Source organism: Pseudohongiella nitratireducens, from assembly GCF_001642735.1.
In the GTDB taxonomy this organism is placed as follows: Bacteria; Pseudomonadota; Gammaproteobacteria; order Pseudomonadales; family Pseudohongiellaceae; genus Pseudohongiella; species Pseudohongiella nitratireducens.
On record NZ_LWHM01000026.1, the window covers coordinates 57672 to 115342 of the forward strand.

The following is a 57671-nucleotide window of genomic DNA, read 5'->3' on the forward strand; positions in this document are numbered from 1 at the left end:
GCGCTGGATAGAAGACAGTAGCAACCAGGATATCGCTTTCAGTCGTAATTATTTGCGGCATCGGGTGATTCCTGACATTGCCAGGCGTTGGCCAGGCTGGCTGTCTTCAGTAGAGCGTAGCGCCGACATCTGTCGCGACACTGAGCAACTGCTGCAGTCGCTGGCCAATCAGTGGCTTGCCGATTGTCAGGGGAAGCAGCCCGGCCATCTTAGCGTTCAGGGATTGCTGCAACACAGTCAGGCCGAACGTGATGTCATGCTGCGGCAGTGGCTATGGTTACATTGTGATCAGTGGGCAGGCCAGACCGTGCTGGAGCAGTTGACATCATTGCTGGTTGCGGCTGAAGACCGCCAGCCACAGCTTAACTGGCAGAACAGAGTCATCAGGCGTTACCGCGATGAATTATTGGTCACTTATAAGCTGCCTGCATTATCCGCTTTGCCAGAAGGAGGGTATGAGTGGGCACTTGCGCCCGCTTCTGAGCCTTCACGGTCTTCCCAGCCACCTCAGCCACAGCCACCCCAGCCTCTGGTGCTGCCTGGCAATGGCCGTTTGCTGCTTGAGCCTGTCGCCCAGAGCGGTATGCGCTGGCCCGTTGCAGGGGGTGTGGTTCAGGTAAGCTATCGCCAGGATGGCATCAAAGCACGTTTGCCTGGACGACCCGGCAAATCCCTGAAACAGCTCTGGCAGGAAGCTGGTGTGCCGCCGTGGTTGCGTGAGCGCTCGCCCTTGCTATATATCGGCGGTGAGCTGGCATGGATAGCGGGAATCGGTGTTTGTGACGGGTTCCAGGCTCCGGCTTTCGAGCCAGGCTGGCTGCCACGCTGGGAGATGCCGGAAGAGTGAGCCAGCGGGCCATTCAAAATTGTCTGGCTGTTTAAAATTGTCTATCGGGAGCAGTCTGAACTTCCGTCGTTACATATTAAATGCTAAGATATTCTCCCATCTGAACGAAGCCGATTTTCCTTGTTAACCGTACATTTTGTCCGCACTGATTTGTGTTTTACGCGAGTTATTGTGCGCTGTATGTCTTGACAGGGTGATTATCGTGGTTTTACTGCGTAGCCGGGGCTTCCCGTACAATCATTAAGGATGGGGCGTTAATGACGCGATATATTTTCATTACCGGCGGAGTGGTTTCTTCACTCGGCAAAGGCATCACTTCAGCATCTCTTGGCGCTATTCTTGAAGCGCGCGGACTCAACGTCACTCTGCTAAAACTGGACCCCTACATCAATGTGGATCCGGGTACCATGAGTCCGTTCCAGCACGGTGAAGTATTTGTCACGGAAGATGGTGCGGAAACTGACCTCGACCTGGGGCACTACGAACGCTTTGTGCGTACCACCATGTCTACGCGCAACAACTTCACCACCGGTCGTGTCTACGAAGAAGTGATTCGTCGCGAACGTCGTGGTGACTATCTTGGCGCCACCATACAGGTGATTCCGCATGTAACCGATGAAATCAAACGTCGCGTCATCGATGGTGCCAGTGGTGCTGACGTGGCACTGGTCGAGATCGGCGGCACCGTTGGTGATATCGAATCCCAGCCTTTCCTGGAAGCGGTACGTCAAATGCGGGTGGAGATGGGGTCTTCCCAGGCGCTGTTTATGCACCTGACCCTGGTGCCTTATATTGCGACAGCCGGTGAGACTAAAACCAAGCCGACGCAGCACTCTGTTAAAGAACTGCGTTCCATCGGTATTCAACCGGACATTCTGATTTGCCGTTCTGAACAGGAAATTGCGGAATCAGCCCGTCGCAAGATTGCATTGTTTACCAACGTTGACCTGCCTGCGGTTGTATCCCTTGCGGACACCAATACCATTTACCGCGTACCTTCATTGCTGCGTACTGCTGGCCTGGATGAGATTGTCGTCAATAAATTTGGTCTGGATTGCCCGGCAGCTGACCTGCATGAGTGGGATCGGGTGGTTGATGCCAAACTGAACCCGGAAGAAGAAGTGACTATTGCCATTGTTGGCAAGTACATGGAATTGCTGGATGCCTACAAGTCACTGATCGAAGCGGTCAGTCATGCCGGTGTTCAGACGCGTACCAAGGTCAATATCAAATACATCGATTCCAGTGACGTGAAAATTCATGGTACGGAGATACTTGAAGGCGTGCATGCCATTCTGGTGCCAGGTGGCTTTGGCCAACGTGGTGTCGAAGGGAAAATCCTGACAGTTCAATATGCGCGTGAAAACAAGATTCCTTATCTGGGGATTTGTCTGGGTATGCAGGTTGCTGTTATTGAGTATGCCCGCAACATGGCGAATCTGCCTGATGCGCACAGCACTGAGTTCAAGCCTGACTGCAGTGATCCGGTTGTGGCCCTGATCAGCGAGTGGACAACGGCAGAGGGAGCTGTTGAAACCCGTGACGAAAACTCGGATCTGGGTGGCACCATGCGCCTGGGCGGCCAGGAGTGCCGACTGGCAGAAGGTTCCGTGGCCCGTGCTTGTTATGGCAAGGATGTGATTGTGGAAAGACACCGTCACCGTTATGAGGTGAATAACAATTACCTGCCAGCCCTGGAAGCCGCCGGTTTGCGTATTACCGGCCGGTCGATGGATGGCGAACTGGTCGAGATGGTAGAGGCGCCAGATCACCCATGGTTTGTAGCCTGCCAGTTCCACCCGGAATTTACCTCAACGCCGCGTGACGGTCATCCGCTGTTTACCGGTTTTGTCCAGGCAGCGAAATCACATCAGGCTGCACAGTAACGCTTAAAGGAGACGCTGGATTTTGATTGATCCAATACACCTACAGCTCAGACCGGACATCACCTTTGGCAATGACCTGCCATTTGTATTGATTGGTGGTATGAACGTGCTTGAGTCGCATGCGCTTGCCCTGGAAGTTGCTGAGGCTTATGTCAAGGTGTGTGCCGAACTGAATATTCCTTATGTGTTCAAGGCTTCCTTTGATAAAGCCAATCGTTCATCGATTAATTCTTATCGGGGACCCGGCCTGGAGAATGGTCTGAAAATTCTGCAGGACATCAAAAGCCGTTTTGATGTGCCGGTACTGACTGATGTGCATGAGCCGTTTCAGTGTGCACCGGTGGCGGAAGTGGCAGATATTATCCAGTTGCCCGCATTTTTGTCGCGACAGACAGACCTGGTTATGGCCATGGCACGCACCGATGCCTATATTAATATCAAGAAAGCCCAGTTTCTGGCACCGCATGAAATGCAGCATATTTTGCGCAAGTTCGAAGAGGCTGGTAATAACAAACTGATGTTGTGTGAGCGCGGCAGCAGCTTTGGTTACAACAATCTGGTGGTCGATATGCTGGGCTTCTCGGTAATGAAAAAGTTTCGCTATCCGGTGATGTTTGATGTCACGCATGCACTGCAACAGCCGGGTGGACTGGCAGAAAGTGCCGGTGGTCGTCGCGCCGATGTTGCCCAACTGGCCATGGCCGGCATGAGCCAGGGTTTGTCGGCCTTGTTTCTGGAAGCACACCCGGATCCGGATCAGGCGCGTTGCGACGGTCCCTGTGCCTTGCGACTGGATCGGCTGAAGCCGTTTTTGCAACAGGTAAAAGCAGTCGACGACCTGTGCAAAAGTTTTGCTCCGCTGGATACCCAGTAACATCCATTAATCTATTACATTCTTAGCCAATTACATTTACAGACAGGAAACTCAATATGGCAGCAATCAAGGATATCCGGGCACGCGAAGTGCTTGATTCACGTGGTAACCCGACGGTCGAAGCCGATGTCATTCTGGAGAATGGCATTGTCGGATCGGCTTGCGCTCCTTCGGGCGCATCCACCGGTTCGCGCGAAGCGCTGGAACTGCGTGACAAGGACCCCAAGCGTTATCTGGGCAAAGGTGTACTGAAAGCCGTTGCCAATGTGAATGGCCCGATCCGTGATGCCTTGCTGGGCGAGTCAGCCGAAGACCAGAAAGCACTGGATCAGCGTATGCTGGATCTGGATGGCACAGACAACAAATCCAAGCTGGGTGCCAATGCCATTTTGGCCGTGTCCCTGGCAGCTGCTAAAGCCGCAGCCAAGGCCAATGACATGCCTTTGTATGCCTGGATTGCCAGGTTGAATAATTCCGAGTCTGCCATGTCACTGCCGGTCCCGATGATGAATATCATCAACGGTGGTGAGCACGCTGACAACAACGTTGATATCCAGGAATTCATGGTTCAGCCAGTCGGCGCGCCAACGTTTGCCGAAGCACTGCGTTATGGCGCGGAAATTTTCCACAGCCTGAAGTCAGTATTGAAAGCCCAGGGCCTGAACACGGCTGTCGGTGATGAAGGTGGTTTTGCGCCTAACCTGCCGTCCAATGCGGCTGCACTTGATGCCATCCTTAAAGCAGTGGATGGTGCAGGCCTGAAAATGGGCAGTGACGTGCGTCTGGCGCTGGACTGTGCATCTTCTGAGTTCTACCAGGATGGCAAGTACAACCTGAAAGGCGAGAACGCGGTTTATGATGCGGCTGGCTTTACTGACTACCTGGCGAAACTGGCCGATGATTACAAGATCCTGTCCATTGAAGATGGCATGGATGAAAGCGACTGGGACGGCTGGGCGTTGCTGACCCGCAAAATCGGTGACCGCGTGCAACTGGTCGGTGATGATTTGTTTGTCACCAATACTGCCATTTTGTCGCGTGGTATTAAGCAGGGCATCGGTAACTCGATTCTGATCAAATTCAACCAGATTGGCAGCCTGACTGAGACGTTGGCAGCGATTCGTATGGCGCGTGAAGCTGGCTTTACTGCCGTCATCTCACACCGTTCCGGTGAAACAGAAGACACCACAATCGCTGACCTGGCCGTGGCGACTGGCGCGGGTCAGATTAAAACCGGTTCACTGTGCCGTTCGGACCGCGTAGCCAAGTACAACCGGTTGCTGCGTATTGAAGAAGAACTGGGCAGCAAAGCGGTTTATCGTGGCATTGCGGAGTTCAGTCACGTAAGGTGATACTGAACATGCAGGGCAGTGACGTTCCTGTCATTGCCCTGTTTGCTTAAGGATCATTTTGATTCAGACACGATCACTTTCCGCATCAGGAGATCGGCAATGAAAGCAATGATGGGCATCTTGGTATTGATGTTGATTTTGCTGCAATGGCGGCTTTGGGTAGGTGATGGTGGCGTTCAGGAACTGACTCAACTGGAGCAGGAACTGGCGGCTCAGAAAGCCGAGAACGAATCCTTGCAACAGCGTAACCAGATGCTGGAAAGTGAGATTCTGGATTTGAAAAATGGCCTGGAAGCAGTAGAAGAGCGAGCCCGGTCCGATCTGGGCATGATTCGTGACGGTGAAACTTTCTATATGGTCATCGAATAATAGATGATGACGAAGATTCATGTTGTGGTACCGGCAGCTGGTTCTGGCCGTCGCATGCAAAGTGCGGTGCCCAAGCAGTATCTGACATTATCAGGTGAGTCGGTACTGTCGCATACCCTGAAGCGATTGCTCGCGGCCTTACCTGCGTTATCCACCCTGACTGTTGCGCTTTCCCCGGGTGATGAACAAGGCAGGGCACTGCTTAGACAATTGGCATCAGATTATCCTGGCAAAGCCATTACGACCGCTCCGGGTGGCGCAGAAAGAAGCGATTCGGTTCTTAACGCCCTTGATGCCTTGCGGGATGTGGCCGGTGATCAGGACTGGGTGCTGGTTCATGATGCTGCTCGTCCCTGTGTACGGGGTGACGACATAGCCCGGATGATGGCGGTACTGTCAGAGACGCCTGATGTGGATGGCGGCTTGCTCGCTGCTCCGGTGGCTGCGACATTAAAGCGCAGCGATTCCGAAGACTGTATTATGGAAACAGTTGATCGCCAACAGGTGTGGGCCGCAGCTACGCCGCAGACGTTCCGTTATCATGCGCTTCGGCAGGCGCTGCTTAAGGCTAATGAGCATGAAATCTCGGTAACTGATGAAGCCAGCGCCATGGAAGCTGTGGGAGCAAAAATAAAGTTGATTCCCTGTCAGCCGGACAATATTAAAATTACCTGGCAAGGTGATATCGCCATGGCTGAAGCCATATTAAAGAGCCAGTAGCCATGAGCAAAAAACAGCCATGAGCAGAGAAACAGCCATGAGCAAAAAACAGCCATGAGCAAGTGGATACTATGACCAAACAATCGACCACAGCCATACCCGATATCCGCATTGGACATGGCTATGATGCGCACCGTTTTGCAGCGCCAGAAGACCAGCGGGCATTAATACTGGGTGGTGTCACAATACCGCATGATCGCGGACTGTTGGCGCATTCTGATGGTGATGCACTGATTCATGCTCTCTGTGATGCTATTCTGGGTGCCCTGGCGCTGGGTGATATAGGTCGTCATTTTCCGGATACCGCGGCCGAGTTTAAAAATGCCGATAGTGCGGCATTATTGAATACGGTGATGGCACTGGCGGAAGAGGGCGACTGGCAAGTGGTAAATGCCGATATGACCATTTTGGCCCAGGCACCGAAAATGGCACCCCATATCGCGGCGATGCAGACACGCCTGGCGTCATTGCTCAAGATTGATAGTTCCAGGGTCAACGTCAAGGCGTCTACCACTGAGAAAATGGGTTTCGTTGGTCGCCAGGAAGGCATTGAAACATACGCGGTGGTGCTGCTTGCCCGAGCTGACTGATCAACTGGACGCTCTGCAGTCTGCCCTGGATACGCTGCCTTTTGCGCTGGGTGAGCCAGCCCTCAAAGCCGAAATGCGTCATTGCCCCGAAGATTTCCGTGTTGATGAGAACCTGGGGTTTTTGCCATCAGGGCAGGGCGAACATATTTTTCTGCACGTTCAGAAGCGCGGGCTGACCACACCGGCACTGGTGCAACATATTTCAGAAGTGACTGGTATTCCGGTTCGCCAGATCAGCTTCGCCGGATTAAAAGATAAGTATGCAGTGACGACCCAGTGGTTGAGTCTGCATAGTCCTGGCAATGATCCACAAGGATTGGCGCGTATCGGCAATGATGCGATCAAGGTCCTGGAGTGCACGCGTAATCACCGCAAGCTCCGGCGCGGGGCGCACGCAGGCAATCGTTTCTCGTTGACCCTGCGTTCGCTACAGTTGCGAGACCCAGCCAGTGATTTGTCAACTGCATTGACTGACCTGGAGTCACGGCTGGCAACGATTGCGGCCAGTGGCGTCCCCAATTATTTTGGTGAGCAGCGCTTTGGCCATGACAATTTACGCCGTGCCTTGTTACCAACAGATGGCAATGCCCAGCGTCGAATGAAACGCCAGCAGCGCAGCATGCAGATGTCTGCCATTCGCTCTGCCTTGTTTAACCTTGTCCTGGCCGAACGCGTTCGTAATAACACCTGGAATCACTGGTTGCCAGGAGATGTCATGAACCTTGACGGAACCGGCAGTGTTTTTGCTGATGAGCAGGAAACAGATAAGGCATTGTTACAGGACAGGGTCGCAATGATGGATATTCACCCTACGGGACCTTTATGGGGGCAGGGCATACCGGCAACCACGGCTGATGCCGCGGTACTGGAGCAGCACATTGCCCGGCGCTGGTCTTTGCTCAGTGATTACCTGGAAAATGCCCGGCAGGGTCTGGGACAGCAAAGACGCAGTTTGCGTTTACCTGTGCAGGCATTACACTATCGCCTGCAAGAGGATTTGTCCTTGAGTTTTGAACTGCCGGTCGGTGCTTTCGCCACAGTCGTCGTCAGGGAATTGCTGCAAGCCATATCACAAACAGACTGATCCATTTCGGGTCAGACACACAAGTAGAATTGATAAGAATCAGAACGACGTGAATATTCCAAACCTGGCCGGTATCGGCATGACGTCTCAGCGAACACGCGAGCGTATGATTACATCGCTAATGGAGAAAGGCATCAGCAACTGGGCGGTGCTGGATGTCATGCGTACCACACCCCGTCATATCTTCCTGGATGAGGCGCTGGCCCATCGTGCCTATGAAGATACTGCCTTGCCGATCGGCTATGGTCAGACCATCTCGCAGCCTTATGTGGTAGCTCGCATGACGGAAGCGGCGCTGGGACGCAGGCGCCCTGAAGACGGTCCACTGGCGCGTGTACTGGAAGTCGGTACCGGCTGTGGCTATCAGACAGCCGTGATCGCCCAGTTGGCTGAGCGAGTCTGTACCGTGGAACGTATCCAGCCATTGCTGGCCAAAGCGAGAAAAAATCTGTCTCTGTTGAATTTTCGTAACATCCGCAGCAAGCATGACGATGGCAGTCTGGGCTGGCCCGAGCAGGGACCGTTTGATGCGATTATTGCGGCAGCGGCCCCTCAGCATGTGCCCGCTGAGTTACTTCAGCAACTGGCAGATGGTGGCCGGCTGGTCATACCGGTTGGCGGTGAGCGTGGCACCCAACAGTTACAGCTGATTGAGCGTCAGGGCGATCATTTCAACACCCAGACCCTGGAGACCGTGCACTTTGTGCCTCTGTATATCGGCCAGGTGCAACACACGTGACATTCTTGAGCAAAGCACGCATTACCGTATTTCTGAAAGGCATGGCGATGGGTATTGCCGATTCCGTTCCCGGAGTCTCGGGCGGGACGATTGCCGCGATCAGCGGTATTTATGAAACCCTGATCAACTCTCTGAAACGCTGTAACCCCATGGCTTTGCGGGTCTGGCAGCAATCCGGGTTTCAGGCCTTTTGGCAGCATATCAATGGCGCTTTTCTATTGACCCTGTTGTTTGGCATTGCCACCAGCCTGGCCGTCATGGCCAATGCCGTGCTTTATCTGCTGGATCATTACCCGATACCGTTAATGACGTTCTTTATGGGGCTGGTGCTGGCTTCCTGTTTCATGTTGTTGCCCGAAGTCGGGCGGCTTACCGGCTCGCGTATCGCATTGCTGATACTGGGGTTTGCGTTAACAGCCAGTACTGCCGTCCTGAATCCGGCAGCAGGCAGTACATCATTGGTCTACGTGTTCTTCAGTGCCATGCTGGCAATCTGTGCCATGATCTTGCCGGGTATCTCGGGAGCCTTTATTCTGTTGATGCTGGGTATGTACGAATACGTGCTGTCGTCGTTACGTAACCTGGATATGCTGGTAATTGTGGTCTTTATCGCGGGTTGCGCCACTGGACTGCTGTCGTTTGCCCACCTGCTGTCGTGGACATTTCGGCATTATCGTGAGCAGAGTTACGCTGTTCTGACTGGCATGCTGGCAGCGTCGCTGATCGTTCTCTGGCCCTGGCGGGGAATGAGTGCGACCGCCCATTCGTCAGTGCAGGGACAGTGGCTGCTGCCCTGGCAATATGAAGCAGCGACCGGTATGGCTTCGCAATGGCTGCCGGCGCTCATAACGGCAGCGCTCGGTGCATTGGTGATAGTGGCTTTTGCCCGTCTCAGTGATCGTGTGCCGGCAAAACCCGTTTAGACACGCTCTCTGGGAGTCGCCAGTGACAGTAACAGTTGAGCAACGAAGGCATTCAATGAAACAGGTAATCAACGATGTATAAATTAATGAGCACAGCGTCGCGCGCCATTGGTTTTGTTATGGCTGTATTGTTGTCTGCCTGTGCCAGCCAATATGAAGCCCCTATTGATGACCGAAGCGATACCTTGCAGCGGCAAGCCCCGGTTATCGTTAATAACGGGGAGTCTGTGGATGCAACATTGCGACGTCAGCGTGCTGCCATTGAAAGCTCTCAATCCGGTTCTCGTTCCGGCTCTCAGTCTGCTTCAAATACGTCATCGGCAACTGCGGTGGCGGTCGCTAGTGCTGACGGCAGCAATCAGGTCAACAGCCCGGTAGGGGCCAGCTCCACCGTTGTCAGGGCGGTAAACCTGGGAGGCGGTATTTCCAGAAATACCACGCGCAATGCTCCATCGCCGGCGAGTCTGGAGGATGACAGTGCTGATGCTCAGGCACCGGTGCAGCAGGCCGCAGTTCAGCCAAGCAGTGCTGCCACCACCGCAGCTCCATCCACAACCGCAGCTCCATCCACGGCAAGTACCCAGCACCGTGTTGCACGGGGCGATACGCTGTACTCCATTGCCTGGCGGCACAACATGGATGTCCGTAGCCTGGCCCTGGTCAATGGCCTTGCAGAGCCCTATACCATTTATCCGGGACAGGTGCTGCAAATTGAAAATGCTACGTTGTCCAATGAGAGTCTTGAATCTGTTGCGGACATCCCGGTCTCTCCGGCTGGTGAAGAAATTTCAGCAGGACAGCGACCCCAGGCAGCCATTGACGGACGTCGTATAGGCAGTGTTAATGAACGTGACGTTGAAGGTGTCACCTGGCAATGGCCCTCCGACGGACGCCTGCTGAGTATGTTCAATACCAGCGGTACTGCACGCGGTATTGATATAGCGGGTACGCAAGGCGACTCTGTTTATGCCTCTGCCGAAGGTGATGTGGTTTATGCGGGTACGGGTATACAGGGTGCCGGGAATCTGGTGATTCTGCGCCACAGTGACAGACATCTCAGTGCCTACATGCATAACAGCCGTTTGCTGGTGTCAGAAGGTGATTTTGTTCGCGGTGGCGATAAAATTGCTGAAGTGGGGAATGGCCCGGACGGGCGAGACCTTTTGCATTTCGAAGTCCGGCTGGATGGCAAGCCTGTCAATCCTGTGCGGTATTTGCCCAACCGTTAGTAATATACCTGCCTGTATCGGTAGGCGCCGCGTGATGCTTGCAGTTTTGGGTGGCACCTGACTATATTTTCTTTGTTATTTTCCTGGTTATCCGCTTTTCCTGGACCGAGATATTGTGAACTGGAGCACAGTTCGCAATATGTCAGTCTTACCTTACCCATTCAGGTGATAGAGCGATCGTTCGTTTATGTTAAGTTTCTGTCACAAACAATAAAAAACCTGGGAAGCAATCCGGACTTTACTCATTTTGGGTAAAGCAAAAATGAGGACAATAAATAAAAGATCAGGAGACCAGGATGTCATTGAGCACCAATTCTTCAACAACGGATGTTGAGTCGCATTATATTCGTGAACTTTCAACGATAACGATTTTATCGGCTGAACAGGAGTTCACTCTGGCGAACAAGGTGATGCATGGGGATGAGCAAAGCCGTAAACGCATGATCAATCACAACTTACGACTGGTAGTTGGCGTTGCCAGGCGTTATCGGGGACGTGGTGTCTGCTTCCTTGATTTGGTGGAAGAGGGCAACATCGGTTTGATTCGGGCAGTGGATAAATTTGATCCAACCCGCGGGTATCGTTTCTCGACGTATGCAACCTGGTGGATTCGTCAGTCGGTGGAGCGATGTATTATGAACCATGCCCGCGATGTCCGCCTTCCGATTCATATCATCAAGGAAGTCAGCCAGTGTCTGCGGGCAGAAAGAAGCCTGGCATCAAAATTGGGGAGGCCGCCCAGACGAAGCGAATTAGCGGAAGCAATGTCGATATCATTGCCGGAACTGACGGCTTTGCTGGATTGTCATGAAGCCAGCTCTGATCCGGTGGAAACGGTGCCAGAGCCTGATGCAGTGGTATTCCCGGAGGGTGCAGTTGATGGCAGCGGACAGGATCCCATGCTGAACTGTCATACCGAGCATTGTGAAGTTGTGTTGGAGCGATGGCTGGGAGAGCTGAGTGATGTTCAACAAAGAGTACTATCCCAGCGTTTCGGCCTTGATGGCACGGAAGGTGACACGCTGGAAAATATTGGCGCCAAAGTGGGTATGACACGCGAACGGGTACGGCAACTGCAAATTACAGCCGTGAAACGACTGGAGGCGCGAGCCAGCGCTGATGGCTGTGATGCCTCAGTGTGTCTTTAGGCTATCTGTAGCCTCGTTTTAGTCTCTTGGGAGAGTAAGGATTGCGCTAACTGAGAGGGAGAACAGAGTCCCGGTTATACTGGGACTCTGTCAATTCAGCCAATCTGTTCGATCAGCTTTCTTTTACCAGGTGCTCAATCTTGTTAGGCACGCCATTCCACTTTTCAGCGTCTTCCAGGGGCGATTTCATTTGCGTGATATTGGGCCAGGATTCTGCCAGTTCCGCATTTAACTCCAGGAACTGCTTCTGATCATCAGGCAGCTCGTCCTCGGCAAAAATGGCGTCAACCGGACATTCTGGCTCGCACAGCGCGCAATCGATACATTCATCAGGATGAATGACCAGGAAATTCGGGCCTTCGTAAAAACAATCTACCGGACAGACTTCAACACAGTCTGTGTGTTTACAGTTAATGCAGTTATCACCGACTACAAATGTCATGTTGCTATTCCAATCTCGTGCAAATGATGCGGCATTATAATTGACCTTGGGCTGTCAGGCCAACTCCAGGGGCCGTTTAGCCATGAATCAGAGCAGTTTTTTCCACTGATAGAGCAGTTCATGTGCCTGTCTGGGGGTCAACTCGTCTGGATCCGTTTCCTGCAGTGCCGATAACAAGGGATGTGTGCTCGCAGCAAAGAGGTCGTTCTGACTGGGGACTGGCGATTGACCAGCACCACTCATGTTCTTTTTACTGCCTGCTCGCGTTTCTGTCACGTGTGTTTCTGTCGATCCTGTCAGAGCAGGCTGTAATGGCGATGCCTCGTTGACAGTAGATACCGCGACCTGTTCGAGTTCCGCCAGTTTGTGTCTGGCCTGTTCGATAACCTGCTGCGGAATACCGGCCAGTTGCGCAACCTGAAGGCCGTAGCTCTGGTTGGCCGGGCCTGATTTGACCGAGTGTAGAAACACGATGCCTTGCTGATGCTCGGTGGCATCCAGGTGGACATTGGCAATGTTGTCAAACTGCTCCGGCAGCACCGTCAGTTCAAAGTAGTGAGTGGCAAACAGGGTCAGTGAACTCAGCTGGCTGGCAATATATTGGGCACTGGCCCAGGCTAATGACAGGCCGTCAAAGGTGCTGGTGCCGCGGCCGATTTCGTCCATCAGCACCAGGCTGTTAGCCGTGGCGTTATGTAGGATGTTGGCGGTTTCGGTCATTTCCACCATAAAGGTGGAGCGGCCACCGGCCAGATCATCTGAAGATCCGATGCGGGTAAAAATTCGATCAACCGGACCAATGCTGGCTGCACTGGCTGGCACATAGCTGCCACAGAATGCCAGCAGCGTGATCAGGGCGGTCTGGCGCATATAGGTGGATTTACCACCCATGTTCGGGCCGGTGATAATGAGCATGGATTTATCACGGCTCAGGACGGTGTCATTAGCCACAAACTGCTGTTCCAGCACCTGCTCAACCACCGGGTGTCGCCCCTGGGTGATGCTGATGCCGGTTTCGTCCGTCAGAGTCGGACGTGCCCAGTCCAGGTTCAGAGCGCGATCGGCAAAGCAGGTCAGCACGTCAAGCTCTGACAGGCCTGCCGAGCTTTTCTGCAGGGCGATCAAGTCTTCGGCAATGGTGTCCAGTAAGGCTTCGTACAGGGCCTTTTCCCGGGCCAGCGCCTTGGCATTGGCACTGAGTACCTTGTCCTCAAAGGTTTTCAGCTCCGGGGTGATGAACCGCTCGGCATTTTTGAGGGTCTGACGGCGCTGATAGTCGGCCGGCATATCACCGGACTGCGCCTTACTGACTTCAATGTAGTAGCCGTGAACCCGGTTATAGCCCAGTTTCAGGGTACTTAAGCCGGTGCGCTCACGTTCGCGCATCTCCATATCCACTAGGAATTGCCCGGCATTGCTGCTGAGCTGACGTAATTCGTCGAGCTCCTCGTCGTAGCCATCGGCAATGACACCGCCTTCACGAATAACCACAGGTGGGTTTTCCAGAACAGCTTTGTGCAGCAAATCGCTTAAAACCGGAAAGTCAGCAATCGTCTGCTGTAACGTGGCCAGGTGAGTTGTATCGCCCAGTGACTGCTGCTTATCAATGATGAGGTCCAGCGCCATTTGTAATTCGGGCAGTACGGCCAGTGAGTCTCTGAGTCGTGCCAGGTCGCGTGGTCTGGCGGTGCGCAACGCAATACGGGATAGAATTCGTTCAGTATCACCGATCTGTTTCAGCAGCGGTTGCAGGGTTTCAAAGTGGAAATCCTGGAGCAGGGTGGCGACTGTCTGCTGTCTGGCTTCAAGCACCGCGCGATGCCTCAGGGGGCGGTGCAACCAGCGACTGAGCATGCGGCTGCCCATCGATGTTCGGCAGGTATCAACCACAGACATCAGTGTATTCTGGCTGTCGCCGCCCAGGTTTCTGTCAATTTCCAGGTTGCGGCGGGTGGCGGCATCGAGCACCAGGGCTTCGGCGGACTGTTCAACTGCCAGACTCTGAATATGTGGCAGGTCTGAGCGCTGGGTATCCTTGGCATAACTGAGCAGGCAGCCTGCGGCCTGAATGGCCATCGACTGGTCTTCACAATCGAAACTGCGCAGGTCCCGGGTGCCAAAATGGCTGGTCAGTTGGCGGTAGCAGGTGTCGAGGTCAAATTCCCAGACCGGACGGCGCCGTAACCCAGGCAGCCGTTCAACCTCTGCTGACAGGGCCAGGCTGTCATTGATCAGCAGCTCAGCGGGACGGATTCTTTCCAGTTCTGCGCGCAGCGCCTCTTCGGATGTGGCCTCGCTAACCAGGAAGCGGCCGCCGCTGATATCCATCCACGCCAGGCCGTATTTATCCGTTTCGCCGCTGCCATTTCCACTTCCACTTCCACTTCCATTGCTATTGCCATTGCCATTGCCATTGCGGCGGTTGTCCTGGATACCGGTGACGGCCATCAGGATGCAGTCTCGACGTTCACGCAGCAATGCTTCATCGCTGACTGTGCCGGGCGTGACAATACGAACCACTTTGCGCTCAACAGGGCCTTTACTGGTTGCCGGGTCGCCGATCTGTTCACAAATTGCCACCGAACGGCCCAGCTCTACCAGCCGGGCCAGATAGCGTTCGGCGGAGTGATAGGGCACACCACACATGGGGATTGGCTTGCCGTTGGACTGACCGCGCGCGGTCAGCGTGATATCCAGCATCTCGGCAGTTTGTGAAGCATCCTCAAAAAACAGCTCATAAAAGTCACCCATTCGGTAGAACAGCAAGTGTTCCGGGTGCTCGGCTTTAATGCGCAGGAACTGCTGCATCATGGGGGTGTGGGTTGAATTATCAGTTTTACTCATTGAAAACAGTCGCTTGTTCTGATCCTGTAAGCCGCGTTAATACGGGAAGGCATTGTACGCGCAATGGGTGGGATGAAGCCACTGTGTACCCCCCCCCTGCGTCACTGTGTCACATGTTCTGCGTCAGCCGCGACGGATAATATATCCGCCATCGAAGTTGTTTCATGGAGCATGTGGCGTTGAAAAAACGTTTTTTTTCCTTAACAAACCATTCTATTCAGTTGCTGGGTCTTGGCATTCTGAGCCCGGTACTGCTGGCTGCTGGGCATGCTCAAGGTACACAGGGTGTTGAGAATACTGAACAGCAAGACAGCGCAATAGAAGAAGTCGTGGTCTGGGGACAAGAATCCAGCCGCACCGGTGGCTTGTCCCATCCTGGCAGTCTGCTGAATCAGCAGGATCTGGTCAGCATCAATGTGGCAACGACTGAAGATGTGGTGAAATACGAACCCAGCCTGGTGATTCGTCGTCGTTTTATCGGTGATTCCAATGGCACCATGGGTGTGCGCGGTTCCAATATGTTCCAGACGTCACGTTCCATGGTGTTTGCTGACGGTGTACCGTTGCATTATCTGTTGCAGTCGCGCTGGAATGGTGCACCACGCTGGACCATGGTATCTGCCAGTGAGATTGCCCAGGTAGAAGTGCTGTATGGCCCGTACTCTGCTGAATTCAGCGGTAATGCCATGGGCGGTGTGGTACTGATTGAATCCGCCATTCCCCAGGAACGTGAATACCATTTTGACAGTTCATATTTCAGCCAGAGTTTTGATGCCTATGGCTTTGATGGCACGGTTAATGGATATAAAAGTTTTTTCTCATACGGTGACAAGTTTGGAGATCTGAGTGTTTATGCCTCGTATAACCACCTGGAGAATGACTCCCAGCCACAAACGTTCTACTTTGGCGGGAACAGCAATGATCCCACAGCCACACCTGTCAATGGTGGTATTGAGGGTAATGATGAGCGCAGTAACGCTCGCCTTTGGTTTGGTGATACCGGTGTCGTCAATACCACGACAGACAACTACAAGCTGAAACTGGGTTACGATTTTGGTGAGTGGCAATCATTGCTCAACATCGCTTATGAAGATCGCCTTGGCGCTTCTACTTCGCCCAACACCTATTTGCGGGACAGTAGTGGTAACCCGGTTTACAGTGGTAATGTGGTTCAGGATGGCTGGGCCATCAATTTGCCTGCCGGGCGTCTTGGCGTCAGCGAGCAGGAGCGTGACAGCCTGTCACTGGGGTTGCGTCTTCGCGGTCCGCTGTCAGAAAACGTGAACTTTGAAGCGAATGTGAACCAGTTTGCAGTGCTGCGCGATCAAAGCCGCTCCTCTTTACGTAACCCTGCTGATCCGGCATGGACAGCTGATGGTCAGGTCAATGACTTTGGTGATACGGGCTGGCAGAGTGCTGAAGCGAAACTGACCTTCTCGGAATTGGGTCTGCCTGGTCTGGCATTGGTCACAGGTGCCCGGTACGAAGCTTACGAACTGAACATGGACGTTTACAACTCGCCGGATTATGACAGCGCAACTTTTGGTGCCTATACCAGTCGTAGTGGTGGTGAAACAGAAATAGCCGCAGCCTTTGCCCAGTTCGAATGGATCATGAATGAGCAGTGGGATATGTCGCTGGGCGGACGTTATGAACGATTCCAGAGCAAGAACGGTTATTACTCTGATGACAATGCCGCTACTGCCACATTTGATCTGGTACAGGTGCCGGGTAATACGGATAGTGCCTTTTCACCTAAATTCTCTGTAGGCTACCAGCCAACCAGCCAGTGGCGCCTGGCTTACTCACTGGGCAAGGCTTACCGCTTCCCGATTGTTGAGGAGCTGTTCAGTCAATACCAGGCCTACAACTCGGTCAGTGTCGCCAACCCTGGCTTGAACCCCGAGAATGGTCTGCACCAGAACCTGATGATTCAACGTGATATTCCGGGTGGTTCGGTTCGGGTTAACCTGTTCACCGAAACCATTAAAGATGTGATTGAATCACAGTCTGAGTCATTACCTGGCGGGCTGTCAGTCCGGACATTTATTCCGCTGGATGAAACCGAGACACATGGCGCAGAGTTTATCCTGAATGCCAATCAATTCCTGGTCAGCAACCTGGATTTGCGCTTCAATATGGTTTATACCGATTCTGAAATTGTGTGTAATGAGCCAGATCCCAGCATCGAAGGCAATGTCTATCCGCGTCTGCCGCAGTGGCGGGGCAACCTGCTGGCGACTTACCACATTAATAATCGCTGGGATGCGGGGCTGAACTATCAATATGCCTCTGACAGTTTCGGCCGCGCCGACAACACCGACCGTGAGGATGAGGTTTACGGGGCGCAGGATGGCTTCTCCAGAGTCGGTCTGAAATCCACCTATCGTTTTGATCAGGGTATTGCACTGGGTCTGGGCATTGATAACCTGACCAATGAAACGTCTTTTGTTGCACACCCATGGCCGGGGCGTACTGTTTATGCGAATGTTTCTTATGATTTCTGATGTTATTAAACGTGTTAAATCAGCTTGTTCCCTGCTGACAATCACGGGACTGGTGTTGTTATCCGGTCAGAGCATGACCCAGATTGCATCGGCACAATCGGCATCACCTTTTTGTGAGCAGTTACAGGGTGATCAGGGACAAAAGCCTGTTTCAGTTCATTGTGGTGGCGCACCCAGTGCCACCATTGATGCTGACGGCATACTTTGGGTCAGCTTTGTGCAGGATAAGCATGTTTATGTTCAGCATTCTGCAGACAATGGAGAAAGCTGGAGTTCGGCAGTGCAGGTAACACCCGAGCCCGAAGATGCCGAATTTAATGGTGAGAACCGGCCCAAGATCATCGTGACTAATCCTGGTGATGACAGCACCAGTGGTGTCAGCCAGGGTGACGACAAACAGGTGCTGCTTTCCTGGATCACCAAAACGTCTGCCAATTTCACGGGTGAAATCCGCTTCAGTCGTTCGGGAGACGGAGGTCACAGTTTTAATGCACCCCGCACCATTAATGACGATAACCTGATGACAGGCCACCGGTTTGACAGCCTGTTCCTGACGGAAGACAACACGCTGTATCTGACCTGGATTGACAAACGTGACCTGGAAGCTCGCCTCGAAAATGGACAGGAATATGCCGGTGCGGCTATCTACTACGCGGTATCCAAAGACCTGGGCAGGACGTTCAGCGACAATTATCGAGTCTCGCATAACAGTTGCGAATGTTGCCGAATCGCTGTAGCTCCTCATGGTGATGGTGAAGTCGCCATTCTGTGGCGTCAGCTCTTTAATACAGAGATTCGCGATCATGCTATTGCGGTGCTCGGCGCTGACGGTGAGGTGACAAATCTTCAGCGCGCCACTTATGATGACTGGTATATCAATGCCTGCCCACATCACGGGCCGACCATGATTTCAGCGGAAGAAGAGGGCACATATCACATGAGCTGGTTCAGTGCCGGGAATATCCACAAAGGGATTTATTACGCCAGCCTGAACCTGGCTTCCGGAGAGCCTGCTCAGCTGCAGCAGGTCGATGGTACACCCGGAGCAGGGCACCCATATCTTGCCAGCCATGACGACACACTGTATCTGGTCTGGAAAGGATTTGATGGCATGAACACACCGTTAAAATTGAAAACGTCAAGTGATGGTGGTGCCAGCTGGACGGAGGAGACAGCCCTTTACAGTACAACGCAGGGCAGCGATCACCCGCTGCTGGTGACAACGGATGAGGGGGTGTATTTGAGCTGGTGGACCCAGGAGATGGGCTACCTGTTTCGCCCAATCAACGCACAAATGAAGGCAGAGTGAATTCATGATGATCAATCGTAAAATTAAAATCATATCCCCGCTTTCTATCATGACAGCATTATTGTTCCTGGTACTGGGCAATACAGCCCTGGCGGATAATTTCAAACCGTTCACCACGGAGAGCTTTGCAGCCATTAAAGAACAGTATGCGGGCAAGCCATTTTTTGTCAGTTTATGGTCGGTCGATTGTCCTCCCTGTCGCGTTGAACTGGACATGCTGGGTGAACTGGTAGCAGCTGATCCAAACCTGCCGCTAGTGCTGATCTCAACCGACCAGATAGACGAGCGCGACTATGCCAATGATATTCTGCAAGATGCCGGTCTGGCCTCAACCCCTTCATGGATCTTTGCTGATAATTTCACGGAAAGATTGCGTTTTACCATTGATCCGCAGTGGTTTGGGGAGTTGCCGCGCAGCTATTACTATGATGCCGAACACAATATGAAGGCTCATAGTGGCATTATGACCCGAGAAATGCTGGACGATTTTATTGCAGAATGACGATGAATTGAAAACTGAAACGTCCTGAACCAGAGAGTTTCTGCTCCAGGACGTTCCGGTTTTCTGTCAGGGTTGAGTCAGTCTGACTCAAAAAGCTGGCAAGGAATCGTCAGGCAATGAGGACAGCCCCACCTGACACCCACACTAAGACTGAGGAGGGTAATCAATACCCAGCTGTTCCAGATAGGAGTCATATTGCTCAGGATCATAATAGTACTCACGCATTAGCGGGCGCATCTGATCCATGATTTCCTTGTTCAGATGAATGGCTGGCTGGTCATCCGGTCCGATAACCGGCTCGTAATTTTGACCCTGTAATTGAACATTCTCAAAATAATCCCTGGCTTCATTAAGCAGATCCGGATCCATCAATAAGTCAAGCACAGTCAGGGCGACAGCTTTAGCGCCATTTACGGCTCCCTTATGGGCGATCGGTGTGGCCATGGCCATCGCTGCTGTGACGTGGTGACCAATGGTATTTGGTACATTGGAAGGGTAGCGGATAGTAATGGTTGGAACATTCCACATAATATCGCCGATATCATCAGAACCACCGCCCATGGAAGGACCACGTGTTTCAGGTGTCGAAAGTGGCGATAATTCTGTGACGAGGAGGTCTTCCTCTTCTTCAGGGTCTACATAAGAGACAAATGAGACAGTGTTCTCGCGTTTTACTGCTTGTGCAAATGCTTTGTCATCTTCTGTCCACTCTGGCAGGCCGACCATCTTGAAATTCTCATAGGCAGCCTCAGCCATGGGTTTGTTGGCATGCTGTGGTGCTGCATAACCAAGAATTCGCCGCTCCACCGTCGTTTCTGTGGCCTGTGCTGCCGCCTCGGAAATGGTATTGCCAATGTCAAACAGGTTTCGTACACCTTCGAAGGTAGTGTCGCGGAAGTAATACCAGACGGATGCTTCGCCAGGCACGATATTAGGCTGGCCACCACCATTGGAAATAATGTAGTGCGACCGCTGTGTCAGGGGTAAATGTTCCCGGCGCATATTCCAGGCATAGTTCATGATTTCGACCGCATCCAGGGCACTGCGTCCGGACCAGGGGGAGCCGGCGCCATGGGCAGTTTTGCCGTGGAAAGTATATTCAACTGAGACCATACCATTACCACCGGATGGTCCCCAGGAAGTGCTCAGGTCCCGGCTGACGTGGGTGAAAATATTGGCATCGACATCGTCAAACATGCCATCACGAACGAAAAACGCTTTGGTTGCCAGCAGCTCTTCGGCAACACCGGGCCAGATCATCAACTGGCCTTCGATATCATGCGCTTCCATGATGCCTTTCACAGCCAGGGCTGCAGCGACAATGGCAGGCATGCCGGAATTGTGCCCTTCACCGTGTCCCGGTGCGCCTGGAATGAGTGGTTCTATTGTGGCAAAGCCGGGTTTTTGGGATAGACCCAGCAATGCATCAATATCACTGCCCAGTCCTATTTTCGGGCCACTATCCCCCCAGGTTGCCGTCCATGCGGTAGGGATTCCAGCGGCACCCATTTCAATAGTGAAACCGTTTTCTGCCAGAATGTCAGTAATATAACGGGAAGTTTCGAATTCCTGGAAGCCAGGTTCTGCAAAACTGAATACCGAATCCACCATCTCCTGAACCAGTTTGGCATTATCATCTATATCTGAAATGGCGACGTGCTTCAGTTCTTCCAGGTTTTGAGCGATCAGGTTCGTGCTGGCAATCATGCTGCCCAGCACAACAGTGGCAAGCACTTTTTTTTGGAATCTGGCCAGGTTATGACAACGACTCATAAACGCATCCTCTGTGACATTACATGGTTTTGTATAGGTACAAACAGTTTAATCCGTATTTTGAACATGAGTGCCATTATGCGGTTGCCAAGCACTTCAGGATTTAAAATGCAGGATGTGTGCCACCTGGCAATGTCAGTAAAATCAGGGGGGTATTATGAGATGGTGGTAAGTTAGTAAAATAAATGACTTATTTCAGGGCGCCTGAATGACATAATAGTGCATACATATCTTTTGCCTGATGTGTTGTCATACGACAATTCAGCGGGACACGATACGAGCTGCCCGATATAATTTCAGCGCCGGAATTAGTGCAACAACAGCGGTTGCTATCAGCAGTGCACCGATAAAGAACATCATATTGCCACTGATCGGGTTGGCGCTTATGTACAAACCGTAGTTCTGGTTCAACCAGGGCTGGCTGATGATTGCGGCGATTGCCGTGAAACCCAGCCCAAGCAGTGTTCCTGTCATGGCTATCAGGATGGCTTCAGCTTCAATGCTTAACAACAAAGCCCCTGACGAGACGCCAATTGAGCGGAACAGACTGACCTCCGGGTAGCGTTCACGAATACTGGCCAGCAGCATGGTGGCCAGTCCGAGAATGCTGGCCAGCATGACCAGCACAGAGATCAGCCGAAGCAAGCCTTCCACATTTGCCATCATCTGCCATAATTCAGCCAGGGCAATGCCGGGTATGACGCCTGTTAGTGCTTCACCGGGATAGTTGTTGATGGCCTGCTGCAGCGTAAAGACCTGGGCTCTGGAATGAAGCCCGATCAGGGTAGCCGTGATATCAACAGGTAATGTTGTCACTGTGGCTATCCCGGTGTTTGTATCTGCGGCCTGCTGACTGTCATTATTGCTATGCTCATGCTCATGCTCATGCTCATGCTCATGCTCATGCTCATGCTCATTGTGATTATTGACGGCGACGTCATCATTAGCATGATTGGTGTGTTCATTCGGAGCGGGTTGATCATGATTGTGACCTCCGGCACCATGCATGGCAGCCAGTCCACTCAAGGGGATGTGCACGGCCTGGTCGGTTGGCGTGCCTGTGGCAGCAAGAATGCCACTGACCTGAAAAGGGTGATTGTCATGCTGCGTGAAACTGACTTCAGCGATGCCATGGGAAAGCACAATCTCGTCACCCAGGCTGTACCCCAGATCCTTTGCCACATCACTGCCTAATACAACGTCGTGAGAGCTGCCAAATTGCCGGCCTTGTGCGAAGGCCAGTGCCTGACGGTTGCCGAATTGATAGTGCGCAAACAGGGTGTTATCCGTTCCTACTACGCGGTATCCCTGATGCGAATCCCCCAGCGCGATGGGGATTTGCCAGGCCACCCGGCTGTCACTGGCTATGATCCGGTAAGTTTCGCTGCTGATACCGTTGCCGGGAGTGCCTATGCGAAAAATACTGTAAAGCAGTAAATTTATCGAACTCGTTCTCGGGCCAACGATCAGGTCAACGCCTGATACGGTGCGGTTAAAACTGTTTTGCGCCTCGCTACGGATGTGTTCGACAGTACTCACGACAGCGATACTGATTGCCAGTGCGATCACCGTTAAAATGACGCTGACCCGACGTTCGATAAGGCTTTTTATGGCAAGTTTTAAAATCATGCTGAAGCCTCCGTGGTGTCTGGAATGGCCAGTGCCTGATTTAACTCATTCATGCTTTCGCAGCGGTTGAAGTGACTGATTAACTGTCGGTCATGACTGACAAAAAGGATAGTGGTGTCAGATTCAGTTAAATCATTCAGCAGCAACTGCATGAATGCATCACGTGCATCTTCGTCCAATGCCGAGGTCGGCTCATCGGCGATCAACAGGGGAGGGTGATGGATCATGGCTCTGGCTATCGCTACTCGTTGCTGCTGTCCCACACTGAGCTGATCAGCGCGGCGACGCCATAAATTTTCTGCGACTGACAGCCTTGTAAGCAACTCGGATGCTCTGGCCCGGAAAGTTTTATCAGACAGTTTATTCAGCTTCGCAGACACTTCCAGGTTGTCCAGAATGCTCAGGTAGGGGATCAGGTTAAATTGCTGAAAAATGAAACCAATCTGATGAGCACGAAATCTGTCCCGTGCCCGTACTGACATAGCTGCCAGGTTCTGATTCAAAATATTGATGGAACCGGCGCTGGGTATCAGCAACCCTGAGAGTAGTCGTAATAAGGTAGATTTTCCCGAGCCGGAAGAACCTAGCAAAAAGCACCGCTCACCAACAGACAAGGAAAATTCGGGTATATCCAGTGTTAAAGATTCGTTGCCTGACCAGGCATACTGAAGGTGTTTAACATCGATGGCTTGAGATGAGACCTGGTAATCAGCTTTGGAATTCATTGATGCCCCGCTACTTGGCGACTACTAACCTGGCGACTGTTATATTAGTGACGAGTATATATATTAGTGACGAGTATAGTAGTAACGATTAAATCAGTGACGATGTATGGCCAGTGTTGGATAGGAAATTGCATGATTAAACAGTGCGACCTGATTAATTGTTATACAATAGCACGGAGCGATACAATGAGATTACTGTAATTAAAGCCCAATGCATAGATCAAGGTGAAAAATTATGTTCAATCGCTTAACCATGATGGCGCTAACGTGGTGCATTTGCACAACAGCTGTGCATGCCGCAGATTACAGAGACCTTGACTGGCTGGAGTTATTGCCAGAACAGGAGCGTATGACGCTACTGAACCAGGGGCCTATTGATCATGGCGGTGAAACGTCCCCGCAACGCCAGCCGGCACTGGGGGGTAATAAAAGTTTGAGTCAGCTAGAGGTGGAGGCCGCCTGGACCTCAGTCAATGTGGTTGATGAACTGGCTGAACAAGAGGTCAGGCTTCCCGGTTTTGTGGTACCGCTGGAATACAATGACAATCAGGATGTTATTGAGTTTTTCTTGGTTCCTTTTTTTGGCGCATGCATTCATGTCCCGGCGCCACCCCCGAACCAGATTATTCATGTTAGCATCCCGGAAGGTTTTGAACTGAGTTCAATCTACGAGCCGTATGTGGTTGAAGGCAAGGTGCAGATCAGTCTGACCGAAAGGGAGCTGGGGATCTCTGCTTACTCGATAGTGCCCGATGCAGTCGTGCCATATGAACGCTGAGGGTGAACGTTAGAATCAGCAATCAACAATTGAGACCGGCACTTCCAGGACATGAACGGCCAGCCCGCCACGGGCAGTTTCTTTGTAACTGTCTTTCATGTCCCTGCCTGTTTCTCGCATGGTCGCAATGACCTGGTCCAGCGACACATAATGTTCACCGTTGCCGCGCAGTGCCATTCTCGCGGCACTGATGGCTTTAATGGCTGCCATCGCATTGCGTTCAATACAGGGGACTTGTACCAGACCTCCGATTGGATCACAGGTCAGTCCAAGGTTATGTTCCATGGCAATTTCTGCTGCGTTTTCGACCTGTTCCGGTGTCGCTCCCAGTACTTCTGCCAATGCGCCGGCGGCCATTGAGCAGGCGGAACCGACCTCACCCTGACAGCCCACTTCAGCACCGCTGATGGATGCGTTGGTTTTGTAAAGAATGCCTATGGCACCAGCAGTCAGTAGAAACCGTCGTACATCATCGGGTTCGACCCCGTCGGCAAATGTCATGTAATAACGCAGTGCTGCTGGAATAATACCAGCGGCGCCATTTGTTGGTGCGGTAACCACACGGCCCCCCATGGCATTTTCTTCATTCACTGCCAGGGCATAGAGCGTCACCCAGTCCAGTGTCAGTAGCGCATCATCCCGAGACAGCCCTGATCGGTTTTTCAGCTTTCTGTAAAGGTGAGCTGCACGCCTTTTGACTTTCAACCCTCCCGGCATGATGCCTTCTGAACGACAGCCTTTGTCAATACACTCGTTCATGGTTTTCCAGAGTGTATCCAGCAAATGGTTGATCTCGTGCTCGCTGCGCCAGACACGTTCATTTTCAAGCATCAGGCTGCTGATGCTGCGCCCACTTTTGCGGCACATGGCAAGAAGTTCTTTGGCCGAAGTGAAAGGCCAGGGCTGGGCGATCGGGTTTTCGACCAGTATCTGGTCGCCACTGGCAGATTCATCAATGACAAATCCGCCGCCAACGGAAAAGAATATTCTGTAATGTAGCGCTTCATTGTTTTTGTCGAAGGCTGTAAATCGCATGCCATTCGGATGAAAGGGGAGGACTTCATCCCGATGCATGATCAGGTCATCACGATAGCTGAAGTTGATGGTGACATCATCTGCCAGCGTTAGTAATCCAGACTCCCGCACTTCATTCACCCGTTGCTCAATGGAGTCGACATCAACCGTCTCTGGTGCTTCTCCCTGCAAGCCCAGAATAATAGCTTTTGGTGTGCCGTGGCCGGCCCCGGTTGCCGCCAGTGAGCCATACATTTCGATCGTTATACGATAACAAGCGGTTGACAGGTTATTCTCATACAGTGAGTTTGAAAATATTGCAGCGGCTTTCATTGGGCCGACGGTATGAGAGGAAGAAGGACCAATCCCTATTTTAAACAGGTCGAAGACACTGATTGCCATTTCCTACTCCGTTACCAGAATTCAATTTTTTCAGTTTCAAGTATCAGTTTCAAATATCAGCTTAAGTCACCAGCCATTAACCTGCCACCAGACTAAACCATTCTCTGACGTTATGCAGCACCCGTTTGCTTAATCATAGCTTTCTCTTTAAAGCAGGTGGTTATCGCATCATGGTGGCCCGTTATTGTGCGCCAGTGCTTATAAATAGTGCTGAACAATCGTTACATTATGGTGCCTGGTATCACGTCTATGCGCGCAATTAGAGCAACCAGTGAATTTCAAGTTGATAGAAATTTGAACCAGGTAACAAAAAGTAAATTGAGCGAACTGATTTTTACGGTACGCATACTGATTCCTTTGCTGGTTGCAGATTCACTGCTATCCATTTGTAAATAATGAATAATATAAATTTTCAATCGCTCTCATATCTGACATGGAGCCCTTGTTGCAATGAAGTTGAACTGAAGCGCTCCAATCTGGTTCTGGCATGATTGGCATACTTAATGCTGTCACACCTCTGTAAATCTATTAGTGAGTCTTCGTCAGTTTGACCAACCCCTGATGAACGACAATTTAATATTCATTGTGCTGGAGGATGTTATGGCGAGTCATACGGATCAATGCGGGAAGGCGAGACCAGTTCAGACAAAGCTGTCACTATCAGTCATGATTGCCAGTTTGATGTGGGCTGGAGCCAGTCCTGAGCTCCGTGCTCAGGAAGCTGCAGATACGGAAATTGAGTCTATCATGGTGACCGGTTCTCGTGTCCAGCGAGATGGTTACAGTGCGCCTACTCCTGTCTCTGTTCTCAGCGAAGAAGATATCGCCATGGAAGCGCCTGCCTCCATTGCTGACTTTGTTAATACAATGCCAGCCGTGCAGGGGAGTACGACATCTTCCAGTTCCTCCGGCTCGCTCAGTAGCGGTGCCGCAGGTATCGCAGCAATGAACCTGAGGGGGCTGGGTACAGGCAGAACGCTGGTTCTGTTTGATGGGCAACGTTCAGTGGTATCGGCTTCCACAGGCCAGGTTGATTCAAACACGTTTCCACAGTCCCTGGTGTCCCGGGTTGAGATTGTGACCGGCGGTGCCTCCGCTGCATACGGTTCAGATGCGATTGGTGGGGTAGTGAACTTCATTCTCGACCGTGAATATACCGGCTTCAAGACAGAGGTGCAGTACGGAGAAACATTTTATGACGATGATGCGAACCATAAAGTGGTGGCGACAGCCGGTTTTCCCTTCGCTGATGGTGATGGCCATGTTTTGTTAAGTGGAGAGATGTTCAACAGCGACGGCGCCTTTGATACCGTGCGTGACTGGAATATGCATGGTTATCAGGGCATTTTGAACCCGGATCGTAATGTCGCTGGCCAACCGCACTTCCTGGTAGGTGAGGGTATTGGTATTTCTGCCTATACACCCGGTGGATTGATTACTTCCGGACCATTGAAAGGGACTTATTTTGGGGTTAATGGCAGCGTAAACCAACTGGCTTACGGAGAAGAGTCGGGCCAGTGGATGATCGGCGGTGACTGGGATTATGCAACATCAGGAATGCGTGGCTCGCATTCATTGGCTGCTGCTGATGAGCGGGAGAGTGTGTTCGCTCGCATAAGCTACGACCTGACACCTACTACGAGTGCATTTCTACAGGGCTCATGGGCTGGCTACGAAGGTGAAAGTTATTACATCAGTCCAACTGACCGCGGGCGCACCATTTACGCGGATAATGCTTTCCTGCCGGCCTCAATCAGTGCCCAGATGAGCACACTGGGCCTGGACTCCTTTACCATGGGAACCAGCAATGAAGAGTTCCCGATTGCTGGCAGTAACAACGGTCGGGAGACGACACGGTTGGTGGCCGGTATTGAAGGCAGTTTTGATGTCATGGACCTTGGTTTTAACTGGGATGCTTATTATCAGAACGGTGTCACAGAAACTGATGAACATATGTTGCCGATCTATAATTTTGATCGCTTAACCATGGCCACTGATGCTGTATTTCATCCTGATACGGGTGAGATTGTTTGCCGCTCCTCAATTACTGACCCGGCTAATGGCTGTGTCCCAATGAACCGCTTTGGAATTGGTGTCACCAGCCAGGAATCAATCAATTACGTCATGGGCCGGCCACGTCGACTGCAGGATTTTACCCAGAATGTTGCAGCAGTGAATTTCAGCACCAGCGATATTAATGGCTGGACAGGGCCGATATCCCTGGCATTTGGTGCAGAATACCGAACCGAGGAAATGGATGGTTTTGTTTCTCCTGAGCATAGCTCTGGCTGGAAATACGGTAACTATAAAGTGACAGCTGGCGATTATAATGTTGCCGAGGCCTATATAGAGACAGTATTTGGTATCGTTGAAAACCTTGAGTTCAACGGTGCCGCCCGTTACACCGATTACAGTACATCGGGTGGTGTAACGACCTGGAAGGCCGGATTGACTTACGTTATGACAGATGATGTGACATTGCGTGCGACCCGCTCCCGTGATATTCGTGCGCCTAACCTGAGCGAGCTTTATGATGCTGGTACGGCACGAACCAATGCCGTGAATATAGCGGGCGAATCAATGCCTTTCATTCAAAATCTTCAGGGCAACCCGGTTGTTGCACCGGAGGAAGCAGATTCTGTCGGTTTGGGTCTTGTTTACCAGCCGTCCTTCCTGCCCGGTTTCTCAACCGCTATCGATTATTATGATATCGAGATTAACGGTATCATCAACTTCGTCGGGGCTCAGAGTGTAGCTGATTTTTGTTATCTCAATGGCGTGCAAAGGTATTGTGACAATATCAATTTCGTCGATGGCCAGTTATCTACCATTGATCTCTATTATGAAAACCTCAACAGCATGCAAGCAGAAGGCGTTGATGTTGAAGCGACTTACCGGTTTGGTGTCGACGAGCTTTTCGGTAGTGGGGCTGGAAACGTCACATTGCGTGCCCTGGCGACTCATTACATGAAGGATATTGAAGACAACGGTGTTACCGCGATTAACCAGGCCGGTTCAAATGCAGGTAGTTCCCCGGACTGGTCATACCGAATGACCGCCAGTTACTCTCTGGACGACTTCAGCATGAACCTCACCGCGCGGGGTGTTTCGGATGGCGTACTCAGTAATGCTTACACCGAATGTAGCAGTGACTGTCCGGCAAGCGCTTCGCCGTTTTTCACTATAAATGATAACAGCGTTCCCGGTGAAACCTATTTTGATGCCTATCTGGCAAAAACATTTTTGATGGGGGATTCTGATGCCGAGCTGTTCATTTCGGTAAAAAACATACTGGATACTGACCCGGTACTGATCGCATACCCGGCCAACCAGGGTTCGGAGAATCGACCTGGATATTTACCCACCAACCGTTCCCATTACGATGTGATGGGGCGATCTTACCGGATCGGGGCCCGATTCCAATTCTGACGGTACACACCAGAAAGCCTGGCACCAAACCAGGCTTTCTGCTTTCTGGACGGCTAACACCCTTGTTGCACTCACTGGACGCAGCCCGGGACAGGGATTATAGTCGGGCACAGGCAACGATTGCTTTACCTGATGCTGTTACAGTGCCGGTATCGCCAAGAAAAACAACAAGGAGTCTCTTTTGGACGCGTTCAACAATCTGCTACTCACCCTCGATAGCTTTCTCGGTTCATCCGCCTGGTTTCCTTTTGTCCTCTTGGGCGTCGGTCTGTTTTTCACCATCTACCTCGGTTTCCCGCAGATACGCTATTTCCGCCGTGCCTGGCAAGTGCTGGGGCAGGGGCGTGAGAAGCAGGATCAAAAGGGGGATACCTCCCATTTTGAAGCATTAAGCACTGCGCTGTCTGGCACGGTGGGTACGGGGAATATCGGCGGGGTTGGCCTGGCGATCTTTCTGGGTGGTCCCGCAGCCTTGTTCTGGATGTGGATGACAGCTTTTTTTGGTATGGCAACCAAGATGGTGGAAGTGACGCTCTCTCACCAGTACCGGGAAACAGCTGAAGACGGCACGATTGCTGGTGGCCCGATGTATGTGATGGAAAAGCGTCTCAACATGCGCTGGCTGGCCGTGTTGTTCGCCATAGCCACCGTGTTGAGCTCTTTTGGCACGGGCAACCTGCCTCAGGTCAATAACATAGCGATCAGTGTGGAAAGCAGTTTTGGTATTGAACCTATGATCACCGGGGCGGTTCTTGCTGTGTTGCTGGGTCTGGTGATTGTGGGTGGTATTAAACGCATTGCCAAGGTTACCTCGACTCTGGTCCCCAGCATGGCAGTCCTGTATCTGATAGGTGCTTTTGCCGTTATTATCCCGAATTACGCCAATATCATTCCCTCGTTTGTTGCTGTATTCAGTGATGCCTTTACCGGCTCGGCGGCGGTAGGCGGTTTCCTGGGGGCCACATTTGCTTATGCGTTCAATCGCGGGGTCAACCGTGGCCTGTTCTCAAACGAGGCCGGTCAAGGCTCGGCGCCGATTGCGCACGCTTCTGCCCGTGGTCATGAGCCTGTTTCGGAAGGGCTGGTGTCATTGCTGGAGCCATTCATCGATACCATCATCATCTGTACTTTGACCGGTCTGGTCATTCTGTCTTCCAATGTGTGGACCGAAAAGCACCAGACCAGTTTTCAGGCAGCTGACCTGGCGCTCATTGAAGGACGCTATGATGACTCCCTGGAGGCTGATCGCCAGGCGTTGTTTGGATGGCTGAATATTGGCAATCAGACTGAAGTATCTTCCTTCAGTGGTGATTTGACAGTGGTCGATGGCCGGGTCCTGGATACCCAGGATGTCACCATTATTCATGCCCGTTCGGTTGCAGAGGATGTGCTTTTTGAGCAAAACGGTACACCTTATAACGGGACTGTTACCGTCGCTGACGGACAATTGACTGACAGCTCCATTCAACTGAGTGGCCAGTCATTGATACATTCCGCCGCGCTGACCACAGTTGCATTTGGTTATGGTTTGCTGGGTGGTGCCGGTCAGGTCATCGTCAGTTTCTCGCTGGTACTGTTCGCCTTTTCAACAGCAATTGCCTGGTCTTACTACGGTGATCGCGCGATTACGTTTCTGCTGGGGGCAAAATGGGTGATGCCATACCGTATGGTTTACTGCGGTGCGTTCTTTCTGGCTTCATTTACTGACACGACCATTGTCTGGAACTTTGCCGCTGTTACCATTGTGTTGATGACCTTGCCCAACCTCTTTGCCACCTTCCTGCTGCGCAAAGAGGTGAAAAGCCTGGTCGCAAATTACAACAAAACCCCGGGTGAAAGTGACAAAACCAGTTGATCAGCGGGGAGGGATTGCAGAAACAATGCAGCAAATACTGAGCGGCAGCGACATTTCCGGACCCGTCCAGGCGGCAGTTAAAATTGGCCAGTTGCTCAAGGCGTCTGGTTGCCGGGTAACAACAGCCGAGTCCTGCACTGGCGGCTGGATTGCCCAGTCACTGACGGCTGTACCGGGCAGTTCTGAGTGGTTTGATCTTGGCCTGGTGACTTACAGTAATGAGGCAAAACAACAGTATCTGCAGGTTTCGGCTGATACGCTGTCAAGGTTTGGTGCGGTCAGTGAAGCGACAGCCAGGCAAATGGCATTAGGTGCTTTAACGGCCGGTAATGCTGATTTCTCGATGATCAGCAGCGGTATTGCCGGTCCTGATGGCGGCACAGCCGATAAGCCGGTAGGCACCGTCTGGTTAGCCTGGGGGGTTCGGCAGGGAAGTGAATTGACCTGCGAGGCCCAGGTTTATCACTTTGATGGCGACCGGGAAGCTATTCGACGAGCAAGTGTGCACACGGCACTGGCCGGGCTGATTGCCCGTCTGGAGCGTCTGCAGGGCGCCTGATAGCGTCCCTTACGGATCGCTGCAAAATACTGGTTGAATATACAGTAATACTCTGTTTTAATAATCCTAATTTTCAGGAATACGCACTGACGGCTGATTCAGGCTATAACCAGTGGTAGGGTATTCCAGCAACTTTTATATTTGAAAACACAGGATATTTGCAATGGCTGATGCTTCCAATCGAGATCCTAATAAAGAGAAAGCGTTGACGGCTGCTCTGTCGCAGATTGAGCGGCAGTTTGGTAAAGGCTCAATGATGCGCCTGGGTGATAAAGGGCGTGAAACGATTCCTGCCATCTCCACCGGTTCGTTGGGCCTGGATGTGGCATTGGGTATCGGCGGTCTGCCCCGTGGTCGTATTGTGGAAATTTATGGTCCGGAGTCTTCCGGTAAAACAACCCTGACTCTGCAGGTCATTGCTGAATGTCAGAAGAAAGGCGGTACCTGTGCCTTTATTGATGCCGAGCATGCACTCGACCCGATTTATGCCAATGCGCTTGGTGTCGATGTGGAAAACCTGCTGGTCAGTCAGCCGGATACCGGTGAGCAGGCATTGGAAATTGCCGATATGGTTGTGCGCTCTGGTGCCGTTGATGTGGTGGTGATCGACTCGGTCGCTGCGCTGACGCCCAAAGCTGAAATTGACGGCGAAATGGGTGACAGCCACATGGGTCTGCAGGCGCGGTTAATGTCCCAGGCGCTGCGCAAAATGACCGGTAACATCAAAAACTCCAACACCCTGGTTATTTTCATTAACCAGATTCGTATGAAAATCGGTGTGATGTTTGGCTCTCCGGAGACAACTACCGGTGGTAATGCGCTGAAGTTCTATTCTTCCGTGCGATTGGATATTCGCCGCATTGGCTCTATCAAAGATGGAGACGAGGTGGTTGGTAACGAGACACGTGTCAAAGTGGTCAAGAACAAAGTGGCGCCGCCATTCCGCCAGACTGAATTCCAGATTATGTACGGCAAGGGCATTTATCGCATGGGTGAGATTATTGACCTGGGCGTAAAACTTAATCTGCTGGACAAGTCGGGTGCATGGTATGCCTACAATGGCGATAAAATCGGACAGGGCAAAAAGAACGTAGCCGCCTTCCTGGAAGAAAATAGCGAACTGGCAGATGAGCTGGAGGCTAAAATCCGGGCAGAGCTTCTGAATCAGCCGCTGCTGAAAGAAGAAAAACAGAGCGCTGCGGAGTCTGATGCAGAGTGAATCCCAGCCTGATTCCGGTCAGGGTAGCCGGCATCATGATGATGTCGATAAAACCCTTGTCACGGCGCTTCGGCGCCGTGCCATGGATTATCTGGCCCGACGCGAGCATAGCCGTCTGGAGCTGGAACTAAAACTCAATAAAGCCTTCCCCGGTACCAGCGTTGAATTACGATCTTCGGTTCTCGACCAGTTAGAACTGGACAACCTGCTTAGCGATACCCGATTCTGTGAAGCTTTCCTGAACAGCCGCGTAGAGCGCGGTTATGGCCCGCGCATGATACGTTTTGAGTTAAACCAGCGCGGTGTCAGAGAGCAGGTGGTCGAGGAGGTGTTTGTCGGGGCTGATATTGATTGGCGGGATGTCATTTTTCGACTGGCCAGCCGCCGAGGCCTGGACTTGGCAGGTGATAACAAATCAGCACTGTCAATCCGTGACTGGCAACGTCATCAGCGGTATTTCATGTCCAGGGGGTTCTCGCCTGAAATCATCAATTGTGTCAGGGAACTGCTGGATATTCATCGTTAATGCCTTGCGCAATTGCTATACTTGTCAGCTTTAACATTAAAGTCGAGTCTAGTTACAGGGCATGCAGCCAGTCGCTATCCAGAATTCTCTTAATGCAGCCAGCCGCCCGGGCAGGTTGCAACGCATTGCTCTAATAAATCCTACCAAGTTTTTGGGTAATCTCCTGCTTAACGGACAGTATATTCAGCACCTGGCTAAGTGGTGCCATGCGCAGGACTCACAACTGCTGGTTGTCCTGGACAGCCGGTTTGAACAACTGTTTGGCCCTGCGTTCAGTGTTGAGGGAATCAAGCTGTGTTATTACCCACGCCAGGCTTTGAAACAGGGAAGAATACCCTGGCTCGGGGTTAGACAATGGTGGCAATGTGTCAGTGAAATCCGCCGATTTGCTGCAGATCTGGCCTTCACCATTGAGGAAGACTCAGTTGCTCATCGACTCACTCATCTTTCAGGGGCGAAAGTCCGTGTCAGTTGTAGCGAGGCACGCTACCACTTTGGTTTTGATGCCATTCTGCATATTAAGCGACAGGGACGTTGTGCAGATACACCGTCTATCTGGCATGTGACCGGCGACATTTTTTCCAGCCTCGGCCTGCCTGTTCCTGAGCATATATCCTATCCGCAACTGAACCTGGGTTCCGGGCAGTACCAGATTGGTGGTGATGCTTCCCGGCCAATGGTTGTTATGCATGCCGGGGCCAGTAAACGTTACAAGCAGTGGCCAATAGAGAACTTTGTAGAGTTGGCAAAGTCTATCGTTTCTGAAGGTTACCGGCTGAGTCTTATTGGGGCAGGTCCTGATGATGCACAAATCAATGCAGGGATATTAAAGGCAGTTGGGCCGGCAAATTGCCAGGACTATTGTAATCAATTGTCCCTGATTGACCTGGCTAGTGTCATCAGGCAGGCTCATTTCATGATTGGCAATGACAGTGGTCCTTCGCACTTAGGATCTGCCTTGGGCATACCAGGCGTTGTACTATTCGGTCCGACTGATCTGGGGTTGTGGAAGCCGCTTGGCGCGCAAACATCGGTACTGCACCATAAAGAGCTTTGTCAAAGTGATTGTACGCGCCATCACTGTCGCAAAGGATACGCCTGCCTGAAAGAGGTCAGCGCGGAGGAAGTGATGGCAAAACTGAAAACACACACTGATCAGTTGTGACTGAAATTATGCAATTTATTATGGTTCTGTATAGCCGCAAAACTAATCAATAGGGATTTGAGATTATGCGTATTTTACTGACTGGAGGCGCCGGTTTTATTGGTTCGGCCGTCGTCCGGCATATTATTGAAAACACGGACGATACAGTCATCAATGTAGACAAACTGACTTATGCCGGGAACCTGGAGTCCTTGAGTTCAGTCAGTGAAAGCTCACGCTACCATTTCGCGCAGGCTGATATCTGTAACGCTGAAGCGATGTCTGCGCTGTTCGCCAAATACCGCCCCGATGCCGTTATGCATCTCGCGGCAGAAAGCCATGTGGACCGCTCTATCGATGGTCCCGCCGCTTTTATCGAGACCAACATTGTCGGCACCTATACCTTGCTGGAAGCGGTTCGGGAGTACTGGACAGGGCTTGATGAAGCAGCCAGAACGGCCTTTCGTTTCCATCATATTTCCACTGACGAGGTGTATGGCGATCTGGAAAACCCGGAAGACCTCTTTACCGAGGACACACCTTATGCGCCCAGCTCCCCCTATTCAGCGTCAAAGGCAAGTTCAGATCATCTGGTGCGAGCCTGGCGTCGAACGTATGGCTTGCCGGTGCTGGTAACTAACTGTTCCAACAACTATGGCCCCTATCATTTCCCGGAAAAACTGATTCCGCATATTATCCTCAACGCGATTCAGGGTAAGGCTTTGCCGGTATATGGCGATGGCAGTCAGATACGTGACTGGCTCCATGTTGAGGATCATGCCAGGGCGCTGTACCGGGTTCTGACGCGAGGGCAGATTGGGGAAACCTATAACATTGGCGGCCACAATGAGAAACAGAATATTGAAGTCGTGCGCAGTATCTGCAGTTTACTTGATGAATTGCACCCTCAAAGTCCGGTGACGCCTCACGAATCACTGATCGAATTTGTCAGCGACCGTCCCGGGCATGATAAGCGCTATGCGATTGATGCCAGCAAGATGCAAAAAGAACTGGACTGGGTACCAGAGGAGACTTTTGAGAGCGGGCTCAGAAAAACGGTCAGTTGGTACCTTGAAAATCGTGACTGGTGGCAAAGGGTGCTTAGTGGCGACTACCAGTTAACGCGACTGGGTGATAGTAACGAATAACCAGCAAACAATGTCGAACTGTAAATTCCAGGCTGACTGATAGCAGCCATTCATTGTCAACTGACGAGGTTTTAGCCCTGTCGGCTGAAAGGAGTGAAAGCACATGATATATCAAGGAAAAGCGATCAAGGTAACGCGACTGGATGGCGGGATTGCCCGTTTGGCGATGGATTTGCCTGATACCGGTGCCAATGTATTCAATGAACTGCTGTTAGAGGAATTAAAAGCAGCGGTGATGGAAGTCGCAGCCAGTGATGTTGCCGCGCTGTTAATCGTCAGTGAAAAACCTCACTTTCTGCTTGGTGCTGATATTGGTTCTTTCTCAGAGACGTTTGCCCTGAGCGAGCCGGCGCTGCTGCAGTGGCTGGCGGGTTGTAATGCAATTTTCAATCAGATTGAAGATTTGCCTATTCCCACTGTTGCCGCCATCAATGGCATGGCACTGGGGGGTGGGCTTGAGTTGTGCCTGGCCTGTGATTTCAGGGTGGCTGCGACCAATGCCATGCTGGGCTTTCCGGAAGTCAATCTGGGTATTTGTCCGGGGTTTGGCGGTACGGTGCGAGCACCGCGACTGATGGGCGTGGCCAGAGCCATCGAATGGGTCAGGACGGGTAAGCCCGTTCCCGCGCAGCAGGCCCTGGCAGATGGCATTCTGGATGGTGTGGCTGATCCCGAATTTCTGGAATCATCTGCGCTGGAAATGATTGAGCAGGCATTACGGGGTGATCTCGACATGCAGATGTCTGTGCAGCAAAAGATCAACCCGGTCGAAGGGGATCGTGAGGCAGTCAATGCACTCTATCGTGATGCTATCGCCTCGCTGGAAAAGAAAAATGGTGCGCATTATCCAGCAGCTGTCACCGCACTGCGGGCCATGTGGGAGGCGAATTGTCTGGATCGCAGTGGCGCTCTGGAAAGTGAAAATCAGGCATTTGCACAATTGGCTCGCAGTGAAACCAGTGCCAACCTGATCCAGCTCTTTCACAATGATCAATACCTGAAAAGCAAATCACGTGAGTTGATCCGCTCGGTCCGTTCCCCGTCTCAGGCCGCCGTGCTGGGTGCCGGGATCATGGGGGGCGGTATTGCTTACCAGTCGGCGCTAAAAAATGTGCCGATCATCATGAAAGACATTGCTCAGCAAGGTCTGGACCTGGGGTTGGCCGAAGCCGGCAAGTTGCTGGGAAAACAGGTAGATAAAGGGCGTATGACTGATGAGCAATCAGAACGAGCGTTGGCTAATATACAGCCAGCCCTGGATTACACAGGTTTTGACAAGGTTGATATTGTTGTTGAAGCGGTAGTGGAAAATCCGACCGTGAAAAAAGCGGTTCTGGCTGAAGTGGAAGCAGAAACGGCCGATGGAGCAATTCTGACATCCAATACCTCAACGATTTCCATTACTGACCTGGCCTCAGCGCTGAAATCGCCGGCGCATTTTTGTGGGATGCATTTTTTCAATCCAGTGCCGGTAATGCCTTTGGTCGAAGTGATTCGGGGTAAGCAGTCCAGCGATGATACAATAGCCAAAACCGTTGCCTATGCCACTGCACTGGGGAAAATTCCGATTGTGGTAAATGATTGCCCGGGATTTTTGGTTAATCGCATTCTGTTTCCTTATTTTGGGGCATTTTGCCAGTTGATCCGCGATGGTGTGGATTTCTGGGAGATTGACCGGGTGATGGAAGCTTTTGGCTGGCCCATGGGGCCGGCGTATTTGCTGGATGTGGTGGGTATCGATACCGCTGAACACTGCATGGATGTGATGGCCGAAGGGTTTCCGGATCGTATGAAGTATGACTTCCGTACCGTGATTAATTTCCTGTACGAAAAAGACGATCTGGGCCAGAAAAGCGGACAGGGTTTTTATCGTTATGAAGCAGGTAAGGGCGGACGTCCGCAAAAAACCTTCGACGAAACAATCGCGGCATCAATGAGTGAATTGCAACACGGTAGTGGCACTGTTTCTGACCAGGCCATTGAAGAGCGCATGATGGTGGCTCTGTGCCTGGAGGCTGTTCGTTGCCTGGAAGACGGCATTGTGGACACTGCCATTGAGGGCGATATGGGCCTGATTCTGGGACTGGGTTTCCCGCGGTTCAGAGGCGGGCCATTGCGATATATTGATAACATGGGTGTTGCCAATTTTGTGGCGATGGCCGAACGGTACGCAGACCTTGGGCCGCTGTATCACCCGACAGAGTCCCTGCAGCAAATGGCGGCAGAAGGCCGACGTTTTTATTCATAAATTGTGATATTAACCTGCAGCCTGGTGCCATCACTGGCACCGGGGAAGCGGGTAACGTGACAGGTAGCTTAGAAAGCATGACAAGTTTGGAAGAAAAAAATCAGCAGCAACGCTTTAATCGTCTGAGAAAAAGCCTGCGCCGCGATATTGGTCGAGCCATTGCCGATTTCAATATGATTGAAGACGGTGACCTGATCATGGTGTGTCTCAGTGGTGGTAAAGATTCATATACCATGCTGGATGTGCTGATGCATCTGCAGCGCCATGCACCGATCAGTTTTGATATCAAGGCGGTTAATCTTGATCAGAAGCAGCCCGGCTTTCCAGAGCATATTCTTCCTGAATACCTGCAGTCCATTGGGGTTGATTATCACATTATAGAGCAGGATACTTTCTCAATTGTAAAAGATAAAACGCCTGAAGGTAAGACATACTGTGGTCTGTGTTCGCGTTTGCGGCGTGGTAATCTTTACAGCTATGCTCGGCAAATAGGCGCTAACAAAATTGCTCTGGGCCACCATCGTGACGATATTGTAGAAACCCTGTTTCTGAACATGTTTTTTGGTGGCAAGCTGAAAGCTATGCCGCCCAAGCTGTTAAGTGACGATAAGCAGAATATCGTGATCCGCCCTCTGGCCTATGTGCCGGAAAAGCTGATTGAAAAGTACTCCACATTGTGTGGTTTTCCCATCATCCCCTGTAACCTCTGTGGTACCCAGGACAATATGCAGCGCCAGGAAATCAAAGCGATGCTGCAGGATTGGGAAAAAGCATGGCCGGGACGAATTGATAATATCTTCCGCAGTATCTGTAATGTTCAACCATCACAACTGGGAGATCTGGAACTGTTTCCTTTCCGCGACCTGCAACGTGACCCGGAAGCCGTGGCGCGTATTCAGGCAATCAACGTCGCCTGAGGGGCCGGATACCTGTTATGTTAATTCCCTGGGATGCGTTACCTGCTGACACGCTCGAGAGTGTGATAGAAGAATTTGTCAGTCGCGAAGGAACAGATTATGGCCAGCACGAGTATAGCCTGGCTGACAAAGTGTCTCATGTGCGCGAGCAATTAAAGCGACGCGAAGCCTGGATCGACTTTGACCCTGATACGGAAAGCCTGGATATTCGGCTCAGTGCACAGACCCCGCCGCCAGCATCATGATGAAGAATTAATGAAGAGTTAAGCCAAGCATGACAACCGAGAATTCACCAGAACCAACAACGATACATGTTGACGATACGCTGGATGCCAGAGGCTTGTTTTGTCCTGAGCCCGTGATGATGCTGCACAGTGCATTTCGAGACCTGGATAGCGGTCAGGTGCTTAAGTTGCTGGCAACAGACCCCTCGACCACACGTGATGTTCCCAAGTTTTGTCATTTTCTGGGGCATGAGCTGCTCCAGCAACAGCAAACCGATGGCGAATTTCACTACTGGCTGCAGAAAAAATGATGCAGAACAACGGTGACCTGAACGCTGTGTCGCGAACCGGCAGTTCACCTTTGTATTTGCTGGATGCGTCGATCTATATTTTTCAGGCACATTTCTCGTCCTGGCAATTTGTGAGCTCGGTGGATGGAGAGGATCGCAGTGCTTTTTATGGTTTTGCCCAGTCCTTGTTTCGCCTGCTACGACTGATTGGCTATCACCGGGCGCCCCAAGCAGTGCCAGAAGTTCAACCTCGCTTGGCTGTCGCCTTTGATGAAAGTCTGTTTTCCGGTTTTCGTCACCGTCTTTATGCCGACTATAAATCCAATCGTGTGTTACCGGACGACAATCTGGCCTGGCAATTAAAAGCCTGTCGTTCGCTATGTCAGTCACTGGGTATTCCTGAGTTTGCCAGTGAAGAATATGAAGCTGACGACCTTATCGGCACACTGGCACATCGTTATCATCAACAAAGCCCAGTCGTGATAGTCAGTCGGGACAAGGATCTGGGGCAATTACTGACGGGTGACACTGATTGTCTTTGGGATATACAGCAGGCAGTGCCCAAGACAAGAGCAGTGCTGAATGAACAACTGGGCATTTGGCCTGAACAGATACCGTGTTATCTCGGACTGACCGGCGACGCGGTTGACTGTATTCCTGGTGTACCGGGTATTGGTCCAAAAGCGGCATCAGGATTGCTGCAGGCATACCCTGATATGCCTTCAATTTATGCGGAACCTGAGCGAATTGCATCGCTTGCGTTCAGAGGCGCGCGCACCTGTGCCGAAAAATTGCTGACCTTCCAGAAGCAGGCTATCTTGAGCCGCCAGCTTGCAACCATTGTGTGTGACTGTCAAACAGCTGAGCTGGCTGCCTTTTCTGACGCTTCCTTGGCACTACAGTATGGCAATCTACCGCATTGGAATGTCATAGCAGACCACTCTGTTTTGGGTGAGGCTGCGTTGCAGAAGGCCGACCTGATGCGCTTGGAAAACGCATTTCGTTCACTGGACCCACTGCGTGATAAGGAGGGTACCGTATGACTCTGCGAATCCTGGCTGACCAGAATATCCTGGCCCTTGACGCATGGCAGGACCCTGATGTGGAGCTGGTATTTTGTGATGGGCGTACCCTGTCTGCTGGTGATGTAAAGCATGCCGATGCTTTGCTGGTTCGCTCAATCACACGGGTGAATGCGTCTTTGCTGGCCGGCTCAAATGTGAGGTTTGTGGGTACCGCCACCAGTGGAACGGACCATATTGATCTGGATTATTTACAGCAGCAGGGTATCCACTTTACCAGTGCAGCAGGCGCTAATGCTGAAGCAGTCGCAGATTATGTCATGTGCTGTCTGGCAGAGTTGGTGATAGAGTCCGGATTCTCCCTGGCTGGTAAAACAGTTGCAGTGGTAGGTGTGGGCCATGTGGGTAGCGCCTTGCTGTCTCGCCTGCGGTCAACACAGGCTGAATGTCTGGCATGTGACCCTTTTCAGCAATTGTGCAGTGAAACCCCTTATGTCAGTTTTTTAGAAGCACTGAAAGCTGATGTGATTTGTTTGCACACCCCGTTGACACAAACCGGTGATTATCCAACCTGGCACATGCTTAACGCGGATAATCTGATGCGATTACCGAAAGGGGTGGTTGTCATCAATGCCGGCAGAGGCGAGGCCATTGACAACAATGCACTTGTCACACATCTCAAGGGCATGTCTGTCAAAACGAAAATTAATCAAGATAGCTCTGAAAATTTCCGGCACAGCCAGCGATTTATTCTTGATGTATGGGAGGGGGAGCCAAGTCCTGATCCTGAATTGCTGGATCTCGCCTATCTGGCAACACCCCATATTGCTGGTTATAGCGTAGAAGCCAAATATGCCGCTTCTCAACGGGTTGTCAGCTCGCTGTGTGAGCACTTCGGATTGGCATTGCCTGATTTCAAGGTGCCTGACTCAGCGCCAGTCTATGGAGTTGGCGATGCTGACGATAAACAGGGAGTGACTGATATCGGCTGCGTTAGTGACAATGATGTCAGCGAGTTTTGTGCTTCAACTGACAGGCAGGCTGCTGCGAATGCTGAGCAGCAACAGGCAAGGCAATTGTTAAAAACGTTTTCACCCAGAAGGGTCGACACCGCCTTTCGACAGGCCTATCTTGCTGCAGATAACAAGTCATCCGGGGCTGAGTGTTTTGATAATATCAGGCGATCTCTGACGGCAAGAAGGGAAAATCCGCACAGTCAGTGATAGTCATTAAATGACATTAATTCCTGTCATCACTGTTTGTGCGGCCCGTTATTGTTCACCAGAACAGTTACGCTTTTATGCCTGAATTTGCTGTGCCCATTTGCCCAGGAAGCGTTCAATTTTAGCAACTGACTGCTGCAGTACATCCACGGTGGGCAAAAAAACAATTCGCAAGTGCTGGGTGTCTTTTATATTAAAGGCTGAGCCCTGAACCAGCAGAATTTTTTCCTTTTCCAGCAGTTCCAGGACAAATTTCTCGTCATCCGCGATGGGGTACATGACCGGGTCAAGTTTCGGGAACATGTAAATTGCCCCTTTGGGTTTGACACAGCTGACGCCCGGGATGTCGGTCAACAGCTCGTATACAGCATCCCGTTGTTCCCTTAACCGTCCACCCGGCAGGATCAGCTCATTGATACTCTGGTACCCCCCCAGTGCAGTTTGTACGGCAAACTGGGCTGGAACGTTTGAGCAAAGGCGCATGTTGGAGAGTATTTCCAGGCCCTCAATATATCCATTAGCCGCCTCACGGGTTCCGCTCAGGATCATCCACCCGGAGCGGAATCCTGCCAGTCGGTAAGACTTGGACAAGCCATTAAACGTTACGATAAATAAATCGTCACACAGCGATGCGATTGGAGTGTGAACCGCATCATCGTAAAGGATCTTGCTGTATATCTCGTCTGAGTAAATAATCAACTGGTGCTTTCTGGCGACACGGATGATGTCCTGAAGAATTTCGGGGCTATAAACAGCGCCAGTGGGGTTGTTCGGATTAATAATGACAATGGCCCGGGTACGGCTGGTTATTTTTGATTCAATATCAGCGACATCCGGGTACCAGTCGGCCCCTTCATCGCAGACATAGTGAACCGGATTGCCGCCAGCCAGGCTGACTGCAGCCGTCCATAATGGGTAGTCTGGTGCTGGCACCAGGACTTCGTCATTATTGTTCAGCAGTGCCTGCATGGACATGACAATAAGTTCACTGACACCGTTACCCAGGTAGATGTCTTCAATATCGACACCATCGATACCGATTTTCTGACATTCCTGCATGATGGCCTTGCGGGCAGAAAACAGCCCTTTGGAGTCGCTGTACCCCTGAGCATTATTCAGGTTCCGAATGACATCCTGGAGTATTTCGTCCGGTGCATCAAAGCCAAAAGGTGCCGGATTACCAATATTCAATTTAAGAATACGGTTTCCGTCTTCTTCCAGCTGTTTGGCAACTTCCAGTACTGGCCCGCGAATGTCATAACAGACTTTGGCAAGTTTCTCGGATTGGCCGATCTGATTCATATCTACCTGTCCAGGATGTGTATTAAAGTCGGATATTGTAAACTACCCGAAGCAAAATGACACCAGCGCGATACAGGCGAAAAGGATGCATGGCTCAAATACCGTTCTGATGCTGGCAGGCATGGCATTATCTGTTGCTGAATTTGCCAGCGCACAGCCTTCCACATTTGATGAAATGTCACCTGCTGTGACTCATACCACTTCCATCGGCGCTTATTACAGCCGTGGTAAATACGGAGATGAGTATGCAGAGACCGATACCCGTATTCGCTATTTACCTGTGGCGCATGAGGTGAAACGTGGTAGCTGGCGATATAAAGCCACTGTGCCAGCCCTGGAAATCAGTGGGCCAGCAAATGTGCTCGTGAATCTGGGCAGTGTGGGCGGGATCGGTACCCGTGCCCAGGCCAGTGGGCTGGGTGATATCGTTCTCAATGCTACCTACGAATTACCACCGCTGGGACGAAACCTGCCATTTCTGGATCTGGGGGTTGAGGTTAAGCTGCCGACGGCTGATGACTCGCGAGGGCTAGGCACAGGGCGGCTGGATGCGGGGGTGCAGTTGGATGCTTTCCAGGTGGTGCGTGGGAATACCTTGTTTGGCACGTTGGGGTACAAGTACCGACGGCCTTCGCCAGTCTATCCGGATATTCGTAATGCCTGGATAGCCTCACTGGGCGTGGGGCGGACAATAGCCGGTGACTGGCAGGGTGGAGTGATTTATGACTATCGGCAGGCTGTATCTGATCTTACCGGGGAAACCCATGAATTACTGCCTTACCTGTCTGTATCCGCTACCGAGCGACTGCAAATGATGTTTTATATCATTCATGGTTTCACAGATGACAGTCCGGATCGTGGGCTGGGAATCCAGATGAGCTTTCAGTGGTAGGAAGCTCGACTGAGATGAACTCGACCAGGAGGCCGGCAGAAGGTCAAATCCGCATCGGCTGAGGTCGCGGTGCAGTTACAGCTGGGCGGCTGACAGCAGGGCGCACACGCTGCATCGGCGGCAATTCCGGCCGTTGAATCCGCTCAGGCAGCTGTTCACGGGTTTGCTCCCGTTCATCTGAGGAGTCTGTTCCATTTGCCAGGTTGATGGCATCAATGACGGGGATCGAGTCGTCATCAGTGGCAGGGCGCCTGCTATCATCAGCCGCTTCAGCTTGTTCCTGTTCCTTTGTGGCATCCTGTGCAGCTTCACTGCGGGCCAGTTGTTCCAGTGAATAACGCTGGATTTCTGCCTGGGGCAGGGAGTCGGTATCAGGCACGGTCAGATGGATTTCCAGAGTACTGTCTTCAACAGGTGTCTCGCCAGAGTCTGCCGTCTGCAATTGTTTGCGCTCGTATAGCGGCAGGTGACTGTCTGATGCCGGATCCAGAATGTGCAGTGTGTCGCCATTCTCTGGGTTGTGCTGTTTCAGCGGGTCAACCAGTGGCGTCTGCTGCAGTTCAATCAAAGGCTGCATTTCTTCAGGAATTTCGGCTGTTTCAGTTTCCCTTGGCATCCAGGAGGCGCCGGGGACATTGCCCATGGGGTCAATGGTCTCATCGCTGAGATCGGAGTCTTCCTGCTCTCTTTCTTCACCGCTATCACCAAGGAAGGGTGAAGGGCCACCAGTACCGCCAAAACCACTGTCGTTGAAGGGGCCATTTTTACCGGTGCCGCCCATGCCACTGCCCTGATCATCACCGCCAGCGGGGCGGATAATGCCTAATGTGCTGGCAGCCAGTGCGAGTGAGCAGACAAAGAGGAACATCGCCGCTATCAGCGTCCATGGATATTGGCGTCGTATTAGGATGGCTCTAGCCATTCTGCTCTTCCCCGGCGTTCTGGTTATGTCGGTCATTGTAATGGAAAATACCGAAATTCATACGATATTTCGCCTTGGAATCGTCTTTGTTGTGCGTGGCGTCACGTTGCTGAAGCGCTAATGCCTGGGTGTTCATGCGGATCAGGGCCTGCATGCCGATTTCATTGGCCAACTCGCGCAACTCATCAATCGATTCAGTCGAAAGCTGATCATAATAGACACTTCGATCAAAGTGCGGCGGTTTGATCCCGAGCAGGTTTTGGGCGCCTGCCTCCATATGATCCTGGATATTCTTGCCGAAAAAGAAAACTTTCTCTTCAAAGCCTTCCTCGGGTGTGAATGCGCCAGTGTTGAGCACCACCCTTTGTTGATCGTCCTGGTGTGCAATGCCCAGCCGTAACCACTCGTCCAGTATCACTCGGGGACGAATATCCTGACGGCAGACTTCAGTTACCAGGTCTTCGAAATAGGCGGTATCACTATCTTGCGGATTTGATGAGATAGCACGTAACGGTAAGGCTCGGGGGCTGCCGTCTTCATTGCGGTACTGTGGAGAACCCATCCACCAGGCAATAACCTGGGCGCCCAGCGAGGAGGTTTTAGCGATCACAGGTTGTTCACTGTCTTCGCTACGCAGACGTTTGACATCTTTGCGGTGAACACCGGTCAGCAAGGTGATCCGGCTGTCAGACTGTCTTTTTCCGGGAACGCTGAACTCGCTGTCAGCCACTTCTACATAGAGAGACTTCAGATGGTTAATCAAAAACGGATAAGTGATCTGCTTCGATAGCATCAGGCGCACCAATGGCCTGAGGATCTTGCGAATCGCTGTGACCAGGATGCCAGAAGGCTGACCAGGGTTGTCTGGGTGCTGGGATTCACTCATGTTGCCATTATAACGAAGGTGGGAATAAATCCCACATTTATTTTGCGACTTTTATTGACGTGGGAAAAATTCCCACCTATTATTCTTGACATGCATAAGCCACCTAGCCAAATAAAACTGCCAAATGGCCATTCACTGTCCTGGGGTGAATATGGAGATCCCAAGGGTTTTCCGGTTGTCTACTTCGCTGATCTTGGCGGCACACGGCTGGAGGCGGCTTTGTTCCACGAGCAGGCCAAGGAGTGCGGGTTGCGGTTGCTGGCCATAGACCGGCCGGGGCTGGGACGAAGCGACTTTCTGGCTCTATCATCGCATTACGATATTGTGCCTGTCCTCAAACCTTTGTTGGCCCACTTGCAGATTGCTCGTTTTGCATTACTGGCACGGGGTGTCGGAGCTGGGTACGCCGCAGCGGTAGCTCATCGGATGCCTACCCAGGTCACGGCATTGAGCCTGATTTCTCCGCAAGCGGTCGATAATACCCGGGGTGGTCCGGTAATGCGCGCTACAAGAGCATTAAGCCGTTGTATGTGTCGCTTTGGTATATCTTTACGAGATACCTCTCAGCGTTCGCAGTCAGTACGATTGCAGCGCTTGCAGGATGAGTGTGGCAGTGCAGACCGGAAGATTCTGCAACAGCCCCGTGTTATCGATGTGTTGCTGACCGATGCTGCTGAAGGCGTGCTGCACGGTAAAAAAGGGCTGAATCAGGATCTCAAACTGGCCTGGCGTGATTGGCTGGGGAGCATTGATACGCTGTCGATACCTGTCAGGCTCTGGCAGACCAGCGAAGAGGGTGGCGCCGCATTTGTCCGTTCCTTGTTAATGGGCAAAGCGGACGATCTTAAGGTCTCTCAGCTGGGAGCCAGAGGAAGCTATTACTTTGTGCGACAGGCAGGCAGCATTATGCTGGGACTGTTCCGTACCATCAAATGTACGCAATCAGTCAGTGGTATAGCAGCTTTGTCCTCTTCAGTGTCTGCTGCGTCGGCGTCAGGAACTACGGTGGCCGCCAATACCCGCCCAGGTTCGAAAGTGCGGCTTGGCTCGGGCTAGCAGTGCCTGCTCTTTTTCAGCTGCCTCCTGAACAAACCGGGTCAGCATCAGCTCGGCTTCATCCCGATACCGAAAAGGGCCCACGTCCTTACCTTCGCGCGTTTTAAAAAACCACATGCCTTGCTGGCGAAACAGACGATCACTGCGCTGGTGCTCGGTCACAGTGTTACCATCACTGCTGCGGCTGCTCTGAGATTCATAGCCAGTTGAAGCTTTGCCTTTGTAACCCTGATGATTGATCATGATGGTGTCCCCCGAATCGACCATAGGATGAAGTGTTATTATCATGGCGTTCCAGTATTAGACCACAGGATCAGGTGAAAATATCCACTGACTGTCATGCAAAGTACTCAGTTCAACCTGGTTGCCTGTAGGATGCTGTATCGTCTGTCACCATTATTTATTGAACAACGGGCGTTGATATGGGACAATCGCGCTCTTCTTAAAACTCTGATTTCTGCTTAACCTGTTGAAAGTAGAGTGGAAATTAGATTAATTAGCTAGTAAGTAACCGTTGATACTGACCGTGTGCGGTGGGACGCATCCGGTTTGCGAGGATTTTTCATGCAAGTTTCGATTGAAACCACCACAGGATTAGAGCGCCGAATGACCGTAGAGGTCCCGGCCGCAGAAGTAGAGAACGCAGTGAATGCTCGTCTGAACGAAGCAGCCAAAACTGTGCGAATCAACGGTTTCCGCAAGGGCAAAGTACCGATGAAGGTGATTCGCAACCGCTTTGGTGCAGGCGTTCGTCAGGAAGTTGTTGGCGAAATCATGAGCCGCAGCTATTACCAGGCACTTTCCGAAGAGCAAGTGAAACCGGCCGGTCAGCCCAAGATCGAGCCTAAAACACTTGAAGAAGGCAAGAACCTGGAGTTCGTAGCGACGTTCGAAGTCTACCCGACAGTTGAACTGTCCGATTTCAGCAAGATCAAAGCTGAGAAGCTGGTTGCTGAAGTGACAGATGAAGACATCGACAAGATGATCACGAATCTGCAGGAGCAGCGTCAGGAGTGGGAAGAAGTCAAGCGCATGGCACGCAATGGTGACATGCTGAACATCGACTTTGTCGGCACTATCGACGGAGAAGAGTTTGACGGCGGCAGCGCCAAAGGAACCAACCTGGTACTGGGTTCGGATCGTATGATTCCCGGCTTTGAAAAAGGTTTGGTGAAAGCGAAAACGGGTTCGGAAGTGAAGCTGGAGCTTGAGTTCCCTGAGGAATACCACAACAAAGACGTGGCGGGTAAGCCAGTTGTCTTCGATGTCACCGTAAACTCAGTATCGGCACCGAAATTGCCTGAGCTCAACGACGAGTTCTTTGCGGCCTTTGGTGTGACTGAAGGTGGTGAAGAGGATTTCCGCAAGGAAGTGAAGGCGAATATGGAGCGCGAGCTGAAGAAAGCCAGCCGCAACCGCCTGAAGACAGAGTTGATGGACCAGTTGCTGGAAACACATGATATCGATGTGCCTGAAGCGTTGATCGGTGCTGAAATCAATGTGCTGCGTCAGCAGGCATTGCAACAGTTTGGTGCTGGAGCCAAGAACCTGGATCCGAGCATGTTGCCTGACGATCTGTTCCGTGAACAGGCCGACAAGCGTGTCAAGCTTGGCCTGATCCTGGGCGAAGTGATCAAGCAGAAAAGCATGAAGGCTGATCCGGAACGTGTTCGTGAGACGATTGAAGATATCGCCCAGACATACGAAACACCGGATGAAGTCGTTAACTGGTATTATGGCAACAAAGAGCAACTCGAAACGATTGAGTCTGCTGTGCTGGAAGATCAGGTCTTCGACGAAGTACTGGAAGAGGCTGCTGTAAAAGAGAAAAAGGTCAGCTACGAAGAGTTGACGCAGCCGAAGCAGGAAGACACTGACAGCAAGAAGTCCAAGACTAAGAAGAAGCCAGCAGCCAAGAAACCGGCTGCTAAGAAAGCTCCCGCAAAAAATGCGGATGCTGACAAGAAGTAAGAAAATCGCCTCAGGGTGCGTTGATTCGTGTGTTGGCGCCGCGCCAGGTGCTCAACTGTGATCCGCACCCTGATTTTCATTTAGAGAGCTGTTGAAGACAGGAAGCGTCAAGCCAGGGGCAGATATGTCATACGATGAGCGCAAGGGCCAATTGGTAGAAGCCAATCTGGTGCCGATGGTAGTAGAGCAGAATGCGCGCGGTGAGCGTGCTTATGACATTTACTCAAGACTGCTGAAGGAACGGGTGATCTTTCTGGTTGGTCCGGTCGAAGACCACATGGCCAATCTGATCGTTGCCCAATTGTTGTTCCTGGAGTCTGAAAACCCCGACAAGGACATCCATCTGTATATCAATTCACCAGGTGGTTCAGTCACGGCTGGCCTGTCTATTTACGATACCATGCAGTTTATCAAACCGGATGTCAGTACCATGTGTATTGGCCAGGCGGCGAGCATGGGCGCGTTTCTGCTGACCGGTGGAGCCAAGGGCAAGCGCTTTGCCTTGCCGAATTCCCGCATGATGATCCACCAGCCAAGCGGTGGTGCACAGGGGCAGGCAGCTGACATTGAGATTCAGGCAAAAGAAATTCTGAAGCTTCGTCAGCAGTTGAATGAAATAATGGCTGAACATACCGGTCGTACATTCGATGAGATTGCTGAAGATACAGAGCGTGATCGTTTCATGAGTGCAGAAGAAGCTCAGAGCTACGGTCTAATTGACAAAGTACTATCATCAAGGGCAGTCTAAGTTAATCAAACTTGCTGCCGATAGGTAGAATTAAGTAGCACACGCTAGAGCCAGCCCACGAACTGGTGCCAGTTAGATAGAAGGTATATGCATGTCTGATGATCGCTACAATAAGGGTGACGATAACGACAAACTGCTGTATTGCTCGTTTTGCGGCAAGAGCCAGCACGAAGTCAGGAAACTGATCGCCGGCCCTTCAGTGTTTGTTTGCGATGAATGTGTTGATCTTTGCAACGACATTATCCGCGAGGAAATCCAGGAGCAGGAATCCTCGGGCGAAGACCGAAAACTGCCGTCTCCCCAGGAAATCAAAGATACCTTGGATGAATATGTCATTGGCCAGGAACAGGCCAAGAAAGTCTTGTCAGTGGCTGTTTATAACCACTACAAGCGCCTTGGTTATGAGAGCAAGAAAGGTGAGGTCGAGCTCGGTAAAAGCAACATCCTGATGATTGGTCCGACCGGTACCGGTAAAACGTTACTGGCCGAGACGCTGGCCAGATTGCTCGATGTGCCATTCACCATCGCTGATGCGACCACACTGACCGAAGCAGGTTATGTGGGTGAGGACGTCGAAAATATCATTCAGAAGCTGTTGCAGAAGTGTGATTACGACGTCGACAAGGCGCAGATTGGTATTGTCTACATTGACGAAATCGACAAGATTTCCCGAAAGTCTGATAATCCGTCCATTACTCGTGATGTATCGGGTGAGGGCGTGCAACAGGCGCTGCTGAAACTGATTGAAGGCACGGTGGCATCGGTTCCCCCCCAGGGTGGCCGCAAGCACCCGCAACAGGAATTCCTGCAGGTCAACACGGCAAACATCCTGTTCATTTGTGGCGGTGCTTTTGCTGGCCTGGACAAAATTATTCGCGATCGCTCAGAGCGTGGCGGCATTGGCTTTAATGCCGAGGTCCGCAGCAAAGATGAAGACAAACTGGCTGGAGAAGCGTTCCGCGATGTGGAGCCGGAAGATCTGGTCAAGTTTGGTCTGATACCGGAGTTTGTTGGCCGTCTGCCAATGATTGCGACGCTGGAAGAGCTCGATCTGGATGCCCTGGTACGTATTCTGAAAGAGCCTAAAAACTCGCTGGTCAAACAGTACATCAAGCTGTTTGAAATGGAAGATGTCGAGATCCAGTTCCGTGATGATGCCCTGCGTGCAGTGGCCACCAAGGCGCGTGAGCGCAAAACAGGCGCCCGTGGCCTGCGCTCCATCATGGAAAACGTTCTGCTCGATAGCATGTATCGTATTCCTTCCATGGAAGGCGTGACTAAAGTGGTGATTGATGCTTCAGTGATTAACGGTGAATCTGAACCTATTCTGATGTTCGAAGCCGACCAGCAAAATTGCGCTGCTGATCAGTCCTGATTTTCCTCTCTGCGATGGTGGCGCCTGAAATGTCAGGTGCCGCCAATTTGGCATTTCCTGTATATATCCGCTCCCGTTTGGCAAAAAAGACATTTCACAGCGGTGTGAATGGTCTGATCGGTAGCGCGTTGCGTAATATTCTGTGAGGAAATCACTTCTCTTAATAATTTTACTTGAAATCAGTGCTGTCAGGCCGCACATTAAAGTTAACGGAAATCACTGAGCAAAGAGATAGACTATGGGCGAAGAAGCTGAAAACCCGACTACTGTGAATACGACATTGCCATTACTGCCGTTACGGGATGTAGTGGTTTATCCACAAATCGTGCAGCCACTGTTTGTCGGACGTCCACGCTCCATCAAAGCGCTGGAAGTTGCCATGCACAGTCACAAGCAGGTACTGCTGGTAGCCCAAAAGAATGCTGCCGATGATGATCCCAGTGCCAAAGACCTGTTCACGGTCGGTACGGTGGCAACCATTTTGCAACTGATTCGTCTGCCTGACGGTACTGTTAAAGTGCTGGTTGAGGGCGTTACACGCGCCCGGATTCGCACGGTAGAACTGGAAGATGATTATTTTCAGACCCAGATTTCACCGTTGCAGGCCGAAGTGGTTGAAGAGAACAAAGATGAGTTGCTGGTCCGGTCACTGATGTCACAGTTTGACCAGTATGTGCAACTCAGCCGTAAGATTCCGCCGGAAGTCATGAGCTCCATTTCCGGTATTGATGAGCCCGGTCGCATGGTCGATACCATCGCTTCTCACATGTCCCTGCAGCTCCAGGAAAAGCAGAATCTGCTGGAACTGGTAAACCTGCAGCCCCGTATCGAGCACCTGATGGGTCTGATTGAAGGGGAAATTGATCTCTTCCAGGTTGAAAAGCGCATCCGTGGCCGTGTTAAAAAGCAGATGGAAAAAAGCCAGCGCGAGTACTATCTGAATGAGCAGATGAAGGCTATTCAGAAAGAAATGGGTGAGCTGGAAGATGGTCCGAACGAATCTGAAGAGCTCAAGAACAAAATCGAAAAATCCGGCATGCCTAAAGATGCCAAAGACAAGGCCGTGGCTGAGTGGAACAAACTCAAAATGATGTCACCCATGTCTTCTGAAGCATCGGTGGTCAGGACGTATCTTGAATGGATGACCAGTGTGCCCTGGAAAAAGCGCAGCAAGATCAGCCTGGACCTGAGTAAGGCCGAAGACATTCTCAATGCTGACCATTTTGGCCTTGAAGAGGTCAAAGAGCGCATCCTTGAGTACCTGGCCGTGCAAAAGCGTGTGCGCAAGCTGAAAGGCCCCATACTCTGCCTGGTTGGGCCTCCCGGCGTGGGCAAGACCTCGCTGGGCGAGTCCATTGCCCGCTCAACCAACCGTAAATACGTGCGCATGGCCCTGGGTGGTGTTCGTGACGAAGCAGAGATTCGTGGTCACCGTCGTACCTATATTGGCTCACTGCCTGGCAAACTGTTGCAGAAGCTGTCCAAAGTCGGTGTGCGCAACCCGCTGTTCCTGCTGGACGAAATCGACAAGATGGGCATGGACCATCGGGGTGATCCAGCCTCCGCATTGCTGGAAGTCCTGGACCCTGAACAGAATAAAGCATTTAACGATCATTACCTGGAAGTCGATTTCGATCTCTCGGAAGTGATGTTTGTCTGTACCTCCAATACCATGAATATTCCGGGACCGCTGCTGGATCGTATGGAAATCATACGGTTGCCTGGCTATACCGAAGCCGAGAAAATCAGTATTGCTACGCGCTATCTGTTGCCCAAACAGTTGAAAGCGAATGGCCTTAAGAAAGATGAGCTGACCGTGCCGGAAGAGACCATTCGCGATCTGATTCGCTACTATACCCGGGAGGCCGGTGTACGAGGTCTGGAGCGTGAAATCGCCAAACTTTGCCGTAAAGTGGTGAAAAAGGCCGCGCTGGAAGAGGATGCGGAAAGTGAGAAATCATCCGGCAAGGCAAAAGGCAAGAAAGCCGCAGCAGTCATTTCTGTGACGCTGACCCCAGATTTGCTTGAGGAATATTCCGGTGTCCGCAAGTTTGACTACGGTCAGGCAGAGGAAGATAACCGGGTAGGGCAGGTTAACGGCCTGGCCTGGACTCAAGTTGGCGGTGAACTGCTGACGATTGAAGGCGTATCAATGCCTGGCAAGGGCAAGATCGTTAAAACCGGCTCTCTCGGTGATGTGATGCAGGAATCCATCCAGGCTGCTCTGACGGTCGTCAGAAGCCGTTCAGCGTTGCTGGGGATTGATCCGGACTTTCAAGAGAAGGTCGATCTGCATATTCACGTTCCTGAAGGGGCAACACCAAAAGATGGCCCCAGTGCGGGTGTTGGCATGTGTACCGCTATGGTGTCAGTGCTGACGGGTATTCCGGTTCGTGCGGATGTTGCCATGACAGGCGAGATCACGTTGCGAGGCCAGGTGTTGCGTATTGGTGGGTTGAAGGAAAAACTGCTTGCTGCACACCGGGGCAACATCAAAACCGTGATCATTCCAGCGGAAAACGAGCGGGATTTGAAAGAGATACCCGACAACATCAAGGCGGAACTGGATATCCATCCGGTTAAATGGATTGATGAAGTGCTGGAACTGGCTCTGGAGCAGATGCCGGTTCCCAAAACCGGAAATGACCCGGTTTTGAATGAACGTGACAGCAATAGTGATGAGAATACCGTCAGTACGCACTGAAAGCGGCGTCATTTGTATTGACACCTCTTTCAGGCACTTGGTATAAAGTGGCGGTTGAATGCGGTTCTGAGGCCGCATCAAACGTGGATTCCGATCGGATAGCAGCCTAAGTCGATGCGGGAACAAAAACGAGTATTACACTTTACAGGCTGCAGGTGATCGGACGATGTATGGTAGGAAGCAAACCATACCTGAGCCCTTTCGCAGGAAAAGTCATTAACAGGTAAACAATAACAAGGGGATAACGTGAATAAATCAGAACTGATCGAAGCTGTTGCAGCAAGTGCGGACCTGCCTAAAGCAGCCGCTGCTCGTGCCGTTGACGCCGTGATTGACTCTGTAACTGAGTCTTTGCAGAAAAGTGAACCAGTAGTTCTGGTTGGCTTTGGTACATTCGGTGTTAAAGAGCGCGCTGCACGCACAGGTCGTAATCCGCAAACCGGTGCTGCCATTCAGATCGCCGCGGCTAAAGTGCCAAACTTCAAGCCAGGTAAAGCACTGAAAGACGCCGTGAATTCCTGATTGAGTTCACATTGCAGTGCCGGATTCAATACGGCGATGCTACCCGGAAGGTAAGCACGCGGTAAAAAGCAATCAGGCAATGCAATAGCCGGTGAGGGCGCATCCATTGATGCGCCCTTTCAGTTTATAATCCAGCTCCAAGTCCATCTATCCAGGTCGTGTTATGCTGCAAACCATCAGAGATAACTCACAAGGAGTTATTGCCAAAGTCATCATCGGTTTCATTATCGGTGTATTTGCCCTGTTTGGCGCCGAATCGATTGTCGGCGGTTTCCTGCAAGGTAATGAAGTCGCCAGTGTCAACGGCGAAGAAATCACTGAACAGGAATTGTCAGTAGGCATTCAGAATGTCATGGCATCCATCGGATCCGACCTGGGTTCCATTGACGAAGAATTGATTCGTGAAGTGGCTTTAAACCAGCTGATCGAAGACAAACTGCTGATGCAGGCTGCCCAGGATTCCGGAATGGTGATCTCTGCCGATTCCATCGACCGGGAAATTATCCGTAACCCACAATTCCAGATTAATGGCCAGTTTGATAATGACCTCGCTCGCCGAACCATGGCGTCGCAGGGATTTACTCCGCAAGGCTACCGTGAAGCACTGGCGGATCGTATGGTGCTTGGTCAACTGGCTAATGCCTATGCTGCCAGCGACTTTGTAACCGAGTCTGATCTTGAGCGCATAGCGGCGCTGCAAACGCAGACACGTGATTTCCGTTATCTCACCATTCCTCTGGGTACACGTACCGTCGGCGAAGAAATCAGTGAAGAAGACCTGCGCGCCTATTACGATGAAAACCAGGCCATGTTTACTGTTCCTGAGCAAGTGACAGTCAATTATGTGTTGCTGGACAAGGATGCCATTTTCGAGGAAATCGAAATTGATGAAGCGCAAATCCGCGCTCAGTATGAAGAGGAAGTGGGTGAGGCAGAAGCCGACATTGAGAAACGCGTTTCTCACATACTGTTTGATGTGTCAGAAGGTGAAGATGCTGCAGTCGCTGCGGCGCAGCAAGTAAAAGACAGAATTGATGCCGGTGAGGCTTTTGAAGATCTGGCTGCCGAAGTTTCAGTAGATACCGCGTCAGGCGAAGCCGGCGGTGATATTGGTTATACCGATGGCACCGTGTTCCCCGACGCAGTTGAGTCGGCTCTGACATCGATGGAAGTAGGGCAGGTGTCAGATCCTGTGGTCAGTGAATTCGGTGTTCACCTGATTAAGTTAACGGAACTGGACGCGGCTGATGTACCGACGTTTGAGTCTGCGGCAGAACGTATTGAGCGTGACCTCAAGCAAGCCGAAGTGGATAACGTGTATTTTTCAAGACTGGAGACCCTGGCCAATCTGGCATTTGAAACATTTGATCTGCAAAGCATCAGTGATGAACTGGGCATGGAAGTGCAGGTCAGTGAAACATTTGGGCGCAACGGTGGCAGCTCAGTTGTGACCTCAAACCAGAATGTTATTGATGCAGCCTTTTCTGATGAGGTGCTGAATCAGGATCTGAACAGTGATTCTATCGAACTCAGTGATACCCAGGCTGTTGTAGTGCATTTAAATGAGTACCAGCCAGAACAGGTGCAACCATTTGACGAAGTCCGCAATGAGATTGCCGTATCATTGCGCACTGAACTGGAGAGAGAGCGCACGCGGGAGATTGGCCAGGAAATTCTGGCAGCTCTGGAAGCGGGTGAAGATGTCAGTGATCGCATCGCGGCGGAAGGGGCTGAGTGGGAAGATCGCCTCAATGTGCAGCGCAACCAGTTTGATATGAATACAGAGATTGCCGAGAATGCGTTCTCCATGACTGAAGCAGAAGGCGGTGACGTTAACCGCGAGGGCTTTAGTCTGAATAATGGTTCCTATAGCATCATTGAACTGGCTGCCGTTCATCCGGGCAGTTTGTCAGACCTGTCTGAAGAACAGCAGGAGCAACTGGAAGGCATGTTGCTGGAAAGCCGTGGTCGTGATGTTTTTGATGCATTGCTGGCTCAACTGCAGCAAGACGGTGATATTTCACGATAGTATCAGGTCGCTAACCGTAAGCCTGAAGCAATCAAACAATAAAAAGGCGCCATCTGGATTCAGGTGGCGCCTTTTTTAGTGCTAGCGTTGCAGAGCGTTAAGTTTCTGCCTGCTCATCACTGTTTTCTTCTTTGTTGCTGGCCATTCTTAGTATCAGGTAACCCACAAGACCTGATAGTAAAGAGCCGGTGAGAATACCAAGCCGGTCATCGACACCAATCGTACTGCCACCTTGCTGGAAAGCTAGCGAGCTGATGAACAGACTCATCGTATAGCCAATGCCGCATAATCCGGCTACGCCAACAATATGAATCCAGCGACAGTTCTCCGGTAATTGTGCCCGGCCAAACTGGATGGCTAGCCAGCAGCTGCCGACAATACCAATCTGTTTGCCAAAAAATAATGCCATGGCGATTCCCGCTGGCACGGGGTGGATAAACGAGGCGAAACTAACGCTATCGAATGAAATACCCGTATTGGCAAAGGCGAACAATGGCAGGATCGCAAAGGCAACTGCGGGATGAAGGTCATGCTCCAGCCTCTCCAGTTGTGTATTGGATTGGCCAGGCTCTGTGCGGTAGGGGATGAACATGGCTACCAGGACGCCAGCCAGGGTGGCGTGAACGCCTGACTTCAAGACTGACACCCATAGTACAATGCCTAGCAGCACATAAGCTGGTATTGCTGTCACGCCGCGTCGGTTAAGTACATACAGCAGAAGCAACGTGGCAGCGGCAAACCATAGCGAAAGAGGGGATAAGTCGGAGGTATAAAAAACCGCAATAATGATGATTGCCCCCAGGTCATCAATGATGGCAAGCGTCATCAGAAAAACTTTCAAGGATGCCGGTACCCGATTACCAAGCAGGGCAAGAATACCCAGCGCAAAAGCGATGTCAGTTGCAGCCGGGATCGCCCATCCTTTCATGGCTTCTGCATCACCCCAGTTAATGGCGCTGTAGACCAGGGCAGGTACGACCATGCCGCCTATCGCAGCGCACACTGGCAGAATTATCGCTTTGGGGTCTGACAACTCTCCGCTGAGCATTTCACGTTTTAATTCCAGGCCAACATGAAAGAAAAACAATGCCATCAAACCATCATTGATCCACAGCAGGATGGCTTTGCTCAGCTCGAATTCTCCAATACGGATTTCCAGTGTAGTGCCAAGCAGTGCGTCATAATATGGCTGTAACGGGGAATTAACGACAATCATGGCCAGTAAGGTAGCCAGTATCAGTAGAACTCCGCCAGTTGCTTCAAATCGGAAGAAACGTTTTATGCCGTGAATGAACACATCATCAATCGTTTCCTGGACAGGTGAATTGCTCATTCATATCTCCTTCTTCGTTTGACCTGATGCGATAACGGTCATTAATCCATAATCTTGCAGGCAGATTGCTTGCAGACATCCTGAGTAATACGTCAATCACAGTAACAATGGATTACACCCCAGACAGGCTATCATTCAACACATGATGATGGCATAAAAAAAAGCGAACGCTAATGCTAACGTTCGCTTTTTTGTGATGTCAGGCAATAAACAAACTGCCTGTCCTGTTGTCGTCCTGGTTACGGCATCAAACGCTCAGGTAAACACACAGGAAGCCAACAATCGTTAGCGTTATGGTGTAAGGCAGTGCCAGCATCACCATGCGTCCATAAGACAGCCTGATGAGTGGTGCCAGGGCTGAAGTCAGCAGGAACAGGAAGGCCGCCTGGCCGTTAGGTGTAGCCACTGAAGGCAGGTTAGTACCCGTATTGATAGCGACTG

General features: G+C 51.6%; 48 protein-coding genes and 1 pseudogene (2 of these 49 cut by a window edge). 37 read left to right on the forward strand and 12 right to left on the reverse strand.

Annotated elements, in window-relative coordinates; translation table 11 throughout:
• The 12 genes from tilS to PSCS_RS09250 all read left to right on the forward strand — a co-directional run.
• Positions 1-847: the 3' portion of a tRNA lysidine(34) synthetase TilS gene (gene tilS / locus PSCS_RS09195; RefSeq protein WP_158662859.1), read on the forward strand. The gene continues 632 nt to the left of window position 1, outside the view; 847 of the gene's 1479 nt are visible here — the last part of the coding sequence; the start codon falls outside the window, past its left edge; it ends in the stop codon at positions 845-847.
• A 257-nt stretch (positions 848-1104) separates the two neighbouring features.
• Positions 1105-2733: a CTP synthase gene (locus PSCS_RS09200; RefSeq protein WP_068811818.1), complete on the forward strand. Its 1629-nt coding sequence runs from the start codon at positions 1105-1107 to the stop codon at positions 2731-2733.
• Positions 2734-2758: 25 nt separating this feature from the next.
• Positions 2759-3607 carry a 3-deoxy-8-phosphooctulonate synthase gene (kdsA, locus tag PSCS_RS09205; RefSeq protein WP_397387277.1) on the forward strand — a complete coding sequence of 283 codons (849 nt, stop codon included), beginning with the start codon at positions 2759-2761 and terminating at the stop codon, positions 3605-3607.
• A 56-nt stretch (positions 3608-3663) separates the two neighbouring features.
• Positions 3664-4959, forward strand: a complete 1296-nt coding sequence (gene eno, locus PSCS_RS09210) for a phosphopyruvate hydratase (RefSeq protein WP_068811819.1) — start codon at positions 3664-3666, stop codon at positions 4957-4959.
• Positions 4960-5058: 99 nt separating this feature from the next.
• Positions 5059-5328: a cell division protein FtsB gene (gene ftsB / locus PSCS_RS09215; RefSeq protein ID WP_068811820.1), complete on the forward strand. Its 270-nt coding sequence runs from the start codon at positions 5059-5061 to the stop codon at positions 5326-5328.
• A 3-nt stretch (positions 5329-5331) separates the two neighbouring features.
• Positions 5332-6048 (forward strand): 2-C-methyl-D-erythritol 4-phosphate cytidylyltransferase, encoded by a 717-nt coding sequence (gene ispD / locus PSCS_RS09220; RefSeq protein WP_068811821.1) that lies wholly within the window; start codon positions 5332-5334, stop codon positions 6046-6048.
• Positions 6049-6152: 104 nt separating this feature from the next.
• Complete coding sequence (gene ispF, locus PSCS_RS09225; protein WP_068811884.1) at positions 6153-6638, forward strand: 2-C-methyl-D-erythritol 2,4-cyclodiphosphate synthase; 486 nt, start codon at positions 6153-6155, stop codon at positions 6636-6638.
• The gene (gene truD / locus PSCS_RS09230) at positions 6622-7722 is read left to right on the forward strand and encodes a tRNA pseudouridine(13) synthase TruD (RefSeq protein ID WP_229694650.1); all 1101 of its coding nucleotides are present in this window, start codon (positions 6622-6624) and stop codon (positions 7720-7722) included. The genes ispF and truD overlap by 17 nt, the downstream gene beginning before the upstream one ends.
• A 79-nt stretch (positions 7723-7801) precedes the next feature.
• Positions 7802-8461, forward strand: coding sequence for a protein-L-isoaspartate(D-aspartate) O-methyltransferase (locus PSCS_RS09235; RefSeq protein ID WP_106387099.1), 660 nt, complete (start codon positions 7802-7804; stop codon positions 8459-8461).
• On the forward strand, positions 8458-9384 hold the full coding sequence (locus PSCS_RS09240; protein WP_082866360.1) for a DUF368 domain-containing protein: 927 nt from the start codon (positions 8458-8460) through the stop codon (positions 9382-9384). The genes PSCS_RS09235 and PSCS_RS09240 overlap by 4 nt, the downstream gene beginning before the upstream one ends.
• Before the next feature lie 74 nt (positions 9385-9458).
• A complete protein-coding gene (locus PSCS_RS15595; RefSeq protein WP_082866359.1) occupies positions 9459-10613 on the forward strand; it encodes a peptidoglycan DD-metalloendopeptidase family protein in 1155 nt (384 codons plus the stop codon).
• A gap of 296 nt (positions 10614-10909) precedes the next feature.
• Positions 10910-11761, forward strand: a complete 852-nt coding sequence (locus PSCS_RS09250; protein ID WP_068811823.1) for a sigma-70 family RNA polymerase sigma factor — start codon at positions 10910-10912, stop codon at positions 11759-11761.
• 112 nt (positions 11762-11873) lie between these two features.
• On the opposite strand, the gene fdxA is transcribed toward PSCS_RS09250, so the two are convergent.
• Positions 11874-12203 (reverse strand): ferredoxin FdxA, encoded by a 330-nt coding sequence (fdxA, locus tag PSCS_RS09255; RefSeq protein ID WP_068811824.1) that lies wholly within the window; start codon positions 12201-12203, stop codon positions 11874-11876.
• A gap of 87 nt (positions 12204-12290) precedes the next feature.
• On the reverse strand, positions 12291-15047 hold the full coding sequence (gene mutS / locus PSCS_RS09260; protein WP_068811825.1) for a DNA mismatch repair protein MutS: 2757 nt from the start codon (positions 15045-15047) through the stop codon (positions 12291-12293).
• A 179-nt stretch (positions 15048-15226) separates the two neighbouring features.
• Between mutS and PSCS_RS09265 the strand changes: the two genes are divergently transcribed.
• From PSCS_RS09265 to PSCS_RS09275, 3 genes are read left to right on the forward strand one after another with little or no spacing between them, the layout of a single operon-like run.
• A complete protein-coding gene (locus PSCS_RS09265; RefSeq protein WP_229694649.1) occupies positions 15227-17554 on the forward strand; it encodes a TonB-dependent receptor in 2328 nt (775 codons plus the stop codon).
• A complete protein-coding gene (locus PSCS_RS09270; RefSeq protein ID WP_157885681.1) occupies positions 17529-18863 on the forward strand; it encodes a sialidase family protein in 1335 nt (444 codons plus the stop codon). The genes PSCS_RS09265 and PSCS_RS09270 overlap by 26 nt, the downstream gene beginning before the upstream one ends.
• Positions 18864-18867: 4 nt before the next feature.
• Complete coding sequence (locus PSCS_RS09275) at positions 18868-19365, forward strand: TlpA family protein disulfide reductase (protein ID WP_082866357.1); 498 nt, start codon at positions 18868-18870, stop codon at positions 19363-19365.
• 144 nt (positions 19366-19509) lie between these two features.
• On the opposite strand, the gene PSCS_RS09280 is transcribed toward PSCS_RS09275, so the two are convergent.
• From PSCS_RS09280 to PSCS_RS09290, 3 genes are all read right to left on the reverse strand, one after another.
• Positions 19510-21138 (reverse strand): amidohydrolase, encoded by a 1629-nt coding sequence (locus tag PSCS_RS09280; protein WP_068811827.1) that lies wholly within the window; start codon positions 21136-21138, stop codon positions 19510-19512.
• A gap of 261 nt (positions 21139-21399) precedes the next feature.
• Positions 21400-22767: an ABC transporter permease gene (locus tag PSCS_RS09285; protein WP_068811828.1), complete on the reverse strand. Its 1368-nt coding sequence runs from the start codon at positions 22765-22767 to the stop codon at positions 21400-21402.
• Positions 22764-23492: an ATP-binding cassette domain-containing protein gene (locus tag PSCS_RS09290; RefSeq protein ID WP_068811829.1), complete on the reverse strand. Its 729-nt coding sequence runs from the start codon at positions 23490-23492 to the stop codon at positions 22764-22766. The genes PSCS_RS09285 and PSCS_RS09290 overlap by 4 nt, the downstream gene beginning before the upstream one ends.
• 235 nt (positions 23493-23727) lie before the next feature.
• Between PSCS_RS09290 and PSCS_RS09295 the strand changes: the two genes are divergently transcribed.
• On the forward strand, positions 23728-24270 hold the full coding sequence (locus PSCS_RS09295; RefSeq protein ID WP_068811830.1) for a DUF3299 domain-containing protein: 543 nt from the start codon (positions 23728-23730) through the stop codon (positions 24268-24270).
• A gap of 15 nt (positions 24271-24285) precedes the next feature.
• Here the strand turns inward: PSCS_RS09295 and PSCS_RS09300 are convergent, their stop codons facing one another.
• The gene (locus PSCS_RS09300) at positions 24286-25686 is read right to left on the reverse strand and encodes an L-serine ammonia-lyase (protein ID WP_068811831.1); all 1401 of its coding nucleotides are present in this window, start codon (positions 25684-25686) and stop codon (positions 24286-24288) included.
• A 600-nt stretch (positions 25687-26286) separates the two neighbouring features.
• Here PSCS_RS09300 and PSCS_RS09305 point away from each other — a divergent pair.
• The 13 genes from PSCS_RS09305 to PSCS_RS09365 all read left to right on the forward strand — a co-directional run bounded on the left by PSCS_RS09305 (position 26287) and on the right by PSCS_RS09365 (position 41490).
• Entirely contained in the window at positions 26287-29115 is a 2829-nt protein-coding gene (locus tag PSCS_RS09305) for a TonB-dependent receptor plug domain-containing protein (protein WP_082866369.1), read from the forward strand.
• Positions 29116-29296: 181 nt separating this feature from the next.
• On the forward strand, positions 29297-30970 hold the full coding sequence (locus PSCS_RS09310) for an alanine/glycine:cation symporter family protein (protein WP_068811833.1): 1674 nt from the start codon (positions 29297-29299) through the stop codon (positions 30968-30970).
• A gap of 25 nt (positions 30971-30995) precedes the next feature.
• Positions 30996-31529, forward strand: a complete 534-nt coding sequence (locus PSCS_RS09315; protein WP_068811834.1) for a CinA family protein — start codon at positions 30996-30998, stop codon at positions 31527-31529.
• A gap of 163 nt (positions 31530-31692) precedes the next feature.
• A complete protein-coding gene (gene recA, locus PSCS_RS09320; RefSeq protein ID WP_068811835.1) occupies positions 31693-32748 on the forward strand; it encodes a recombinase RecA in 1056 nt (351 codons plus the stop codon).
• Positions 32738-33274 (forward strand): regulatory protein RecX, encoded by a 537-nt coding sequence (locus PSCS_RS09325; protein WP_082866356.1) that lies wholly within the window; start codon positions 32738-32740, stop codon positions 33272-33274. The genes recA and PSCS_RS09325 overlap by 11 nt, the downstream gene beginning before the upstream one ends.
• 61 nt (positions 33275-33335) lie before the next feature.
• Positions 33336-34439, forward strand: coding sequence for a glycosyltransferase family 9 protein (locus PSCS_RS09330; protein ID WP_068811836.1), 1104 nt, complete (start codon positions 33336-33338; stop codon positions 34437-34439).
• A 65-nt stretch (positions 34440-34504) separates the two neighbouring features.
• A complete protein-coding gene (rfbB, locus tag PSCS_RS09335) occupies positions 34505-35566 on the forward strand; it encodes a dTDP-glucose 4,6-dehydratase (RefSeq protein WP_068811837.1) in 1062 nt (353 codons plus the stop codon).
• Between the two features lie 103 nt (positions 35567-35669).
• On the forward strand, positions 35670-37814 hold the full coding sequence (gene fadB, locus PSCS_RS09340) for a fatty acid oxidation complex subunit alpha FadB (protein WP_068811838.1): 2145 nt from the start codon (positions 35670-35672) through the stop codon (positions 37812-37814).
• A 77-nt stretch (positions 37815-37891) separates the two neighbouring features.
• Positions 37892-38731 (forward strand): tRNA 2-thiocytidine(32) synthetase TtcA, encoded by an 840-nt coding sequence (gene ttcA / locus PSCS_RS09345; protein WP_068811839.1) that lies wholly within the window; start codon positions 37892-37894, stop codon positions 38729-38731.
• A gap of 17 nt (positions 38732-38748) precedes the next feature.
• Positions 38749-38976, forward strand: a complete 228-nt coding sequence (locus PSCS_RS09350) for a YheU family protein (RefSeq protein WP_068811840.1) — start codon at positions 38749-38751, stop codon at positions 38974-38976.
• A 29-nt stretch (positions 38977-39005) separates the two neighbouring features.
• A complete protein-coding gene (gene tusA, locus PSCS_RS09355) occupies positions 39006-39266 on the forward strand; it encodes a sulfurtransferase TusA (protein WP_068811841.1) in 261 nt (86 codons plus the stop codon).
• A complete protein-coding gene (locus PSCS_RS09360) occupies positions 39263-40288 on the forward strand; it encodes a 5'-3' exonuclease (RefSeq protein WP_068811842.1) in 1026 nt (341 codons plus the stop codon). The genes tusA and PSCS_RS09360 overlap by 4 nt, the downstream gene beginning before the upstream one ends.
• Entirely contained in the window at positions 40285-41490 is a 1206-nt protein-coding gene (locus PSCS_RS09365) for a 4-phosphoerythronate dehydrogenase (RefSeq protein WP_068811843.1), read from the forward strand. Before PSCS_RS09360 ends, PSCS_RS09365 begins: the two co-directional genes overlap by 4 nt.
• Positions 41491-41565: 75 nt before the next feature.
• Here the strand turns inward: PSCS_RS09365 and PSCS_RS09370 are convergent, their stop codons facing one another.
• Positions 41566-42792 (reverse strand): pyridoxal phosphate-dependent aminotransferase, encoded by a 1227-nt coding sequence (locus tag PSCS_RS09370; RefSeq protein ID WP_068811844.1) that lies wholly within the window; start codon positions 42790-42792, stop codon positions 41566-41568.
• 85 nt (positions 42793-42877) lie between these two features.
• On the opposite strand from PSCS_RS09370, the gene PSCS_RS09375 reads away from it, so the two are divergent.
• The gene (locus PSCS_RS09375) at positions 42878-43684 is read left to right on the forward strand and encodes a transporter (protein ID WP_068811845.1); all 807 of its coding nucleotides are present in this window, start codon (positions 42878-42880) and stop codon (positions 43682-43684) included.
• Positions 43685-43727: 43 nt separating this feature from the next.
• Here the strand turns inward: PSCS_RS09375 and PSCS_RS09380 are convergent, their stop codons facing one another.
• Both PSCS_RS09380 and PSCS_RS09385 read right to left on the reverse strand, forming a co-directional pair.
• On the reverse strand, positions 43728-44606 hold the full coding sequence (locus tag PSCS_RS09380; protein WP_157885682.1) for a hypothetical protein: 879 nt from the start codon (positions 44604-44606) through the stop codon (positions 43728-43730).
• A complete protein-coding gene (locus PSCS_RS09385) occupies positions 44599-45492 on the reverse strand; it encodes a DUF6502 family protein (RefSeq protein ID WP_068811847.1) in 894 nt (297 codons plus the stop codon). The genes PSCS_RS09380 and PSCS_RS09385 overlap by 8 nt, the downstream gene beginning before the upstream one ends.
• Before the next feature lie 90 nt (positions 45493-45582).
• Here PSCS_RS09385 and PSCS_RS09390 point away from each other — a divergent pair, with 90 nt between their 5' ends.
• Complete coding sequence (locus PSCS_RS09390; RefSeq protein WP_068811848.1) at positions 45583-46548, forward strand: alpha/beta fold hydrolase; 966 nt, start codon at positions 45583-45585, stop codon at positions 46546-46548.
• Here PSCS_RS09390 and PSCS_RS09395 read toward each other — a convergent pair.
• Positions 46486-46836 (reverse strand): DUF6316 family protein, encoded by a 351-nt coding sequence (locus PSCS_RS09395; protein ID WP_198544292.1) that lies wholly within the window; start codon positions 46834-46836, stop codon positions 46486-46488. The genes PSCS_RS09390 and PSCS_RS09395 overlap by 63 nt on opposite strands.
• Positions 46837-47112: 276 nt before the next feature.
• Between PSCS_RS09395 and tig the strand changes: the two are divergent.
• The 6 genes and pseudogenes from tig to PSCS_RS09425 all read left to right on the forward strand — a co-directional run.
• A pseudogene (gene tig, locus PSCS_RS09400) lies at positions 47113-48414 on the forward strand (trigger factor); the annotation flags it as partial.
• 229 nt (positions 48415-48643) lie between these two features.
• The gene (gene clpP / locus PSCS_RS09405; protein ID WP_068811851.1) at positions 48644-49267 is read left to right on the forward strand and encodes an ATP-dependent Clp endopeptidase proteolytic subunit ClpP; all 624 of its coding nucleotides are present in this window, start codon (positions 48644-48646) and stop codon (positions 49265-49267) included.
• A 91-nt stretch (positions 49268-49358) separates the two neighbouring features.
• The gene (clpX, locus tag PSCS_RS09410) at positions 49359-50642 is read left to right on the forward strand and encodes an ATP-dependent Clp protease ATP-binding subunit ClpX (RefSeq protein ID WP_068811852.1); all 1284 of its coding nucleotides are present in this window, start codon (positions 49359-49361) and stop codon (positions 50640-50642) included.
• 238 nt (positions 50643-50880) lie between these two features.
• The gene (gene lon / locus PSCS_RS09415) at positions 50881-53346 is read left to right on the forward strand and encodes an endopeptidase La (protein ID WP_068811853.1); all 2466 of its coding nucleotides are present in this window, start codon (positions 50881-50883) and stop codon (positions 53344-53346) included.
• A gap of 246 nt (positions 53347-53592) precedes the next feature.
• Positions 53593-53868, forward strand: coding sequence for an HU family DNA-binding protein (locus PSCS_RS09420; protein WP_068811854.1), 276 nt, complete (start codon positions 53593-53595; stop codon positions 53866-53868).
• 163 nt (positions 53869-54031) lie between these two features.
• On the forward strand, positions 54032-55897 hold the full coding sequence (locus PSCS_RS09425) for a SurA N-terminal domain-containing protein (RefSeq protein ID WP_068811855.1): 1866 nt from the start codon (positions 54032-54034) through the stop codon (positions 55895-55897).
• 97 nt (positions 55898-55994) lie between these two features.
• Here the strand turns inward: PSCS_RS09425 and nhaA are convergent, their stop codons facing one another.
• The gene (gene nhaA / locus PSCS_RS09430; protein WP_068811856.1) at positions 55995-57230 is read right to left on the reverse strand and encodes a Na+/H+ antiporter NhaA; all 1236 of its coding nucleotides are present in this window, start codon (positions 57228-57230) and stop codon (positions 55995-55997) included.
• 247 nt (positions 57231-57477) lie between these two features.
• Positions 57478-57671, reverse strand: partial view of a sodium/proton antiporter NhaB gene (gene nhaB / locus PSCS_RS09435; RefSeq protein ID WP_068811857.1) — the 3' end only. It continues 1312 nt past the right edge of the window; the window shows 194 of its 1506 coding nt (coding positions 1313-1506); its start codon lies off the right edge, out of view; its stop codon occupies positions 57478-57480.

Coding starts and splice junctions, on each gene's coding strand:
- PSCS_RS09200 (WP_068811818.1), top strand. CDS start 1,105: ATGACGCGATATATTTTCATTACCGGCGGAGTGGTTTCTTCACTCGGC.
- eno (WP_068811819.1), top strand. CDS start 3,664: ATGGCAGCAATCAAGGATATCCGGGCACGCGAAGTGCTTGATTCACGT.
- ftsB (WP_068811820.1), top strand. CDS start 5,059: ATGAAAGCAATGATGGGCATCTTGGTATTGATGTTGATTTTGCTGCAA.
- ispD (WP_068811821.1), top strand. CDS start 5,332: ATGATGACGAAGATTCATGTTGTGGTACCGGCAGCTGGTTCTGGCCGT.
- PSCS_RS09235 (WP_106387099.1), top strand. CDS start 7,802: ATGACGTCTCAGCGAACACGCGAGCGTATGATTACATCGCTAATGGAG.
- PSCS_RS15595 (WP_082866359.1), top strand. CDS start 9,459: ATGTATAAATTAATGAGCACAGCGTCGCGCGCCATTGGTTTTGTTATG.
- PSCS_RS09250 (WP_068811823.1), top strand. CDS start 10,910: ATGTCATTGAGCACCAATTCTTCAACAACGGATGTTGAGTCGCATTAT.
- fdxA (WP_068811824.1), bottom strand. CDS start 12,203: ATGACATTTGTAGTCGGTGATAACTGCATTAACTGTAAACACACAGAC.
- mutS (WP_068811825.1), bottom strand. CDS start 15,047: ATGAGTAAAACTGATAATTCAACCCACACCCCCATGATGCAGCAGTTC.
- PSCS_RS09270 (WP_157885681.1), top strand. CDS start 17,529: ATGCGAATGTTTCTTATGATTTCTGATGTTATTAAACGTGTTAAATCA.
- PSCS_RS09275 (WP_082866357.1), top strand. CDS start 18,868: ATGATGATCAATCGTAAAATTAAAATCATATCCCCGCTTTCTATCATG.
- PSCS_RS09280 (WP_068811827.1), bottom strand. CDS start 21,138: ATGAGTCGTTGTCATAACCTGGCCAGATTCCAAAAAAAAGTGCTTGCC.
- PSCS_RS09285 (WP_068811828.1), bottom strand. CDS start 22,767: ATGATTTTAAAACTTGCCATAAAAAGCCTTATCGAACGTCGGGTCAGC.
- PSCS_RS09290 (WP_068811829.1), bottom strand. CDS start 23,492: ATGAATTCCAAAGCTGATTACCAGGTCTCATCTCAAGCCATCGATGTT.
- PSCS_RS09295 (WP_068811830.1), top strand. CDS start 23,728: ATGTTCAATCGCTTAACCATGATGGCGCTAACGTGGTGCATTTGCACA.
- PSCS_RS09300 (WP_068811831.1), bottom strand. CDS start 25,686: ATGGCAATCAGTGTCTTCGACCTGTTTAAAATAGGGATTGGTCCTTCT.
- PSCS_RS09305 (WP_082866369.1), top strand. CDS start 26,287: ATGGCGAGTCATACGGATCAATGCGGGAAGGCGAGACCAGTTCAGACA.
- PSCS_RS09315 (WP_068811834.1), top strand. CDS start 30,996: ATGCAGCAAATACTGAGCGGCAGCGACATTTCCGGACCCGTCCAGGCG.
- recA (WP_068811835.1), top strand. CDS start 31,693: ATGGCTGATGCTTCCAATCGAGATCCTAATAAAGAGAAAGCGTTGACG.
- PSCS_RS09325 (WP_082866356.1), top strand. CDS start 32,738: ATGCAGAGTGAATCCCAGCCTGATTCCGGTCAGGGTAGCCGGCATCAT.
- PSCS_RS09330 (WP_068811836.1), top strand. CDS start 33,336: ATGCAGCCAGTCGCTATCCAGAATTCTCTTAATGCAGCCAGCCGCCCG.
- rfbB (WP_068811837.1), top strand. CDS start 34,505: ATGCGTATTTTACTGACTGGAGGCGCCGGTTTTATTGGTTCGGCCGTC.
- fadB (WP_068811838.1), top strand. CDS start 35,670: ATGATATATCAAGGAAAAGCGATCAAGGTAACGCGACTGGATGGCGGG.
- ttcA (WP_068811839.1), top strand. CDS start 37,892: ATGACAAGTTTGGAAGAAAAAAATCAGCAGCAACGCTTTAATCGTCTG.
- PSCS_RS09350 (WP_068811840.1), top strand. CDS start 38,749: ATGTTAATTCCCTGGGATGCGTTACCTGCTGACACGCTCGAGAGTGTG.
- tusA (WP_068811841.1), top strand. CDS start 39,006: ATGACAACCGAGAATTCACCAGAACCAACAACGATACATGTTGACGAT.
- PSCS_RS09360 (WP_068811842.1), top strand. CDS start 39,263: ATGATGCAGAACAACGGTGACCTGAACGCTGTGTCGCGAACCGGCAGT.
- PSCS_RS09365 (WP_068811843.1), top strand. CDS start 40,285: ATGACTCTGCGAATCCTGGCTGACCAGAATATCCTGGCCCTTGACGCA.
- PSCS_RS09370 (WP_068811844.1), bottom strand. CDS start 42,792: ATGAATCAGATCGGCCAATCCGAGAAACTTGCCAAAGTCTGTTATGAC.
- PSCS_RS09375 (WP_068811845.1), top strand. CDS start 42,878: ATGCATGGCTCAAATACCGTTCTGATGCTGGCAGGCATGGCATTATCT.
- PSCS_RS09380 (WP_157885682.1), bottom strand. CDS start 44,606: ATGGCTAGAGCCATCCTAATACGACGCCAATATCCATGGACGCTGATA.
- PSCS_RS09385 (WP_068811847.1), bottom strand. CDS start 45,492: ATGAGTGAATCCCAGCACCCAGACAACCCTGGTCAGCCTTCTGGCATC.
- PSCS_RS09390 (WP_068811848.1), top strand. CDS start 45,583: ATGCATAAGCCACCTAGCCAAATAAAACTGCCAAATGGCCATTCACTG.
- PSCS_RS09395 (WP_198544292.1), bottom strand. CDS start 46,836: ATGATAATAACACTTCATCCTATGGTCGATTCGGGGGACACCATCATG.
- clpP (WP_068811851.1), top strand. CDS start 48,644: ATGTCATACGATGAGCGCAAGGGCCAATTGGTAGAAGCCAATCTGGTG.
- clpX (WP_068811852.1), top strand. CDS start 49,359: ATGTCTGATGATCGCTACAATAAGGGTGACGATAACGACAAACTGCTG.
- lon (WP_068811853.1), top strand. CDS start 50,881: ATGGGCGAAGAAGCTGAAAACCCGACTACTGTGAATACGACATTGCCA.
- PSCS_RS09425 (WP_068811855.1), top strand. CDS start 54,032: ATGCTGCAAACCATCAGAGATAACTCACAAGGAGTTATTGCCAAAGTC.
- nhaA (WP_068811856.1), bottom strand. CDS start 57,230: ATGAGCAATTCACCTGTCCAGGAAACGATTGATGATGTGTTCATTCAC.